Origin of the sequence: Chitinophaga agrisoli (assembly GCF_008386695.1) — a bacterium.
GTDB lineage: Bacteria > Bacteroidota > Bacteroidia > Chitinophagales > Chitinophagaceae > Chitinophaga > Chitinophaga agrisoli.
The window spans coordinates 825,852-883,522 of sequence record NZ_VUOC01000002.1; the positions used below are offsets into that span (position 1 = coordinate 825,852).

Genomic DNA, 57,671 nt, shown 5'->3' on the forward strand with positions numbered 1-57,671 from the left:
TGCTGGCAGGTATACCTTTCCTGCTGTTCTATGTATTCTTCCCGGCAAAGTTCTTCCGGCAGAAGATACAGCAACGGCTGGCCTCCCGTAAAGACTTCCTGCGCGAAGTATGGTATTCCATGCAAAGCACCCTGGTGTTTACGGCCATTGCAGCGGCCCTGCTGTTTACGCCCCTGCGGCAGTATACCCGCATCTACGATCACCTGCAGGATCATCCCGGCTGGTACCTGTGGACCAGCGTGGCCATTGCGCTGGTGATCCATGATACTTATTTTTACTGGATGCACCGGCTGCTGCATCATAAAAACCTGTTTAAGCTGGCCCATGTGGTACATCATAAAAGCACCAACCCCTCTCCCTGGAGCTCCTACTCCTTTCACCTGCTGGAGGCGGCGCCAGAAGGCCTGGTGCTGGTGGTCATTACCATGATATTGCCCATACACCAGCTGGGCATCTTCCTGTTCACTATTGCTGCTTTTATCATTAATGTATACGGCCACCTCGGTTATGAGATCATGCCGCGCTGGGTACGGCGCACCTGGTTGTTTGAGGTGATCAATTCCTCTGTACATCATAACCTGCACCATAGCAAGTTTAAAGGTAATTATGGTTTGTATTTCCGCTTCTGGGACCGCGTTATGGGCACTGAGCATCCGGATTATGTAAAGGAATATGACCGGGTACAGGCGCAACGCCTGCAGCGGGCCGCTAAAACAGCGGCGCAGCCGCCGGTAGCCGCTTCTTTATAAAGATCAAAACATACATAAAAAAACTGCCGGGGAATCTCACCCCGGCAGCCCCGTTTTTAACACAGGATATGTATGGTTTCCGTAACTATTTCACTGCTGCCGCCAGGGCCACATGTTTCAGTTCAGCGCTATCCCTTATCTCCTCAGTAGCTGTTTTCACGATTACGTCATTCAGGGCCAGGTCGCCAAAGATCTCTGCCTTATCATCCACTTTACGGCCCACCTTCACCGGTACCCATACAGCGTGATTGTTCACGACTTTAATTACATAAATACCTTGCGTAGAATTTAAGACTGCTTTTGCGGGTACTACAAAACCTTTGTCGCTACCCCCTGTGAGGGCAATAGATACGCTGGCGATCATACCCGGTAACAGCCTTTTATCGTCATTGGTCACATCCATTTCTATATTCTGGGCACGCAGCCTTTCATCCAGGGCGCCGGCCAGGCGGGTCACCTTTGCTTTAAAGGTCTGGTCAGGGATGGCGTTCACGGTAAAATCCACTTCGCTGTTATCCTGCAGGTAACCGGTATAAGCTTCCGGTACCGCCACTATCAGGCGCAGTTTCTTCTGTTCCTGCAGGGTAAAGATGGGCAGGTCAGAGCCTTTACCAGCCGGGCCTACATATGCGCCGGCACTTACATTCCTGCGGCTGATCACGCCATTAAAAGGCGCGCGGATCTCCAGGTAATTGCGGTTATCGCCTATCTCGCGGTAGCCGGCTTTGGCGGCATCCAGCTGGGCCAGGTCTGATTTCTGTTTGGCAAACGCTATATCCAGATCGTTCTGGGATACGGTACCGGGCGTTTTACTGGTCTCCAGCAGGCGGTCGTAGGTAGCCTTGCTGGACAGGTAGATGGCTTCCTGAGATTTGAGGCGGGATTCTGCGCCGGACAACTGCGAGTTCAACTCAGGCGCTTCCATGGTAACCAGCAGCTGGCCTGTTTTTACTTCGCTACCCACATCCACATATAATTTCTTTACAAAGCTGCTTACTTTGGCATACAGATCCACCCGCTGAAAGGCAACCAGTTCGCCCGGGATGTCTATGGTAGAAGAGAGCTGCCCTTTCTGTAAAGAGAAGGCTTCCAGCGCCGGCGCCTCTGCAGGAGCGGCAGCTTCTTTTTTCTCCTCATGTGCAGACGAAGTGCTGCAGCTTTGCATGAATACGGCCAATGCTATCACCGGTAAAAATATGATGGCCTTTGTTGATACTGGTTGCATAAAACGAGATTTATAATTTCCTGTTACTTTGTTCATATGTTGTTTACGCTTTCACGGGTATAAAATGTATGCTCTCTTCATCTTCAGGATCCAGCGATACGCTCTGCGTAGTCGTGCGGCCTTGTCCCCATGCAAACGCCAGGGGCAGGATGAACAGTGCGGCAAAAGTAGAGGCCAGCAGGCCGCCTATTACGGCGCGCCCCAGGGGGGATGACTGATCCCCGGCTTCGCCCAGGCCGCTTGCCATGGGTATCATACCTACCACCATCGCCATCGCCGTCATCATGATGGGGCGCAAACGCAGGGCGGCAGCTTCCCTGGCAGATAACAACGCATCGCCATTATGTTTGCGGATCTGTTCCGCATTGGTGATCAGCAGTACCGCGTTGGAAATGGATACGCCCACGGACATGATCATACCCATGTAAGACTGCAGGTTCAGGGTAGAACCGCAGATAACCAGCAATAACAGTGATCCCAGCAATACGGCCGGCACAGTGGCCAACACGATAGCAGATACTTTAAAGGACTGGAAGTTAGCAGCCAGCATGAGAAAGATCACCACTATCGCTACCAGCAAACCGCTCTGCAGGCTATCCAGCGTATCTGTAAGGGTGCTGCTCAAACCGATGGGCTCTACGGTTAAACCACGGGGCAGATCGCCCAGGGAGGCAATGGCCTTTTGCACATCGACTGTCGCAGCGCCCAGGTCCGTATTATTCAGGTTGGCGGTTACGGTCAGGATGGGTAAAGCGCCCAGGTCATCCGCCTCACCGTAGGTAAGGCCTGGCGTAATGGTGGCCACATCACCCAATATGGGACGGGTATTATTCCGCAGCAGCGGGATCTGGGTAATATCATTCTGACTGGTGATCTGGTTTTCCGGTATCTCTACCTGTACGTTATAACTCAGGCCAAGGCGTTCATCCACCCAGATGTTCTTTTCGGTTAAACGGGAAGAAGAGGTGCTTGCTGTGAGGGAGCGGGAGATATCCGATACATCCACGCCCAACTGTGCGGCCCTTACACGGTCTATATTGATGTTGAGCGCAGGATATTTGATGGACTGGCCAATCTGCACATCCCGCAGGTATGGGATCTGTTTCAGCTTCTCCACCATCTTTGCTGCATACTGCTCGTTGATCTTTTTATTACGGCCGGCAAACCGTACTTCTATCGGTGTAGGCGAACCCTGGCTCAGGATCTTATCAGTGAGCTCAATAGGCTCAAAGGAAAGCGACATATTCGTGTCGATCTGTTTGGCGCGGGCCCTGATCTTATCCTTCAGCTCATCCAGGTCTACTTTATAACCTTCTTTCAGAGCTACCTGCAGTACCGCTTCGTGCGGTCCTGCCATCCACAGGAAGATAGGCGCGGTAGAATATGTTTGCGGGTGCGTGCCCACAAACGCCGAGGTTATGGATACATGCTCTTTACCCACGATATCATTTACGGCGTTGATAAGCGATATTGTCTTTTTCTCTGTTTCTTCGATACGGGTACCATCCGGCTCCCGCATACGTACCTGGAACTGCCCACCATTCACCTTAGGCAATACATCGCGCCCAATATGGGTAATGAGCAGCACCACCGCACCGGAGACCAATACCAGGTAAGCTATTACGATGGGCTTACGGTAAGGCATCATTCTTTCTATAAAGCGCAGGTAGCGTGCCCGCAGTTTTTCAAAGCGGCTCACTTTTCCATTCCGGTCGCTATCCGCTCTTTCCAGCAGATGTTTTTTCTGTTCCCAGGTATTATGCTCTCCGGCAGGTAGACCTGCGGCGGCGTATTCTTCACTTTCTGTCAGCTCCCTGCCATCTTTGCCTTTATGATGTTTTACTTTCATGATCCAGTTGGCCATCACCGGTACAAAGGTCTGTGCCAGGAAATAGGATACGATCATGCTAAAACCAATGGCCAATGCCAGCGGCAGGAACAGTGATCCTGGTATACCGCCCATGGTAAAGGCCGGCGCAAATACCGCCAGGATACAAAAGAGTATGAGCAGTTTGGGAAAGGCTATTTCCTTACACGCATCCCAGATGGCCAGGGCTTTTGGTTTGCCCAGGTCAAAGTGCTGGTGTATGTTCTCTATCGTTACCGTACTTTCATCCACCAGGATCCCAATAGCCAGGGCCAGACCGCTCAACGTCATGATATTGATGGTTTGCCCGAATAAGCTCAGGAACAGTACGCCCGATATAATGGAGGTAGGAATGGTGAGGATCACGATCAATGCGCCACGGGCATCCCCCAGGAACAACAGTACCATCAACCCTGTTAGCACGGCGCCAATAGCGCCCTCGCTCAACAAACTTTTTACGGAATTGATCACGTAGGTGGACTGGTCAAACTCATAACTCAGTTTCACATCTTCCGGCAGCTGTGCCTGTATTTTAGACAGTGATTTTTTCAGGTTCTGCACCACTTCCCAGGTGGAAGCGTCCGCAGCTTTTGCGATATCGATATATACGGAACGGCGGCCGTTGATCAACGCATAACTGGTGCTCACGTCCGCGCCGTCTTCTACCGTTGCCACATCGCGCAGGTACAGGTTCTGTACCCCGCTTTTGAACAAGGGCATATCTTCAAAATCCTTTGCCGTTTTAATGGTGGTATTGGCGGGCGTAATATAGTTCTTGTCGCCAATGCGCACGTTACCGGAAGGGGCTGTCTGGTTATTTACACGCAGTGCTTCTACCAGCTGGTCAGGCGTAAGGTTATGGGCGCGCAGCAGTTCAGGATTGGCTTTGATCACCACTGTACGCTGGTTACCGCCAAAAGGTGTGGAAGCTACCAGACCGGGGATAGAGGTAAACGAAGCGCGCACATATACGTTTGCCAGGTCCAGCAGCTCGTTATTGTTACGTTTATCGCTGCTCAATACCAGCTGTCCTACAGGCAGGGTACTTGCGTCAAAGCGTATAATAAACGGCGGGTTGGAGCCTGGTGGAAAGATGGCCTGTATACGGTTGGAGAAGGCGCTCACCTCCGCCGCCGCCTGCGCCATGTTGGTGCCAGGGTAAAAGTTGATCTTGATCAGCGTAAGGCCCTGTATGTTCTTTGTCTCTACACTCTTTACCCCGTTCACAAACAGCAGGATATTGATATATTGCTTACCAAAGAAGGATTCCATCTGCGTGGAGTTATACCCGCCAAAAGGGTGCGAGAGGTATATCACCGGCAGTTCCAGCTTGGGGAAGATGTCGATCTTAATAGTAGTCACCGCCTTTATACCAAAGAAGAACAGGCCGGCAACAAGCACCAATATGGTAATAGGCTTCCGAAGCGCAAAACGTATTAGATTCATAATAACTTATATAACAATTGTCAAAACCAGTTTATCTATCTATTTCCCAGCTTACAGTTCTTTTGCAAACAAATTAAAGTCGCCGCTGGCGGAAGCTTTCAGCAACAGCGCCTGCCATACATTGCTGTAGGCGATATCACGGTCTGTTTCCGCTCTTACCAATACATACAAGGCCTGCGTTACATCCACCAGGTTGGTGAGGCCGTTGCGGTACAACACTGTTTTCTGCAGGAATGCGTCAGAAGCCGCTTTTACCTGTACCGGCACTTCGTTATAATTATCCAGCGCGTTCTGGATGCGTGTTTCTGACAAGGCCAGTTGCGCATGCAGCTGCTGGTCTGCCAGATCGTATTCCGCCTGCAGCCCCTTGCTGATCTGCTTCTGGGATTTTACCTGCTGGCTGATGCGCAGCGTTTGGGTAAAGTTCCAGCTAATGCCCAGGCCAATAAGGTAGTTGGTTCGGGTAGGTTTGATACCATCCCAATAGGCTTGCGAATAAGCGTCCAGGTGTTGTGCGCTGTAGGTGGCATCAAAACCGGAGCCCCTTGTCTGCAGCACACCCACCAGTGAGAATACCGGGAAGTTGAATGTTTTAAAGTATTTCGCCTGCTCATCGCTTAGCAGCACGCGGCTTTTATACCATTGTAGTATGGGGTGGTTGCTCAAGGCTGCTGTATCATTCATAATAGCAGGCACCCTGGCAACAAAGAACGTATCCAGTGCAAACGACTGTGCCGGTACGCCCATGAGTACGGCCAGCTGGTTGGCCTGTGTCTGTTCAAAATCAACGGCACGGGTCAATTGGATCTTTGCGCTGGACACTTCTGCATTGGCTTGTGAAGAATCTACGCCGGGCGCCAATCCGTTCTTAACGCGGGTTACCACCACATGGCGGAACGTATCCGCACGGTTCAGGTTCTTCTGGTAAGATAATGTGAGCTTCTGCGCGGCGAGCAGATTAAGATAAGCGGCTGCTACCTTTACTTCCTGTTGAAAAATTTCCTGCTGCCAGTCATTGTTATCCCGGGTAGCAACCGCTTGTGCCGTTCTGATCTTCTCTTTTGCCCGTCCAAATGCGAAAAAATCCCAGTTTATATTCGTAAGATATAATGCGCCAAATGCTGCATTCCAATTCTGATCCGGTAAAGGTTGTCCGGAAGAGGAGGCGGCTAAGCCGCCAAAGCCGTACAGGGGGCCGTTCTGTCCGTTAATGGTTCCATAGTCCTGCTGTGCGCTCAGGTTCAGGTTAGGCAGGTAATCCCGTTTAGCCTGTGTTACGCTTGTTTTTGAAGCGTCTGCATAGCTGGCTTTTGCTTTGATGGTACCGTAATTATTAACGGCAGTCTGTATCGCGTCTTTTAACGTAAGTGTTTGCTGTGCGCTTAAAAGATGTATATTAATGAAGATGAAAAGAAGAATAAAACCCCAATATTTTTTCCCAAACATGTAACTACGATTTTTGCAGAATGGTTCCTAAACTTGTAATTCCAACTGCAAAGTGAGCCCATAATTTTGAAGTAATCTTGAAGTATTGATACTATCTAAAAAAATATTGGAGAATTTTATCCGGCTGTAACGCAGTGTGGTGGGGTATTTACGCAAGGCTAACGCAAACTGTCAAACAAATATGACAATCAGGATCTGAATAGAAGCGGTGGAATTTATACGATGGCCGGTTGTGCGGCAGCTGCTAAATTATCAAGCGGCACTGGCGTTACAACGGCTTTAGGCGCAGGCTGAAAATCTACCTGCAAAGTATGTATACGGTTCTTATAGCTATAGGAAACACAGAATCCGCTTACGTCGCAGATCTGTTTTACGATCGATAATCCCAGCCCTACACTGTCACTGCATTGATTGCTTTTCTTAAAGCGCTGGAATAATTCATCTGTAGGCATTTCCGGCGGCAGCCCGGTATTGCTTACGATAAGCCGCTGTGCTGTCAACCGGATATCGATATTACCGTTATCCACATTGTGGCGCACCGCATTGCCCAGCAGGTTATTCATCAGCATATCCGCCAGCATGGGATGGATCTTCAGTTGTACATTGCTGCCAAAATCCGTATGCACAGAAAGATGTTTCATCTCTATCCGGTCTTCATAAGCCGCCAGCACATCTTTGGCTATGCGGCAGAACTTAATGCTCTCAGACACGGCATATTCATTATTCTCCAGCTTGGCGATGAGCGTAAGGGAGCGGTGGATCTTTGATAACCGCTCAATAGCGTTCTGCATATCGCCCAGCAGGGTGGCCTGGTCTTCTTCAATATTGGTCTCGCTCAGCAGCTCCAGTTTATTGCGCAGGATGGCCAGCGGCGTTTGCAGCTCATGGGAGGCGTTTTCGCTGAACTCTTTGATGGCTACATATTCATCTACCGCCTTATCCGTGGTACGCTGCAGGAACTCGTTCAGCTCCCGGAACTCATGCGTGCGGGTAACGGGGAACTGCACTTTCTTTTTCACATTAAACCGCTGGATCTGTTTTATCGTCAGCTTTAAAGACTGCAGGATACGCGCAGATACCAGCCTGGCCGTGATGCTTACACAAACAATGATGATAAGCAGCTTCCAGATAATGGTATCCATAATGGCGTTCATGATCTGTTTTGAGCCGGGTATATAGTTATTGGAAGAGATGCGGTAAGGCTGGCCCTTGATGGTATAGTAGGAATTTACCGTTAACAGGCTGATAAACCCTTTATCATCGCTGTTTGTTTTCTCTATCTGTACACGGTCTTCCGGAAGGGCGGTTTGCAATGGCGTAACGGAGAGGGAGGATCCCTTAGGCGCTTCGCCAATGGGCAGGCCTTTTTCCATGCGGCTGGCGGTGGTCTCATTCAGGGCGCTTAGCTGGGAGATCTCCGTTTTATCTATATTCTTTACCAGGTTATGGTAGCAGATATAGGCGGTTACCGGTGTTGTTAACACGATGATACCGATGAACCATAAGGTGAATTTATCTACTAGCTTCATTCGTTCACTATTGATTTGTTACTTCACTGCTGCCGAAGCATTGAATTTATATCCCAATCCATAAACCGTAGCTATATAATCTGCTCCGTTGGCAGCGCTGATCTTCTTGCGAAGGTTCTTAATATGCTGATAAACAAAATCAAAGTTAGCCAAATTATCTGTATAATCGCCCCAGAGGTGGGTGGCTATGGACTGCCGGGACAGCACCCTGTTCTTGTTTACGATCAGGTACAGCAGCAGTTCAAACTCCTTACGGGTGATCTCCAGCAGCGTATCATTCACGGTGGCCTCCAGGGTATCTGTATTCAGGCTGATCTCATTAAAGCTGATCATACTACTGCCGGATAGTTGTTTACGGCGGTAAATGGCCCTTAAACGGGCATGCAGCTCCGGCAGGTGGAAGGGTTTGGTGATATAATCGTCCGCGCCTATTTCCAGGCCGGTCACTTTATCATCCAACGCGTCTTTGGCGGAGATGATAAGCACCCCGCTCTGTATATTCTCTGCCCGGATAAACTTTAACAGTTCCAGCCCATTACCATCGGGCAACATTATATCGAGCAGGATACAATCGTATGTAAAAAGTGATAACTTTGTTCTGGCCTCGTCAAACGTCTCTGCCAGCTCGCAGATGTACCCTTCCCGGGCCAAAAAATCATGCAGGCTGCTGGCTATTTCCTTACTATCTTCTATTACTAACACTTTCATAGAATTGCTAAGGTAGCGTTGAATTTTGAAACAAATTTGAAGTTGGGGGAGTCTTTTGCCCAGGGAGCAAGGGAAAAGGCAACACCAAATATACTCAAAAACGGGTTTGACAACTGGTACTATTTTACCCAAAATGGCCGAGCGAACCTTAATCGAACCTTAAGCGAACCTCAAGCGAAGGAGAACCTTTAGCAAAATCTGTTAAAATACTACCAGTCCACCTCATTAAGACGTGGTTTTCCCATCAACACGCTATTGATTATGCCCTGGCAGTCCTGCCTGACCCGCTTCTTCAAGCCGGACCTCCCTGCCATCCCCTCTTCATGAAAACCTAACTTTCCGTTTCCGGAATTTCCGTTAATTTGCGCCCAATTGAACATATTACACTTATTGAACATGAAGAACTCATTAATGATCACGGCAGCATGCCTGTCCTTTGTTACCATTTTTGCCTGTAATAATGGCCAGCAGGAAGCTGCCGCCACTACAGACAGCACTGTAGCCCAAGCCACTACCGCGGATACTGCCCAGGCAGCGCCCGCAGCAGACACCACCGCCCAGCAGGAAGCTAATCCGCTGGACAGCGCCGCTGTACTGGAAACCACCATGTCCGTAAAAAGCCCCATTAAAGGCGACGGCCCCATTATGCTGAAATTCTCTGTGGCTAACCCTACGGATAACCCGGTACGTTTCTGCAAATGGCATACACCGTTCGAAAACTTTATGGCCTCCTACCTGGATATTACGGACAGCAAAGGCGAAGCGGTACAATACCGTGGCGCTATGGCCAAAAGGATCATGCCCCCGCCGGCAGACGCCTATATCGTAGTATCTCCTAAAGGGAGCGTTGAACATGAGATAGACCTGCGTAAGGGATATGGTATCACCGCCCCCGGCAAGTACAAAGTGGTGTACCAGGCCAGCGGTATGAGCGGACTGACAAAAGTGAACGAACTCACCTTTGAGGTAACGAAATAAACGGCTTAGCCAAAATAAAGAGCCCTGCAGAGATGTTCTGCAGGGCTTTATTGTTTAATGAGGGAGATCATTATGCTTCCTGGAGCACCCGTTTCAACACCCGCAGGTTATCAATATACTGGTCTCCATGTTCCCAGCCTTCGTGCAGGCCGCTCCAGAGGATCTGGCGGTCCAGGGCCACTTTTATGACCGGTTTGCTGCTGGCGTCCATCTTACCTTCATCTACCAGCTGGGCAAAACCCGTGGCGATCACGGACACATCCAGGGTAAAGATGTATTGCTGATCGTCAAAGTTTTCGTCCTCAATCTGTTGTTTTACTTTTTCTGCGGATACCAGGCTTTCATTATAATCCGCAAAATCTATCTCGCCTACGCTTTCAATGGTCCATTTTAAGCAATCGACCACCGGGGAATCCGGGTGCAGCTTACGCCAGTCGCGGAACTCTGCCAGGGCTATATCGCCTTCGTCAGAGCCAAAGGGCGAGAGCTCATCTGCGCAGTTCCAGAAAAACTCTTCAGGCACCAGATCTATTGCCCTTTTGTGGGCATGATCGATATCTATGCCATAAAGATCATCATGCTCGTCCATATCCATGTCTTCCATAAAGGTATAGTTTAAAATTATGCCCGTTAAAATAAAGCGCGGGCCGCAAATATTTCAATAAATGTGATCAAAGTTTTCAAGTATTCCGGCCTTCATGGAAACTTAACGCATGGACAGCATTCCCATAGGCTGCAGAACGGTTTTATCGATGCGGTATATAGCTGCTCCGCTCGCTGGCACGGTAACATTCAGGTTACCGGTAACGGAGGTAAGTGCGCCGGTAAACAGTTCCTTTACCACTCCATAAGTGGTGGAGGGATTGAGGCCTATACGCGCCATACTCACTGTATAGTTTTTGGCGGCGGCGCCATAGTTCACGATGGCCAGGTATTGATAGTTGCCAATGGCGGCGGTAAACAGCTCATTGGGCTGGTCGCCGGTGTTACCCTCTACCGGGCGGAAGGCTTTGCCGTTTCCGTTACGGGCAATATCCAGCAGGTCCTGGTTTTGCAGGATGGATTGTGCGGTAGCGGTCCAGGCGCCGGTAGTGGAAAAATCGTCACCGGTAAGCACGGTGCCTGTTACCAGGCCGGAGGTGAACCTGGCGCGGTTCTCTGCCAGCGGTTCTGTGCCAAATACCAGGTGGTCCCCGTCTATGTACTGGTACAGGTTCTTTTGCCACCAGCCATAAGTAGTGCTGTTGAGGGTATAATTGGTTTCGCTGATATCTTTATAGGCGTCGCAGGCTACGCGGCGCATGTGTATATAACGGGCAGAGGCCAGGTTAGGGCTAATAGCGGCATAGGTAAGCATAGTCCCGGCCAGTTGGTCTACTACGTATTCCATGCCTTTTTTAAACGCCTCCATGCCGGTGTGAATGCTGTTATCGTAATAGCTGTCTGCTTCCAGGGCGGCATGTCCTAAAAAGTCGAGTTTTATCATTTCAAAACCGCAGGTCTTGAACTTGCCAATTACATAGGCAATACGGCCTTTTGTACCCGGGTGCGTGGGGTCCAGGGCGCGGGCGCCGTCCAGGTCCACTACGCTGCCGTTTATTTTTGTCCAGCAGTCCTGGTAGTGGTAGGAAGTACCATCCACCGTGGCGCTGCCATTCTTACCCCAGTCTACAAAAGGCGCCCAGTAAATACCGGGTTTCAGCCCTTTGCTTTTACAGTAGTTGGCAAACTCTGTCAACTGGGCAAAGCTGCCACTCAGGCCGCCGGATGAGAGGTTATCCCAGTAAGAGTCCAGGTCTATATAAAGCGTATTATCACTGTTACGGAAATTGACGCAGTTATTGGCAAAAAAGTCTACCACGGCTTTAGCCTTTGCGAGGGTCAGGCTGGACTGGATAGCGCCCCAGCTGTTCCAGCCAAAGGGCGTACCGCCGGTGTAGCTGGCTATATAACGCGGCTCTGCGGTGGCGTTGGCGCTACCATAGGTCTCAAATGCAGTGCGCCAGTCCGCATCATAGTTCACCATGATCTTTGGCGATTTACAGCTATTGCCGCCTACGCTTACCCAGCCGTGGCCGCGCAGATCGCGGGTAACGCCATTGCTGGTAAAACCGCCATAGGCTTCCAGGTGGGTGAGGGTACCGCTCCCGCCGCCGGTAACGGAAACGCCTGTTTTCCAAACGGTATGTTCAACGGAGCCTATTACCAGGCCGTTACGGTTACTGTTATCATAGAGGCCTGTTACCTCTGCGGAGGTAAAGTTGGCGGAGCCCATGGATTGCGCATTATAGCGGATCCAGGCATCGTTATCGAAAGGCACGTTCAAGGCGCGCATATCCCCGCCGCCGGGTATGGCCACACCGTCAGCCACCAGGGGCGCCATACGGTAACAGTTGGAGCCTGCGCCAGTGAGCAATACTTCTGTAAAGAAATAGTTCTTGCCGCTATAGGTATAAAACACCTGCTGCATGGTTATAAGGCCGCTGCCTGTTAAGGTGATGGTATGTTTGGTACCGCTGCCAAAAGCGTCTGTAACAGGCGTAGCGGCATAGGTACGGCTGGTATAACCTGTATGGCTGTAAAAGATGTTGTTGGAGTTGGCGGATGCATAGGCATCTGTGATCACCGGGTTGTTGTTAAAGTACACATTGTACTTACCGGTGCCCAGGTTGTAGTAGATGCTGTTGCCGCTGCCAAAGCTGATGGTCAGGGTTGGCTGCAGGGTGATCCTGTCAATATTAGGCCCCCATCCGCCGGCGCCGTTATCCAGGCGTATGGTGTTGTTACCGGCATTGAGCGTTACGTTCATGCTGGTATTGCCTACGGTGCTCCATCCGCCGGAAGGCGCGCAGTTAATACCCGTGTAATTACCATTGTTGGGCGTTACATAGATCACCCGCGGATCTGCTGTGCAGTAGTAGATGGTAAGGGTATATGTGCCTGCGGTGCTTACATTCACCGGCACTACTACGGTGCCGTTGGAAGGGCCGCCCAGGTTGCCTACCATATTGGCGCCGGAACAGCCGGTGCAGCCTTGCAGGTTGGCGCCGTTACTGAGCGTGCCGGATTCCGCTTCAAATGATTGGGCAAAGACGGTGCTCAGTTGCAGGAGAAAAATAACAATAAAGACAGGATAGATGATCGTGGATCTGTACAAGTTGGTCATGTAGTGCATGCTTTTTAATGGACGCCTTAGGTTAATTCATAGCATGCTGAAAATAATAAAAAAACCGGATTATTTAGCGGCTGCGGTGATAAGCTGGTAAAAAGCCTTTTTATAGGTATCTGATATAGGTATGATGGCGCGCCCTATCTGGATGTTATCCTTTTCTACAGCATCTATCTTATCAATGGCCACCATAAATGATTTGTGTACCCGGCAGATAATGGAGGCCGGTATTTCCTGCTCAAATTCCCGGAAGGTCTGCAGGGTCATGATCCATTTATGTGTAGTATGGATCCTGCGGTAATCCCGCATACCTTCTATATACAGCACATCCTGCAGGAGCAGCTTTTCCAGGCGGTAGGCGGTCTTTATAAAGATGAATGATTTCTGGGGCGCGGCGGCGGGGCGGCCCAGGTGATCCCTGACCTTGTCTACCGCCTGTATAAAACGCTCAAACGTAAAGGGTTTCAGGAGATAGTCCCTTACATTCAGGTCAAAGCCTTTTAGGGCGTATCCATCATAGGCGGTGGTGATGATCACCTCTACCGGGCGGTGGGCGGTTTCCAGCAGCTGTATGCCGCTGAACTCCCCGATGTTGATATCCAGGAACACCAGGTCTACCGGCTGGGTGCGGAGAAAGACCAGCGCATCCACCCCGTTATCAAAACTGGCCAGCAGGTGCAGGAAAGGCAGCTTGCTGATGTAGCCTTTGATACGCTCCTGCGCCAGCGGCTCGTCCTCTACAATAATGCAGTTAATGTTCATGGGTTTGCAGCATTAGGTTCACTTTATACACGCCATTGTCATGGGTGATGTGCAGGCTATGTTTGCCGGGATACAAGAGCTGCAGGCGCTTTTGCAGCAGCTCATTACCCAGGCCGTTATAACCGTTATTTCCACTTTGTGGCGGCAGCTCCCGTTTATACATATTCTCACAGTTGAAGTGTATGATATCCTTTTCTATTTTCAGCTGTATGTTGATGGCATTTTCTGATTTCCGGTGCTCCGCATACTTGAAAGCGTTTTCAATGTAAGGAATAAAAAGCATGGGCGCAATCATGTTGTTGGCCGCATCCCCTTCCACCTGGTAGCGTACATAGTTAGCGTTGGCGCTGCGGATCTGTTGTAAGGCGATGTACTTGTTGATATAATCCAGCTCTTTGGATAACGGCATCTGCTCTGCTTTTGTTTCATAGAGCATAAAGCGCATGATGTCTGATAGTTTGTTCAGGTACAGCGAGGCCCGGGCGGCATCTTTTTCTATCAGCACATCAATATTGTTGATGGTATTGAACAGGAAATGCGGGTGGATCTGTGATTTTACCAGGGCCAGTTCTGTTTCGAAGTTCTTGCGGCTCAGGTTTTCTTTCAGGCGGATATCGCCATACCAGCTAATAAAACCTTTCATTACCAGTGCAATAATGCTGTGCAGATAAGCCAGCAGGGAAAGGAAGATGACTATCTGGATCCGCTCTTGCGGCCCGTTAAGCGCGGCTATATTACGGGATAGCTCCAGGTAGCTGTATGTGATCACCCCGGCAGCAAGCGCAAACAGCAGGCTAAGGCCGAGGAGCGGCAGGAACTGCTTACGCTGCAATAAGCGGAATAACACAAGATAAGCGCTGTAAAATCCCAGCAAGGCTGGCGGAAAGCTTACCACCATAACCGGGGAATGGATTGCCAGGAAGCGCACGTTATTGAAGGTCATATGGGCCGTTTTGATAAGCACCCACACAAAGGTAAATACCAGCAATGCGTACAGCAACCAATACCCGGTATGTAATAACACAACAAAAAGCCTTTTCATGTGGCTATCCTTTATCTTTTTTGCGGATAAATAAAACAAAGCTCACCGCGACCAATAATACAAAATGCCCCAGCGCCAGCAACTGTATATTCATCGGGTAGTTATGCTTCAGTCCCTGTTCCAGGAAACTAAGCGATCCATAAATGTACGGAAGAATATAGCCGTATTCCCATCTTAATGCCAGCATGGAAGTTATGTGCAGAGCTATGCCAATGCCTATGGGCAATAATACATTCCTGCATTGCAGGCTTAAGAGGTATTGCAGCGCCACGATGGGCAAACAGGCGATAAAGAATTTGCCGTTCCCCATCAGCATACGCAGGAAAGGCAATGGCTCTGCGGGGTATGGCACACCTTTTACCAGCAGCGCGGGCATTACGCCCGTTATATAAAAGCCAATATTGAAGATCACAAAACATTGCAGCACCATCACCAGTATGACGGCCATTTTGGCGAAGAATATGGTGGTAAGTCCCTGCGGGGTGGTATATAATTGCTTCCAGGTATTGTTGCGGAACTCCAGCTGGGTAACCAGGCTGGTGACCACTATTACGCCCAGGGGCATGAGCATGGCGCCCATTATCTGCCAGGTCTGGTTGTATAACTGTTCCCAGAAACGGGGCGCGGTATGTATGGCGGGCAGGTCTGCCGCGTGGTATAATCTCACCCCTAAAAAAAGTACGGGTATCAGCAGGCTGCCGCCGGCTATGATCCAGCTGGCGGCGCTGTGGCGTTGTTTCAGCCACTCGCTTTGAAAACTTAACAGAAAAGGTACAGGCATAATTAGTCGTTGATGAGGTGCATGAATATATTCTCCAGGTTATTGGGCTGACGGCAGATCTCGTATACGGTGATGCCGCGTTGCAGCAGTTGCCGGTTAAGGGCGCCCATCTGCCCTTTGGTGATACCGGACAGGTACACCTTTCCATTTTCCGTATGTGCGGGCAGGTCCTGGTCCTTTAGCAGCTCCAGTGTGCGCAGGGTATCATTGGTATCTATCATCACGGCGGCGCCGTTATGGCGTTGTTGCAGCAGCGTATCCAGCGTACCCTGGAACAGCAGGCGGCCTTTGTGGATGATACCGGTGTGGGTGGCCAGTTTTTCCACTTCTGCCAGCAGGTGACTGGAGATAATAACAGTAAGGCCCTGCTCGCGGTTGAGGTTACGCACCAGCTCGCGCATTTCGATAATGCCGTTGGGGTCCAGGCCGTTGGTAGGCTCGTCCAGTATTAGCAGTGAGGGGTTGTTGAGTAAGGCAATGGCAATGCCCAGGCGTTGTTTCATTCCCAGTGAGAAACGGCCGGCCTTCTTGTGCGTGGCGGCGGTAAGGCCTACCAGCTCCAGTACTTCCGGCAGCCGTTTGGCGGGACATTGATACAGTTTTTGCAGCACCTGCAGGTTTTCCATAGCAGAAAGATGGCTGTATACGGATGGCGACTCTATCAGGGAGCCTACCTGTCTTAACAGCGCTACGCGATGCGCGGTAAAGGATTGTCCCAGGATAGAGATGCTGCCCTGCTGTTTTCTCAGCAGGCCCAGTACCAGCCGTAACGTGGTGGTCTTGCCGGCCCCGTTAGGCCCCAGGAAGCCGTAGATAGCGCCTTGCGGCACCTGCAGGCTGATGTTATCGAGTACTGTTTCCTGTGCAGAAAAACGATGTGTTAATTGATGTGTTTCCAGGCTGTATAGCATAGCAGATCAGGCTTTGTATACATCAAATGTAGCACGCTAAGGGTAGTCATGGCGGCGTGTTTTGTGAGCTGTGGGGCTTTCTCTGCAAAAGGGATGTTTTGTTCTGCAAAATGCTTTTCAAATTATCCTGAAGGATATGTCGTAACCTCCCCTTCAGATTGTCGTATTTATACCTCCCTAAATAACACGGAGGTATGTATATTTGTATTCACAAAACAATGAACTCATCGTGTACCGCATCAAATGCCAATTGATCAAACCATGTGCTAAGTAACATTCACTTGCTGTAAAGCGCAATACAAACCGGTAAATACCCAAAAGGATGTACATCATGCCTGTGTACATCTGATGACCGTCTTTTCTCTCAACCGTTTCATTCATCTATTTCTAAACGCTGTAACTTATGCCGCAACAGTCCATGACGACGAACAGAGTAGCTTATATCTTCTCATTTATTAAACAAGCCATCAAGGGGGAAGAGATGGATTATACCACGGGCAGCCTGCGCAAAGCGGTGCTTACGCTGGCCATTCCCATGATCCTGGAGATGTGTATGGAATCTGTGTTTGCCCTGGTAGACCTGTATTTTGTAGGCCATTTACCGGATAGCAGCCATGCCATTCAAACAGTAGGTTTAACAGAATCTGTAATCACTATTGTATACTCCCTGGCCATTGGTATCAGTATGGCCGCTACGGCCCTGGTAGCCCGCCGTATAGGGGAAAAGAACCCGGACGCCGCTGCCCATGCGGGTATGCAGGCCATCTGGCTATCATTTTTTGTGACCGCTATCATCAGCATCGTAGGCGTTATCTATTCCGGTGATATCCTGCGGGTGATGGGTGCATCAGCAACAACCGTGGGCAAAGGCGTTTCTTATACCCGGCTCATGTTTGGCAGCAGCCTGGTGATCATGTTGCTGTTCCTGATCAATGGTGTTTTCCGCGGGGCGGGCAACCCGGCTATGGCCATGAAAAGCCTGTGGCTGGCCAATATCTGCAATATCATCCTTTGTCCGCTGTTTATTAAAGTATTGGGATTTGGCCTTACCGGCGCCGCGATGGCCACCATGTGCGGCCGCGGTATTGGCGTAATATACCAGCTGTTCCATTTATTTGGCGGGAAAAGCCAGCTGAAGATCAAACGCCGGCACATGTACCTGGACTGGCCGCTGATCAAGTCTGTTGTTAAGATCGCCTCGCCGGGTACTTTCCAGTTCCTGATAGGCTCCTGCAGCTGGATCTTCCTGACCCGGCTGGTAGCGGAAACCGGCGGCGATCATGGCTCTGCCGGATACCAGACGGCGATACGCCTGCTGATATTCTTTATACTACCGGCCTGGGGCCTTAGTAACGCAGCGGCTACGCTGGTAGGACAGAACCTGGGCGCCCAACAGCCGGAAAGGGCGGAAGCGTCTGTGCTGAAGACCGCCAAGTATAATTTCTTATTCATGGCCTGTGTGACCATCCTGTTCTTTACCTGTGCGGAGTTCTTTATCTCGTTCTTTACCAGCGATCCGCAGATAAGGGCTATTGCCGCCAGGGCACTGCGTATTATGAGCGCCGGGTATGTGTTTTATGGTATAGGTATGGTGATGATCAATGCGTTTAACGGCTCCGGTGATACGTGGACGCCCACCTGGATCAATTTTGTGGGCTTCTGGCTGTTCCAGATACCGCTGGCTTACCTGCTGGCCAAGTATATGCAGCTGGGGCCACTGGGCGTGTTTATTGCCATACCGGTAGCAGAAACAGCCATGTCCATCGCCGCTTTTGTATTGTTTAAAAGAGGACGCTGGAAAAAGGTGGTCATCTAACCGGCCGAAGGCCTTATCTTAAATGAATTTTTAACGGAAACCCATTATCAGATGCAATACTCAACACTAGGAAATACAGGCCTTATTGTATCCCGCTTCTCGTTTGGCGCTATGACCTTTACCGCCGGTAATAAAGGCATACCCTCCGTTTACAAAACAGAGGCCGCAGATGCAGACGCCGTGGTTGGCCGTGCGCTGGATGCCGGCATCAACTTTTTTGATACGGCGGATGCTTACGCCGGTTCAATGAATTTGTTAATGACCAGGCAGTCATAAAGGCGCTGGGACATTCCTGATCCTGGATAGATGGAAAATAAAATGCCCCCGGCCAGGTTGTCCGGGGGCATTTTATTTTTTGCTGATAACTACCGGCTAAGGTTTTAGCGACAGGGATATAAGCCAGGTAGCAGCTAAGTACGGGCCGGAATAACCCGCAACCAAAGCATGGTTTGTTTGCTGGCGTTCATCAGGCGGTGGCTATTGCCGGGCCTTTGGCCTTCCGCCTCAGGATCAGCGCGCTGATGATGGTCACCACCAGGCCTACCGGTATAATTTCTACGTAAGTGAACAGTATCACGAAAATGGGGTTCTTATACATTTCCTTGTAGCTGGCCATTTCTGCTGTTTTTTGGGCGAGCTCCTGCCGGGTGGCGCCATCCTGTGTGGCCTCTTTGAGCACATGCGCCGCGTATTTATCCATGAAGTCCGGGATAAAGAGGTAATAGTCTACCAACCATGCCAGTACGTAAATGGTGCTGGCGATCAAAGTGATGAACAGCCCTATCGTAAAGGCCCGGCCAAAGGTGATAACACCCCCGTTATATTTATCCCGGAACATTTTAATACCTACAAAGATGGCGGAAAAGGAGAGGATCATGGAGGCATACCCCAGCACCATGTTACTCTGGAAATTGGGGTTATTATAACAGGCGGCGATGGTAATGACCATCAGGCTGCTGACAATGAGCCCGGCAATAAGGCCGCATACAAGTACGATCTTTTTCATGTATCAGGTTTTAAGTTGATGCCTGTAATTTGAACATTCGGGGCAAAATAAGGTTCATACTTTAGGGTGATTTTGGCGCTTTTGTACAGATTCCCGCCAAAGTGTGACTGTGTTCGTAATTGATAATCAAGGAATAATGCTCAGCCGCTTTGCCTTGTCCACCGCCTGGGTCCTGCGCTTTACATCCAGCTTCTCAAATACCCGGGAGGAATGTGTTTTTATGGTATTGAGGGAAACAAATAAACGGGCGGCTATCTCCTGGTTGCTGAGGCCCTCCGCCATAAGTTGCAGCACCTCCAGCTCCCGGTTGCTGAGCCCCAGCCGGGATACCTCTGCGGCATTTTGGGTAAACTCCCGGCCGTTCCCCTCCGGCAGGTATACTTCCTTCTCCACTACAACTGTCTTTACTTTGGGCTGCGTAAGCTTTAGCGCCAGCCAGATGCCCAGGGCGGTAAACAGGATGGCTATTGCGCCGATATACACCTCCATATGGTGGTGAACGATCACCAGCCGCAGCTCCAGCCATTTAAGCAGGAACAGGAGCACGGCCAGGCAAACGCCATAGAGGATGGTATGCTTATGTTTTGAGAAGAAGGAAGGCGTCATACCTCAAAAATAAGATAATGCCGGTTAACACAAATTGCGGACCCTGTTCCCTGTTTTTGCTATTTTAACCGCCAAACATAACAGCATGCGGGCAAGGTTTTGGTTATTATTGATCGTATTATTTTCATGGGCTTCGCTTACGAATGCCCAGTCACCCGCCCAACACCGGATCCGGGTGCTTATTATAGACGGCTTTAGTAACCACGACTGGAAACAGACCACGCGGCTCATTAAAGGCATACTGGAAGAGAGCCGGCGGTTCAGCGTAGCCGTTACGACCGCTCCTCCCACCCCGCATGATACCGGCTGGGACAACTGGCGGCCTACGTTCACCGGCTATGATGTCATTATCCAGAACACCAACAATATTAACGATACCAGCTGGCGCTGGCCCCGGCGGGTAGAGCGGCAGCTGGAGGAGTATGTGCGCGCCGGCGGCGGCCTGTATATCCTGCACTCCGCCAACAATGCTTTTGCTCATTGGCAGGAATATAACCGGATGATAGGCCTGGGCTGGCGTAACCGGCAAACCGGCGTAGCGCTGGAGCTGGACAGTAACGGCCATATTATCCGCACACCGCCCGGCCAGGGCGAGCAGACCAATCATGGCGACCGTTTTGACGCGGTGATCCATATCCTGCAGCGCCATCCCATCAACCAGGGTTACCCGGAGCACTGGAAAACGGCTTCTATGGAATTATACCGTTATCCCCGCGGCCCGGCGGAGCATCTGACGGTGTTATCCGCCGCATATGACAGCATCAGCAAAAAGACCTGGCCGGTGGAATGGGTGGTGAAATATGGCAAGGGGCGGGTGTATAACTCCAGCATGGGGCATCTGTGGAAAGGGGATGTGTACCCTATCAGCTATCGCTGCATAGGTTTTGAGACAACGGTGATCCGCGTAACGGAATGGCTGGCTACCGGTAAGGTCACTTATCCCGTACCGGCTAATTTCCCAACGGCAACGGAGGTTAGTTTGCGGGCAGTGACGGATGAGCCTAAAGGCGCATCAAAATAAGCCGCGGTTAAATGATCTTTCTATAAATGCATTAAAAAAGGGCGGCTTTGCAGCACGCCCTCCGGTATCTTATCAGCATATCAGCTGCGTTTCTTAAGCTTTAGCTCCATGTTGCAGATACTTTGCATCTGATACTGTATTCCTGACTTTTCCATGGTATAAGTCGTATCGGCAGTGGCGCGCATGATCAGCGTGTCCCCAGCCCATGTTATCTTACCACCCATCGCTACCGGCATCAAAGGATCGCCCGCGATGCCAACAATTCCTTTGTCAAAGAATACGGAATCCGTACCAACAAGCTTATAAGTGATCGTACTGTTGCCGGCCCGGACATCCTTCGAAATTGGCTCCTCACTAACGTCGGTCAGTACTCCCTTTGTGTAAGTTTTATTGTACATGAGCGTATCAATATGATAGGTCCAATCCTTTGCGGCGATCTTATTTACGTCAATAGTAGCAGTTCCCCCTGACAGATGCATGGCATAATTATACCTGTTTATGGTTACAATCTGTTCAACAGGTCGTGTCCACGTTACACCGCCGCCGGCTCTTAATCCTACAAGATCATAATTGCCGCTGATCGCGTTGGTCTCAGGTTGAGTTTCAGGTGGGGTATCATTTTTTGAACAGGAAACGATAAAAGACGCGAATGCGGCTAACAAAAGTAAAGTTCGCTTCATAATAAAAAGGATTGTTTTTTGGGTATAGGAATAAATCAGGCTGCAAGATACCGGCGGTAAATCACAAATGGCTAACACCTACGTACCATATTGATATATGTATTATTGATATATAGTACTGAGCAACAAGCTTTTTTACAGACTACTTCTTATACGGCGGAAGGAAAGGCCGTTGCGTATTTCATCAAAGGATTTTTTAACATACGATTTTGCCTGCGCTGATTATCTTTGCCGCAATTCCTACTATCCATGAAACAGACCCTTACCTGTTTAACCCTCCTGCTACTGGCAGTGAGTTGTGTGAATACCAGCAGTCAAACGCCCACGGCTACTGACAGCGCCAAGACCATCACGGAAGATATCAGTTTTACCGATACGATCATGGACGATCCCGAAGATGCAAAAGAAGAACGGACTGCATCCGGCAATTCCATAGAACTGGACAGCACTACTATAGAAAGAATGGATTGGGCCACGGGCCTGGTGGCTAACTATATTGACCATACGGACAATGAAGGCATCCGCACCATCGTGAATGACAGCACCGCCAGTATGAAATGGATGTGGGACCAGCTGGAAAAACGGGACTCCTCCACTTATATACTGGTACATCTGGGCCATGACCAGGAAGATGAGGATGGCGCCCGGTTTGCGACGGATGGCTGGCTGTATATAGATACCCTTACCCGGCGGCTATACGAATATGACCTGCCAAATGACAGCCTGGTGGGCTGGCCACGCTAAGGCGTTTCCTCCGGCGTAACATCCAGTATATCGCCGGGTTTGCATTTCAGCTCCCGGCATAAAGCCTCCAGTGTATCAAAGCGGATACCTTTTACCTTGCCTGTTTTCAGGAGGGATAAATTAGTCATGGAAATGCCTACCTTCTGCGCCAGCTCCGTTAGCGAGATCTTATTCTTCGCCATCTGGACGTCCAGGTTTATGATGATCGCCATTATACAAAAGATTCATTATCTGCCTTTAATTGTGCCCCTTTCCGGAATATTTCCGATAACAGTAGTATCACCAGCCCCACGATAATGGCATTCATGCCAAACACTACTTTTACCTGATACATGTTTTCCATTTCACGTATATGTTTATTGAACAAAAATATGTTCAACAGGCTATTACAGCATTCCAGCAGCGCGTTGCCCAATACGCACAGGCCTATGATCCGCAACCGTCTCACATTTGCCAGATCAAAAGGCGCATCTGCCTGCAGGGAGGCTATGATCTCGCGCGCGTTCCGCAAGATACCTACCAATAGCGATACACCCAGGCAGAAGAACAGAACAGCGTCTGCGGTCAGGAAGGGTGTGAGCTTCACATCCAGTTTTAATACGCCTTCTGTCTTAACGATCTTGGTAGCATGGAAATCAGCCGCGTCTATTGTTTCTACCGGCAAATGATCTGTTTTAAGCACTACGGGCACGTCCCATTCCAACCGGCCGGCCGTGGCCACCTGGATACCAATAACAATAGCTACTATCAGCATAAGCGGTAATATCAAATACCAGCCGGTGTCTACGATCACTTTCAGCGTGAGCAGGATATATCTGTTCATACGAGGAAATTTTTTATGCGATACAAATCTACGTAAAACATTCAATATTTTACGTAAAACATAAAATAATTTATCCTTTGGGTAAATAGCGGAGCCCGTCGTTACTTTATACATTTTTATTATCCGTTGCAATTTTTTAATTTTCGGCCACCTATGAAATATATCCTGTTTATCCTGCTGACCGCCCTTGCGGCCTGTCAGCCGTCAATTGCCACCAACACAACCGATGCGCCGCCACCCACCGCCATGGCAATGACGGATAGTTATGAGCCCACGATACCTGATACAGCCTGGCTTCATGGCGATTTTAATGGCGATTCCATTCCGGATACTGCTTACAGCATATTACTCAAAGCCCGGGTAGATGCGGAGACACAAGATGAGTACACCATCCGTTTCACCACACAGGACATTCCAGACCTGTATGCCGGCGAGGGGGATCTCAGACTGATCAATGAAGGAGACCTGAATAATGATGGCAGGGATGATATCTCTATTTTCAGGAAGCCGGGGAATGGCTGTACGTATGATATGCAGCCCTGGTCCTTTACGAATGGTAAATGGAAAGCTATATCAGATATGATACTGGTGCCTACTTTTTGTGATTACATGAGTGATTCCGCTGTACAGGCAAGGATCGTGAATGTAGACAGTACGTTGTTCTTCTATGAACCGGATTATAATATTGATATTACAAAGCTGGTGAGGAAGCGGCTGCCGCTGCTGTAATGCCCGCGCACAGGGCAGCGCTTCCTGATGTGCGGATGTGCAGATGATGGCCCACGCATAAGGGCCGGGCTTCATTGCGAAGGCATTAGAACATTAGAATATTTGCACATTCGCACATCCGCACATTAAGCCTGCATTGCCTTGATAATACCCAACAGCTCCTCTACCAATTTTTGTTTGGCCTGCAGTTCGTCCTGGAGGAGTAAAATAGCGTCTTTTAGTTCCGGGCTGGCTGCAGGGCCCGGCGTGTTGGGGTAATTGAACAGTGCGGTTAAACTGGTATCCAGTACGGCGGCGATCTTCTGCAGCCTGTCTATGGTTAACTGCACCTGTCCGTTTTCTATTTTGCAGTAGGCGTTTTGTGAAATACCTAGTTCCAGGGCAACATACTCCTGGGTTAAACTTCGCTCCAGCCGGAGCTTTCTGATAGTTTCAGCAATCATGGGGTGTAATCAGTTTTGAGGTCAACAATGAAACAAACAAATCAAAATAATAACCAGATCAAGTCAAATATACAAGTCACAACAAACAAATCAATATGATATAAAATTAGGAATAAATTAAACAACCACGCTATTGACAGGATTAAATTTAATTTTCAACTTTACATCAGATCTACAGCAGATCATGCTGTCCTGTTCTTCTTGTTACACCCCAAAATAGAATACACTTACAACGAGGATCAGTTCACACAGCAATAGCACCTTTCCAGATAAGGCATGTTCACCCAATCTGCTTATCTGCACGTTTGTATCAGCAAATCTTTTCTATAACCTCAAAAACAAATGTCATGAAGCGCATTTTCAATGCAAAAACAGCTATTGCAGCCTGCCTGGTGGTAACCATCGTCACCCTGTCAAGCTTTACCCGAAACGGGAACCCTGCATTATTAGGCAGCAGCCAGAGCGCCAGCTTACAGCTGGCAGATGGCCCGCAGTCAGCCGCTGCCGGTTTGCCCACCACTTACATTGTGCCTACGGTGTATGTTGTACCTTATACCCGTCTCATCACGGTTACCAGGTACATTACCCAAACAGACCTGGAGGTAGCTACTTCCACTATCATTCCCATTCAGCCAGGGCAAGGCGTTTTAAGCCCTGCACAGAAGCTGCAGCGCAAAATGAGCAGCCTGGATTAATTCTTTTCATCACACACCGGGATGTTTGAAACAGGTGCAGGCAACAGGAAGTCACAGCCTTCCTGTTCCTGCCCTTTCATGTATGTTGCGAATAGCTGGTGTGTGATTGTTTGTGACCGCATTCATTCATCCTTCAAGCACCCCAAAAAAATGAAACTCCTTCGCCCCATTATCTACCTCAGCTTCCTGGGTTATTGGGTGATCACCTTCCTGTTCACCATGCCGGATAATTATATCAGCCTGCAGTACTATAAACAGAACCAGTGGTTCCAGGCCCTCCTGTTCCAGCGCTGGGGCTTTTTTGCGCCGCCGCCTAATTATGACGAACGCCTGTATTACGAATTCCGCGACAAACAAACCCGTCAGACGCAGACCTTTGAAGTACTGGCGCCCATCTGCGACATGAAACAACAGAAAGCCCCTTTTAACTGGCACGAGGATATTGTAGATTACCTGCTCTCCGGCAGCATGACCGGTATATCTGATGATCTGAACGAGATGCGGCAGGACCTGCAATTTAAACACCGGCAACAGGCCAGGCAGGCAGCGGATACCACCGGCGATCATTCGCTGCGGGAAGGCATCCAGGCAGGCGTTAACTTCCGCACGCTGCAGAATTATGCCGGCATAGTGGCGCAAAAGAACCGTATTGATCCTGCCCGTCACGAGGTACGCCTTATCCTCTCCCACCTGCTGCTGTCCAAATTTGCAGACAGGTTCAGTACGGCGCCCCGCCGTGAAGAGGCTTTTTTTGTCAGTGATTATGTAACGCTTAACCGGTAAAACTATTCAGCCATGGCAATTTTCACCTATCTCAAAAACATGGAGGACAAGAACCGATACAGTTTTTACCTGGCGGTTTTCCGCGTGTTTATCTGTCTGCACCTGATCAAGACCCTGCTGTTCCAATGGTCTTATTTTGATATCCTGTATGGGCCTAATTCCTTTGTGGCGCCCGTGCCCACTTTTCTTACGGAGTTGCTGGGTATTAACAGCCAGCTGCTGCGGGAGCATTACCATATTTTTATTACGGTATACCTGCTGGTGATCGTTCTGCATTTGTTTGGTATTGGGAAACATTTCACCGCGCTGCTGCTCTTCCTCTGTTACGAGACACTGCAACGCCTTTGCAACCTGGTACTGAATGGCGGCGATAACCTGCTGAAATTTATTATGCTATACATGATCTTTGCGGACAGCTATCAATATTTCAGCATAAAGGCCACCCAGTGGACAAATGATACCCTGCGCCGCCTGTCGAACCTGGGTAGTAATCTTTGCGTACGGGCGGTCACCATTCATTTTTGTCTTATTTATTTCTGGTCTGCATGGCATAAGATCCATGCGGATGTTTGGTTCAATGGTGTGGCCACGTACTATACCTTCAGCATTGCGCGGTTTAAGGGCACGCCCTGGAATGACTGGCTGGCGCGTAACGGTTTCTTTGTCACTGTGTCCACTTATTTTACCCTGCTGGTGGAATGTTATTTTCCGGTGCTGGTATGGTTTAAAAAAACGCGTTTACCGGTGATGATCTGTGGTATAGCGTTGCACATTGGGATCTATGTGTTTATGATGATCTATGGGTTTGAGATCATTTTTATCATGACGTATGGATTTTTCTTTAACGATGAAGAATGGCAAGCTTTTCGCGATAAGGTAGGTAGCTGGATCAAACGAAAAACCCGCTGGCAGATCACGATAGGTCATAACCAGCAGCCAGTCAGGAGTTAACTTATGATAATCAACAAAAATGTAAAATAAGGGGACAAACCGTCGTGATGCTTTTGACAGTGCCAACTGCGGAGTATCCGCTACACCTAAACACAACTATTATGCGGAACAACATAATCCTCTACGATGGTAGTTGCGCCTTTTGCAATGCCTTTATCCGCCGGATCATCCATTTAGATTTGGTGCATTTTCAGCTCTGCGATCAGCAAAGCAGGCAATTCCGCCCGCTGGCCATGGCCTATTCCCTGCCCCAGGCGGGTGGCCCCGGCCCAGGTACCATTTACCTGCTGCAGGATGGAAAAGTGTATACTAAGACAGCGGCCATAGGCCGTATACTGGAGGGCTGCCGTCAGCCATACAGTTTCCTGGGCTGGTTGTTGACGATTATCCCCAGCGCTATCAGTAACCCGGTATATGACTGGATAGCCCGCCGCCGGCATAAGCTAATGACTACCCACGCCTGTCCGGTGCCTACGGCGGCGATGAAGGAAAGGGTGATCTAGGGGGTATAGATGCCTGATGAGCAAAAGAATGACACAGGAATTCGATGCCCGATGCAAGAAACGGTGATCCAGGGGAACAGATACCGCTGATCTCCCGATTATAGGGCGCCTACTGTAGCGCACCGGCTGGGGGCAAAAGCTGTCTGAAACCTACATCTTTGGACAAGAAAACTGCATTGCAGATCAGGATAAGCCACTGTACCCACAAGCCAGGGTTTTATAACACCTGGTCAAAGCTTCCTTACGCAATTGGCTCCGCTAATTGAGCTTCAAGCCAAGTTTCCCGGCGTCTGCCCCTCTTCGCCGTAGCCGCCTCATTTAGTACCGAGCGCGACCCAAGGCCCCCTAATTCCCAGCCTGTTTGTACCCAATCTGTTAACCGGAAGGGCTAATCCCCCCTATTCCTCCCTTTCCGCTTTTTAGCACATCAGTTTTTATATTACTTTTGCCCCGTACTTTTTTAACGATAAGCAATTACTTAGAGACCGGTTTTATTTGTAAAGCATGCACATATTACTTAAAAACGTAAAGGTTGTAGCGCCATCCGCCCCCTTCCATGGGCAGCAGCAAGACATTCTTATTGAAAACGGCATCATCCGCCAGATAGCCCCGGCTATCACTGCCGGCAGCGATGCGCAGGTGATCACCGGCGATAACCTGCATGTATCCCTTGGCTGGATGGATGTTTTTGCCCATTTCTGCGATCCCGGGCAGGAGCATAAGGAAGACCTGCAGACCGGCGCGGCCGCAGCGGCCAAAGGCGGCTTTACCACAGTAATGATCGTGCCCAATACCCAGCCGGCCATCCATACCAAACCCCAGGTAGCCTATGTGCTAAGCCAAACCCGCCAGCACGCGGTACAGGTGCTGCCCATTGGCGCGGTGACCAAAAACCTGGAAGGCGCTTCCCTGGCAGAGATGTATGAAATGAACGAAGCCGGCGCCGTTGCCTTCTCTGACGGTATTAAACCCTTACAATCCCCCGGATTACTGCTCAAGGCCTTACAATATGTAAAAGCATTTGACGGCACCATTATACAATTGCCTGACGATCAGAGCATTTCTGCGCATGGCCTGATGCATGAAGGCATTTTTTCCACCCAGCTGGGTATGCCCGGCAAACCTGCCCTGGCAGAGGAGCTGATCATACAGCGGGATATAGAGCTGGCGCAGTATACAGACTCCCGTATCCACTTTACCGGCGTAAGCACGGCCAAAGCCATTGGCCTGATCGCCAAAGCTAAAGCCAGCGGCCTTAAAGTGACCTGCTCTGTTACGCCCTACCATCTCTCCTTTACAGACGGGGACCTGGTACAATACAATACTGATCTGAAAGTGAACCCGCCCCTCCGTACCACGGAAGATGTAGCAGCGCTGAAAGAAGCTGTGTTAAACGGTACGGTGGACTGTTTTGCCACCCATCACCTGCCCCAGGACTGGGACGCCAAAGTGCTGGAATTTGAATACGCCAAAAATGGGATGATAGGGCTGGAAAGCTGTTTTGGGGCGCTCCGTAGACATATTCCCCAATTGCCGCTTGAGCAGCTGATCAACATGCTCAGCGTACAACCCCGTACGATCTTTAACCTGCCGGCCCAGGAAATAAAAGAAGGCGCTGTAGCCAATCTCACCGTGTTTGACCCAGATGCCAACTGGCAGTTTACGACCGCAGATATTGCATCCCGGTCTAAAAATTCAGCGTATATTGGCACAACGTTGACAGGTAAAGTGAAAGCGGTCATCAACAATAACCAGGTACTGTTTTCTTCATCCTTATAAATCCTTGCTACCATGAGTAACAAAAGCCATATTCAATATGGGCTGATAATCAGCGCAATTTTGATACTGTTATCGGTTGTTTTCTATGTACTTAATATGAACCAGGAAAAATGGACACAGTGGATAGGCGTGGTGATCATGTTCATTGGGGTGGTGGTTTCCTGTATAGTATATGCCAAAGCGAACAACGGGAATGTTACATTTGGCAATGTTTTTGCGACCGGGTTCAAAACAACGGCCATTGTGGCGCTGGTGACGGCCTTGTTCGCAGTGATCTTTATTATGATCTTCCCCGACATTAAGGAAAAAGCCCTGGAACAGGCCCGCCTGGATATGGAGAAGCAGGGACAGTCGGATGCCGCTATTGAACAGGCAATCGATATCACCAAAAGGATGTTCCTGGTGTTCGTGTTAGGGTTCTCAATTTTCTTTAACCTGTTCTTTGGCGCAATAGCTTCCGTAATAGGAGCCGCCGCCGCCAGGAGGAACCCGCACTACCAGGCGCCTCAAAAATAAAATTGGACAATGAGTATAGACATATCCGTTATCGTTCCCTTAAAAAACGAAGAAGAATCGCTGCCTGAGCTCATGACCTGGATAGACCGGGTGATGCAGGAAAACCAGTTCAGTTACGAAGTATGGATGGTTGACGATGGCAGTACTGATGATTCATGGGAAGTGATCCAAAGACTGGCAACCGCCTATAAACAGGTGAAGGGAATCCGGTTCCGGCGTAACTATGGCAAATCTGCCGCCCTTAACGAGGGTTTCCGCGCCGCCCAGGGGAATGTGGTCATTACCATGGATGCGGACCTGCAGGATAGCCCGGACGAGGTGCCGGAGCTTTACCGCATGATCGTGGAAGATGGTTTTGACCTGGTAAGCGGCTGGAAAAAGAAACGCTACGATAACGCGATCACCAAAAACCTACCCAGTAAGCTCTACAACTGGACCACTACCCGTATGAGCGGGGTACACCTGCATGATATGAACTGCGGGCTGAAATCATACCGCAAAAAAGTAGTGAAATCCATTGAAGTATATGGCGAAATGCACCGTTATATACCCGTGATCGCCAAATGGGCGGGCTTCCGTAAAATTGGCGAGAAACCGGTGGAGCACCGCGCCCGTAAATACGGCGTTACCAAATTTGGCCTGGAAAGGTTTATTAACGGGTTCCTGGACCTTGCCTCCATTATGTTCATTGGCAAGTTTGGGAAAAGGCCTATGCACCTTTTTGGCGCGCTGGGCACCCTGTTCTTTGGTCTTGGTTTTATCATTGCCTTTTACCTGGCCTACGCCAAGATCGTTTTTGATAAATACAATATGACGGACCGGCCTATATTTTACCTGGCCCTGCTGTTCATGGTAATAGGTTCGCAGCTTTTCCTTACCGGTTTTATTGGCGAGCTGGTAGCCCGCAATGCGCCGGAACGGAATACCTACCTTATAGAGGAAAAGATTGACGGACAACAGTTATATGCAAAATCAGTAAGCGGAAATCAGTCAGCAACTTGAGCAAAAAGAAGATATTAATACTAGGTACGGCCTACCCTTTCCGTGGAGGCCTGGCAGCTTATAATGAAAGGCTGGCCGAAGAGATGCAGCAAACGGATGACGTGGAGATCTGGACGTTCACGGTGCAGTATCCCAACATTGTGTTTCCCGGCAAAAGCCAGTATTCTACTGATCCGGCGCCGGCCAACCTGCGCATCCGCCGCCTTATCAATTCCGTAAACCCGCTGAACTGGTGGAAAGTAGGCCGCCAGATCCGCCGCTGGGCGCCAGATCTCATTATCGTAAAATACTGGCTGCCGTTTATGGGGCCCTGTCTGGGTACCCTGTTACGCCTGGGCAAAAAACGCGGGCATACCAAAGTGGTATCTGTGCTGGATAATGTGGTACCGCATGAGAAGAGGCCCGGCGATGTGCCTTTTACCCGTTATTTCCTGAAACCGGTAGATGCTTTTATTGCCATGAGCCAGTCTGTGTTGAATGATCTCCGGCAATTTGAGCCTGCTAAACCAGCTTCGCTCATCCCCCACCCTATCTATGATAATTATGGGGCGATCGTATCTAAAGCAGCCGCCAGGGCACATTTACAACTGGACAATAATAAACGCTATATCCTGTTCTTTGGCTTTATACGCCAGTATAAAGGCCTGGACCTGCTGTTACAGGCCATGGCAGAGGAGCCCATGCGCAAACTGGATATCCATTTAATAGTAGCCGGCGAGTTCTATGAAGACGCCGCCCCCTACCAGCAGTTGTTACAACAGCTACAGCTGGGCGATAGGGTGCTGATGCATACAGACTTTATTCCCAATGAGGCGGTGAAGTATTATTTCTGCGCGGCAGACCTGGTAGTACAGCCTTATAAAAGCGCCACCCAGAGCGGCATTTCACAGATCGCCTACCATTTTGAGAAACCCATGGTGGTGACCAATGTAGGCGGGCTGGTAGAGATGGTGCCGGATGGCAAGGTAGGTTTCCAGTGCGAGCCGGAGCCGCCCGCTATTGCGGCAGCCGTGGAAAAGTATTATGTGCAGGATCGTGAGGCAGATATGACCGCCGCACTGCGCGAGGAGAAGAAACAATATTCGTGGGAAAGGATGGCGGCTGAGATATACGCGTTGAGTAAAAAGTAAAAAAGAAGATGATTTACAGAAGTAAAGCACCATTACGTATAGGCCTGGCCGGTGGCGGCACAGATGTGAGCCCGTATTCCGATCTGTATGGCGGGGCCATCCTCAATGCCACCATTTCACTGTATGCCAGGGCGGCCATAGAGCCATTGGCAACGCCCCAGGCCATCTTTGAATCCGCAGACAGGAAAGAGAGCGCCATTTGCGACGCGGTATACCCGTTGCCCCTGGATGGCAACCTGGACCTGTTAAAAGGTATTGTGAACAGGATCGTGCAGGATTATGGCCCGCTGCCCTCCGGCTTTAAGCTTACCACACATGTGGACGCGCCTGCCGGCTCCGGTTTGGGCACTTCCTCTACGCTGGTGGTGGCGGCGCTGGGCGCTTTTGCGGAATGGCTGAAGCTACCCCTGGGCGAGTATGATATGGCCCATCTGGCCTATTGTATAGAACGCGAGGACCTGCAACAGGCAGGCGGCAAACAGGATCAGTATGCAGCCACTTTTGGCGGCGTAAACTTTATGGAGTTCTATGGCGATAAGGTGATCGTGAATCCCCTGCGTATCAAAGAAACTTACCTGCATGAGCTGGAGAATAACCTGGTGCTATTTTATACTGCCACCAGCCGGCTCTCATCTTCGATTATATCTGAGCAGCAAAAGAATGTGACCGAGAAAAAAGAGACCTCTATAGAAGCCATGCACCAGCTGAAGGAGCAGGCCGTGATGATGAAGGAGGCGCTGCTGCGTGGTAACATTAACCAGATAGGTGAGATACTGGATTATGGCTTTACGTATAAGAAACAGATGGCGCATAATATCACCAATCCCCTGCTGGATGAGATCTATACCGCGGCAAAAGCGGCAGGCGCCAGCGGCGGCAAGATCTCCGGTGCAGGCGGCGGCGGTTTTATGACATTCTATTGTCCGCAGAATAGCCGTTTTGCGGTGGTAGAAGCGCTGAAAGCCTTTGGAGGCGATGTGAAGCGGTATAGTTTTATACAGCAGGGTATACAGACCTGGTGTATGTAGCCAATGTGCTGATGTGCTAATGATGGAAGAATGCGCGCTATTAAATGATTAAAATTATTGGCATGAGCCTGATAGAAAAGATATCGAATACCATACAGGAAAGTATTAAAGTAAAGCAGGCTATTATTGGCGATGCGGCGCTGCTTGGTACTATACAACAGGTGGCGGAAGCTATTACCAAAAGCCTGCAGGATAATAAGAAGATCCTGTTCTGTGGTAACGGCGGCAGCGCGGCAGATGCGCAACACCTGGCTGCGGAGTTCTCCGGCAGGTTCTATAAAGACCGTACGCCGCTATATGCGGAGGCGCTGCATTGCAATACCTCCTATATGACTGCCGTGGGTAATGACTATGGGTATGAGCAGGTATATGCCCGTATTTTGCGCGGTATTGGTCAGCCGGGGGATGTGCTGGTAGGCATCTCTACTTCCGGCAATTCGCAGAATATATTGGAGGCTTATAAAGTAGCGAAGGACAAAGGCATGATCATCATCAGCATGACCGGCCAGACGGGCGGTAAAATGAAGGACGACAGCAACTATCTGATTAATATACCTTCCACGGACACGCCCCGTATCCAGGAATCACATATCACCGTGGGCCATATCATTTGCGAGATCGTAGAAAACAACCTGTTCCCATGATCCGTGAATGTATTGTACTGGCCGGCGGGCTGGGCACGCGCCTGCGCAGCGTGGTAGCGGATAAGCCCAAGTGTATGGCGCCTATTGGCGATAAACCTTTCCTGTATTATCTATTGCAATACCTGCACCGGCAGGGCATTACACATGCCGTATTATCGCTGGGGTACAGATCTGAGCAGGTGATAGACTGGTGCCAAAGCACGGAGCTGCCCTTAGCGGTATCTTTTGCTGTGGAGCCGGAACCGCTGGGCACCGGCGGGGCTATTATGCATGCGTTGCCGCAACTGAAGGACAACGGCTTTTTTATCACCAATGGCGATACCTTCTTTGAAGTTCCTTTACAGGAGCAATATCTTTTCCATCAGCAACGGCAAAGCCAGCTTACCCTCGCCCTGAAGCCCATGCGGCAGTTTGAGCGGTATGGCACCATACAAACGGCTACTGATGGATCAGTGACGGCTTTTAATGAAAAGCAGTATTGTGAGGAAGGATTGATCAACGGGGGCATTTATTTGACCACGGCTGCTTTTTTAAATAGCCTGCAATTACCGGCGCAATTCTCCTTTGAGAAGGAGGTGCTGGAAAAACAGGTACAGCATGGTAGTTTATACGGCTTTATAAGCGATACCTATTTTATTGATATTGGCATACCGGAGGACTATGAACGGGCGCAATATGATCTCACCGAAGGGACGGCGCGACCTTAAGCCAAAGGCAATAGCTGCTGTCAAGGCCTGTTAGCTGACAAACGGCGCAGCCATCATCAGACAATCACCACATGTATAAAAACTGGACCTTATTCCTGGACAGGGATGGCGTAATAAACGACGAGATACCGGACTCTTATGTACTTAGCTGGGATATGTTCCGCTTCTCAAACGGCGTACTGGAAGCCCTGCCTTTGCTGGCACAGCATTTTGGCCGTATTGTGATGGTCACCAACCAGCGTTGTATTGGCAGGGGCCTGTTGACAGTAAACGAACTGGAAACCATCCACCAAAAGATGCTGGACCAGGTAGCGCAACATGGCGGGCGCATCGATAAGATCTATTTTTGTCCGGATGTAGATAATAGCAGTCCCTGCCGTAAGCCGCAATCCGGTATGGCCATGGCTGCCAAACACGATTTCCCGGATATTGATTTTACCCGGTCTGTAATGGTAGGTAACACCCTAAGCGACATGGAGTTTGGCAAACAGCTGGGTATGACCACCGTGTTCATCCCATCCACCAAACCGCAGCTAGCTTTCCCACATCCCTTAATGGACGCGCGTTTTAATGATTTATGGCTATTTTCACAGGCGATACAATAAATACATTAAAAAAACCGTAATAAGTAGGCCATGAAAAAACTACTTTACCTGCTGTTATGGATACTGGCCGGCGCCGTGAGCGCGCAGGCGCAACGCTTAAACAGCGCGGACAGCGCCCTGCTCATTAAACAGCAGGATAGCCTTAAACAACTGGCAGACAAGATATTAAACGGCAAAACAGAGGATGTGCGTCAGCAGGCCAGCGATCAGCTGATCCCGCAGCTGGTACGCGCGCTTAAAGCGCCTTATTCTTTCCGTTTCCGGTTTGATTCCCTGAAAAGCATCAGCATACAATATCCACAGGATAGCAGTTTCCGCATATTTACCTGGGCGGTGGAGAATGAGACCACTTTTTACCGGCATTACGGCGCTATACAGATGAATACCAAAAGCGGCCAGCTTAAGCTGTTCCCCCTGTTCGATAATTCTGATTACACCGCTAATCCGGACACAGTAGTGGATAATAAGGGCTGGTATGGCTGTTTATACTATAAGATCGTACAGCAGCACTTTTTTAACACGGAATACTATACGTTATTTGGCTATGACGCCAATAATGTGCGCAGCACCAAAAAGCTGCTGGATGTGCTCACATTCAAAGCCGGTAAACCTACGTTTGGCGGCTCCTACTTCAGCTTTGCGGAGGACACCGTACCAAAGCCTACACGAAAAAGATTTATCCTCGAATATAAAAAAGAAGCCACTATCAGCCTCAGTTACAACCCCGAAATGGATATGATCGTATATGATCACCTGATATCGGCAACCAATGAGCCGGGAAAACCGTATACATATGTACCCGACCTTGATTACGAAGGTTTTAAATGGAAAGGAGGAAAATGGGTACATATAGAAAAAGTGTTTCACGACGCCCTCAAGCTGGGCAAATTCCCGCTGGAGCAGCCACAGGATCAAAGCAAGAAGAACCTGATGCGGCCGCAAACGCAGGAAGAAATGGACGCAGAAAAAGCGGCGAAGAAACGCAAAAACAAGTAGTACAGGTTTTTTGTTATATTAGATTGTCAGTCGTACAATCGCTCAATACGTACAAAACAATGAAAAGATCAATTGTCACACTGGCCGGCTTACTGCTGGCCCTAAGCAGTTTACACCCTGCTATCAGCAGCCCGGGACATCCTCTACTCAACGAAGGCGGCGCCTCTACTACAGGTACAGCAGGCAATATAGTTATTGCTGGTACTGGAAATGGCGCAGGTAGCAGCAATACAACAGGTACTTCAAATACCACTACTGTGGCTAAACCGCTGCCCGGGGCCGCCACCACCTGGAAAATAGCAGAAGGTTATTCCATTAAATTCGATGGCAAGGGCGCTTCCGGTACCTTAAGCGGTTTAAAAGGAGCGATTGTATTTGATGAAAAGGATCCTGGCGGCTCCCATTTTAACGTTACCGTAAGTACGGCTACTATCAATACCGGCAATAACCTTAAGAATAAACATGTAAAAAGCGAGAAGTACCTGGACGTTGAGAAATTCCCGCTTATTAAATTCAGCTCCAGCTCCATTAAGGCCAGCGGTAATGGCTATACGGCCAATGGCACGCTGGAGATACATGGGGTAAAGAAACAGATCAGCATGCCTTTCCAATTTAAAAGCAATGGTAATGGCGGCACTTTTACCGCCAATATTGAAATAAGCCGGAAAGATTATAAAATAGGCAGCTCCAGCTGGTTACTGGGTGATGATTTTAAAGTGGAGATATCCGTACCCGTAACCAAATAAACTGCCTGTATGCTACAACCCTCTACAATACAGCTGTTACGTTTTCCTTTCTCCTACTTCCTGATGCCGGTGTACTGGTTTGCGCTCAGCTTTGTACAGGATATTAACTGGCCACGGGCTATCCTCATCTTTGTGCTGCTGCATGTGCTGCTGTACCCTTCCAGTAATGGTTATAACAGCTATATGGACCGGGATGAAGGCAGTATTGGCGGTGTTGCCAATCCCATGCAGCCTACGCGCCAGCTGTTCTATGTAACGGTGTGGATGGATGTAGCGGCTTTTCTACTATCATTCCTCATAACACCATCGTTTGCCGCAGCCATGCTGTGTTATATTATCTGCTCCCGCGCTTACAGCAACCGTTATATCCGTTTAAAACGCTTTCCGGTGATCGGTTACCTGACGGTGATCGTTAACCAGGGCGCGCTGGTGTTCTGTATGGTCTATTATGGGGCCGCCGTTAACAGCGCCGCCCAACCCATACCCTGGCTACCGGCCATTGCAGCTGCTTTCCTGATAGGCGGCTTCTACCCTATTACGCAGGTATATCAGCATGAGGCGGACGCTAAGGATAAGGTAACTACTATTAGTATGCTGCTGGGCAAACGGGGCACCTTTTTATTCTGCGCAGCGATGTATGCGGTAGCCTTTGGCCTGCTGTTTGTTTATTTTCAACAGCAGCGGCAGGTAAGCCGTTTCATGATACTGCAGCTTTTTTTCATTCCCGTGATCATCTTTTTCCTGCGATGGCTTATCCAGGTATGGAAAGATGCTTCCAGGGCAGATTTTAAACGTACTATGCAAATGAATGTCATTGCCGGCACCTGCACTAATCTGGCCTTCATTGTATTATTAATACTCGATCAAGTTGGCTGATATTATTTCCATAGCAACCGCAGTGCCTGCTTACCGTCACAAGCAGCAGGATATCCTCCATTTTATGCAGGAGGCTCATCACCTGGATGAGACCGATAAGCGTAAACTGGCTTTTCTTTACCGGCAGAGTGGCATTGATGTACGCTACTCTGTACTGCCGGATTTTAGCCTGCCGCCGGAACAATCCACCTTTGCGGCGCCTGCCGCGAATGGAGACGGCAATATGTTATCCATCGACGCCCGTTTGGCTATCTATAAACAGGAGGCTTTGCCCCTATCCCTGCAGGCCATTGAAAAATGCCTGGCCGGCGTGTTAGCGGCCAAGGATGTTACCCATCTTATTACCGTTAGCTGCACCGGTATGAGCGCCCCCGGTCTTGACCTGGAGATCATTGAGGCGCTGGAGCTCTCGCCGGGTATTTTCCGTACCTCCGTTAATTTTATGGGCTGTTATGCCGCAGTACATGCGCTTAAGCTGGGCAAAATGATCTGCGATACAGACGCTAAGGCAAAAGTGCTGATCGTATCTACGGAACTGTGTACGCTACATTTCCAGGAGCATTATACCATGGATAATGCCGCTGCCGCCCTGCTGTTTGCAGATGGCTGCGCGGCGGTTTTACTGGGCAATGAGCATGATACGGATAAGGTGGCGCTTAGCCTGGAAAGCTTCTGTTCTTCCATCACTTTCCGGGGTAAACAGGAAATGGCCTGGGGTATTAGCAGCAAAGGTTTTTTAATGACGCTGAGCGGGTATGTGCCCCAGCTGATACAGGAAGACATTAGCGGGCTGGTACAGGAGGCACTGCAGCAATGTAATATCCGCCAGGAAGATATTGGTTACTGGTGTATACACCCCGGCGGCCGTAAGATCCTGGATACCATCCAGCAAAAACTGCAACTGGAGCCGGATGCGCTGTGTTTTGCGCGTACGGTGTTACAGCAATATGGCAATATGTCGTCCCCCACTATATTATTTGTCCTAAAGGAGATCATGGAGCATCTCCAGCGGGGCGCTTCGCTGCCAGCACGTATCTTTGGAGTGGCATTTGGTCCCGGGTTGACCATGGAAACATTTATCGCTTCCACAAAATGATATACAGATGAACCTGATACAGCGTTCGTACCAGGCCGAGCTGCTGGATGCAGACGATATCCCCTTTCCGGATATCCGGCGTAATATGCATGAGCTGGACGTGATCAACCGCTGGCTGGGCGGTCACCGCATTACGATTAAAGGGCTGCAGCAGCTGCTGAACGGCCGCCGGCAGGTACATATCTGTGAAATAGGCTGCGGTGGCGGCGATAACCTGCAGGCCCTGCTGCAATGGTGCCGCCGTAAACATATAGCCGTTACATTTACCGGCATTGATATTAAGGATAGCTGTATAGACTATGCTACCCAACGCAGCGTCTTAACCGGCCATACGCGCTGGATCGTGAGCGATTACCGCGACGTGCGCTTCACGGAAAAACCAGACATCCTTTTCTCCAGCCTGTTCTGTCATCATTTTACCAATGAGACGCTGGTAGACCAGCTGCAATGGATGCAGCAGCACTGCAGCATGGGTTTCTTCATCAATGATCTACACCGGCATTGGCTGGCGTATCATTCGATCCGGATCCTTACGCAATTGTTCTCCCGCTCTTACCTGGTAAAAAACGACGCGCCCCTGAGTGTGGCCCGTGGCTTTACGCGGCAGGAATGGCAATCCTTACTCCAACAGGCAGGTCTCCGTAAGGCGCAGGTAAAATGGCAATGGGCATTCCGTCACCTTGTTACCTGGCAACAGCATGTTTGAGGGCCGTTATGATATGGCCATTGTTGGCGGCGGACTGGCCGGTCTTAGCCTGGCTATCCAGTGCGCAGACGCGGGTTACAGCACCGTGCTGTTTGAACGGGAGCAATACCCTTTTCATAAAGTATGCGGGGAATATATCAGCCTGGAGAGCCGGGGTTTCCTGGAGCGCCTGGGCCTGCCCCTCCAAAGCTGGCAGCTGCCGGCCATTAAAGCGCTGTTCCTTTCTGATGCCCGCGGACAGGCCTATACCACTACCCTGCCGCTGGGCGGTTTTGGCGTAAGCCGTTACCGGATAGATAATGCCCTGTATGAAATAGCCCTGCAGAAAGGCGTTCATGTGTTTACCCAAACCAAGGTACAGGATGTACAGTTCCAGCAGAACCGTTTTATCATCAGCGCGGGCGGTAAACGTATTGCCGCCTTTGTAGCCGCAGGCGCGTTTGGTAAACGCAGCAACCTGGATGTGAAATGGAAACGCCCGTTTGTACAGCAAGCGCCTAATAAGCTGAATAATTATATCGGCATCAAATATCATATCCGCTACGATCACCCGGAAGCGCTGATCGCCCTGCATAATTTTGAAGATGGTTACTGCGGGATCTCCCGTATTGAGGACGATAAATGCTGTCTTTGTTATCTTACTACCGCGGCTAACCTGCAACGGCATAACAACAGCATACCGGCTATGGAACGCGCGGTGCTGCAGCGTAACCCGCATTTGAAAAAGATCTTTAGCCAGGCGGAGTTTATTTATGAGCAGCCGCTGGCTATTTCGCAGATCAGCTTTGCGCGCAAGGCCACCGTAGAGGATCATATGCTGATGGTAGGCGACGCAGCCGGTATGATCACGCCGCTTTGCGGTAATGGCATGAGTATGGCGCTGCATGGGGCTAAACTGGCTTTTGAGCAGATTGACGGTTTGTTACAGCAGCATATTACCCGGCAGGATATGGAACTGAATTACCAGCGTAACTGGCGGCGGCATTTTACGAACCGGTTGTTTATGGGAAGGATGCTGCAAAGTTTCCTGGGGAAAGAAAGCAGGGCGAATATATTAGTGGGACTGATGCGGTATATGCCGGCGGTGGCCAGGCAGATCATCAGGTCTACGCATGGGGAGGCGTTTTGATGTGCTAATGTGCAAATGTGCTGATATGCTAATGAATAAATGGCAAGCAGGCCAGTTGGCTAGTTAGGCGGAACAGGTCTTACAGGTCCCATAAATAACAGTATTTAATCCGGCGATCTTAAATCCTCTAGGCAGTTTAAAGGAGAGCTGGCTGTCCGTATCCAGGCAAAACATTTTATGACAGCGCTGGCAGTTAAAGTGCGCGTGGTGATCGTGATGGTGGCCGTGGAGGCATCCATCTTTACAAAGGGCAAAATGGGCTACGCCCCCGGGGTCTATTACTTTATGCACCAGCCCGGCTTCTTCAAAATCGTTGAGCACACGGTACAGGGTGATCCTGTCCATCTTCTTTCGTTTGAATTTCTGTTCCAGGTCAGCATGAGAGAAGGCTAACGCCTCTCCATGTAACGCTTCATATACCTGCAGCCTGCTGCTGGTTACGCTAAGTCCCCGCTCTTTCAGTACGTTAGTTGCATCCATCACCTGTAATTTAACCGGTACAAAGATACAACATTGTTGCGTTTAACAAAAGGGGTGCGGATTTAAACAGCCCGGCCTGCAGCCTGCCGTACCGCCCCTACCGGCGGTGAGCCAACTGCAGATCCAGGCTGTTCTATATGTACAGGACAATCACCCTATTTTCCAAATTCATACACCAGGCCCAGGTTGGTCTGTACCCCGCTGATGGCTGTATGATAGCCGTCTATTTTGCGGCCGGCATTTACCGGGCGGTTTTCGTTATCGATGGAAAAATTTGGTTTTGAATAGAAATAATCCACGCCGGCAAAGACGCCGATATGCGGCACGATGGTATAACGGATCGCGGCGCCGCCCTGCCATCCAAAGGCGGATGCGGTGGATTTATCCTGTTTGAGGCGGTTATCGAGGCCGTCTTCCAGGTATACCTCGTTGCCGGGGAGGGTGGCATTCACCAGCCCGCCCAGGAGGCGGAAGTCCAGGGACAGCTTACCCAGCGGCACCGTATAATAAGGGCCTACCAATATATTAATGGTTTGGTTGTTGCCTTTGATATACACGGTGGAGCTGTCTACATCAAAAGCCTCTTTGTAACCGTCTGCCAGGCCCTGGGCGTTTTTAAAACCGTAATGGGTATAGGACAGTATGCCGCCTATTCCAAAATGGCTGTGTTTAAAATAATATGCGCCGGTAACACCAATATTAAAGCCTGTTTTGGCAAAACCGGATTGGTCGTTGTTATAATCTCCTTTGCTGTAATCTCCGCCGGGTAATGATAAGCCACCGGTAATGCCGATAAAGCTCCTGGCATCCTTTTTATTCTGTGCTTGTACACTTAGTACACTGGTCAGTAATACAGCCGCTAGCAGGCTGGTAATAACTATTTTCATCTGGTATGATTTATATGGGTGGGTGCTTTCTATTTAATATTCACGGTAAAATCCACATCTGCGTCTGTAGAACCCGGCTCGCAGGAGCCGTTCTTCAGGTTGGGCTGGTGACGTAGTTGCAGGTTGAGCGTACCAGTACTGGCGGGGCCGGTGGTGAACTGGTCTTCCAGGCCTACTTCCAGCGCGGGGGTGTTGGTGTCCTTGTCTGTGCGTTGCACGGTCAGGTTCAGGCCTGCGGAGTTACTGAAGCAGATCAGGTGGTAGTTCTGTCTTTCTTTGATCTCTTCGGTCACATCGCCGGCGGGCGACTGGGTTTCATCCAGGAACAGTACTTCTACTTTGTAAGTGCTGTTAGGCTTCAGGTTCAGCACCGCTTTGCTGATATCTACGCCATCCGGATCGTCTGGCGTAAGGTCTTTCCAGGAGGCGGTCTGTACGTCTGCCGGGTTAGCGGCATTGGTTACCTTCAGTTGTACGGTGGTCAGGAACTCATTGCCCGGAACGGGTGGCGCCACGGCTTTTTCATCTTTGGAGCAAGCATGCAGCATCACGATCAGCACGGCCAAAAGCGTTGCAAAACTGGCTATCTTCTTCATGTTTTACGTGTTTATTGGTTTGATTAATGAATATGTTTAAAAGCTCATTTTGGTACGGAGGATAAAATTTCTGCCCAGGTCGTCCGCGTAATAGCGGAACCGGTTCAGGTAATCGCGGTAGGCTTTGTTGGCCAGGTTGTCTATGGAAAAGTTTAGATCCAGTAAGCGTTTGCCCAGCGGCAGCGCGCAGCCAATGCCGGTATTAAACAGGTGATAGCCCGGCGGCGGCGGTACGTAGTCGCTGTTAGGCGGCACCCGGTTTTGACGGGCTACGAGGAGGTATTGCAGGCTTATGTAAGCATTCTTTAGCCTGGGCTGCGTATACTTGAGGGTATTGTCATACCGGTCTGCGGGCATAAATACCAGGTAATCATGGATGGTTTTGTTGAATGCCCGTACCAGGGAGGCTTTGCCTGTCCAGGTGAGGTGGGCGGGCAGCGCGTAGCTGATCTCTGCATCCAGGCCGCGTATGCGTACGTTCTCCTGGGTGTAGATGAACAGCGGAAAGGTACCCTGGACCAATTGTATGGTACGCAGGGCGGGTTTGGCGTAAATGAAGCCGTTGATCTCGTTGTCGTAGAGATCTAACTGGGCGTGTAATTTTTGCGTGTGATATTGCAGGCTGAGTGTGCTGTTCACGGAGCGCTCTGAGTGAAAAGAGGAATCGCCTAATTCATAAGAGGCTGCGCTCAGGTGGATACCTTTTATATATAGCTCATTCACACTGGGGGCCCGCCAGGCAGTGCCTATATTGGCATTGAGGGACAGCGCTTCGCTGATCTGCCAGCTGGCGCCGGCGGTACCGGTGATGTTATTGTAGGTGTGCGTATTGTCGTATACCTGCAGGCTGATATCATCCCGGCGGTATACCCGTAACCAGCGGTAATCATAGCGCAGGCCGGCCTCTAAGGTTAACTTATTCAGATGGTATTTTTCTATAGCGAACAGGCCGCCGCTGTAATTGCGGAAGTTGGGCACCAGGTAGCGGATACCGCGGAATACATTGCCCTGTGTGCTGCCGCTGAAGCCTATCATGCCGTCGATTTTTTTGTTGCCGGGTTGATGGTAGATCAGGTCTGCGGTGTGCGTTTTTATCTGGAAACTAAGCTGCGGTAACTGTGCCAGCGCTGGATCCGGGTTATAGGGCAGGTCTACATCGTATTCCTTGCGCAGGTCTTTCTGCCGGCCGAATATGAACTCCAGGCTGCTTGTATTTTTAAAACGGTACCAGGCGCTTAACTTCAGCAGATCATGGTATACCTGCTGGTAACTTCTGTTGATACCGTAGCTGAAAACATCCGGTGTAATAGGCTTAGCCCTGGCAAAGGCCGTGTAAAGGTCCGTTTCATTGCCGACGTGTGAGCCGGAGAAGATGCCTAACTTATTATTAAATTGACTGTAGTATACGGTTATGCCATAACGTTTGCGTTCGTAGGCAGCCGTGCCGGAAAAATCACCTTCGAATAACGCGGTGTTATCCAGGTAGTAGTTGGCGGTCTTGAAATTACCGGCCCGTTTTAAGGTGCCCTGGGCGCGCCATTTAAGGCCTTCGAGCGCGCCGCCCGGCGCGCCTTCCAGCATGCCGGAGGTAGCGCCCATACGGCCGTTGCTGGCGGCTACCAGGTTTAGTTCTCCACCTAATGGCTTATCAGTTGGTAAGGCTGGCGGTTCCAGTAATACTACGCCAGCCAATGCGTCTGCGCCGTAGCGGATGGAGGCTGCGCCTTTTATAATGGTGATCTGTTGTGCGGTGAATGGGTCTATTTCCGGGGCGTGCTCGCTGCCCCATTGCTGGCCCTCCTGGCGAACGCCGTTGTTCAGGATGAGTACGCGGTTGCTGTGGAGGCCGTGGATGACGGGTTTGGAAATGGAAGGGCCAGTTTGTATGCTATTAAGACCGGGGATACTTTTGAGGGTTTCGCCGAGGGTGGCGCCGCGGGTTTGCAACAATGTTGCACCGGAGAGCGTGTTCGTGGTGGCGGTGGTCAGTGCGGAGGATTGGCGGTGGCCTTTTACGACTATTTCGTGTAGCGCGGTGGTGTCCCTCGGCTTGTCGTTTGTTGTATCACGACGGTTCTGTGCGCGAAGGTTTTGTGTAAATATCAGTGGGAAGAGGGCAATAAAAGCCCTTCCCGCAAGAGAGATCGAATTCACTTTGCAGGTGTTATATGATAGTGTAAAAGGCCTTTACAGGCATGGCATTTCCGGACCGGCGAATAGGCCGGTTGTTGTTATGTGCAGGACATTGTTGTGAATGATTATGTTATTTGTACGGGGTCAAATGTAGATATAAAATTGAAATTATGTTGCATTTTTTGAACAAAGGGGAAGAATATTAGTTTAAACGGTCTATCTAACTGTTAGGGGTTGATCTATGGTCTTGTATTTAAAGTATGCAACTCAGTATAAAAAAATCCAGGGCAAACAATCCATCCTATTTAGTATGATTTCCATTTCATGATCTCCAAAACAAAAACAGCCGGTAGTAACCACTTACTACCGGCTGTTTATCATTTATTATACACTAAAACAACTCTCCCTGTATGTTCCCCTCCTCTTCCGGATCCGGGTCCTCATCTTCCGACAACAGTTCCACGCTCACAAAATCATCTCCTGCCAACCTGGTACCTACTGTCCTCCAGCCTGTCACTTCCACAAATTCGCTCAGGTTCACTTCCTCTTCTTCCGGGCTGCGTTTTTTGCCGGTTTTCAGTAGTACAACCGGGTCTGAGTGGGTGGTGGCGAGCTCCAGGTAGTTGCCGGCGCCTTCCTTAATGAAGGTGAACTTATTGTTCAGCGTCTGCGTCTCGATCTTAAAGCGTTTTACGTTCACCTGCTTTTTGTCTGCGTCAAAATAGATGGCGGTTACGATCTTCTCCGGGTTAAATTTCTCTATGTATACTACATCATCCGGTTCGTAGCGGTTGGTGAGCTCAAAGTTGGTGAGCACATAGCTGCCGTTCTTGTACACTACAAAGATTTTGTCCTCTCCTTCAAAGCTGCCTATGTATACGCCACGCTCTTCTGTGTTCAGGCGGCCTATCTTATCATCGTACCAGATCTTCTGGCCGGAGAGGGTGGATACGCCTTTCTCTTTGAATTTTACGCTGCGGATGGGATACTTAGTTACCTGGTTGCCCATGGAGCTACGGCCCTTGATGGCGATGGTCTCGAAGAACAGGTCGAAGTCTTTGTTGCGGGCGGAGCTGTTGGGGCTCAGTTTTATGCTGACTACCTCTGCTTCGCCATTAGGGTTGGCGGAGAAGTAGTGTACTTTGGAGTTCTTCTCGCCTTTGGTGGTGAGATCGTATTCCTTATCGCGGGTAATGCCGGTTACGTTAAAGCGTTTGGCATAGCTGATACCGCTCTTACCGTCTACATAGATCATGTTGTAGGTGGTGCGCTCATCGTTTTTGCGGAACACGTCTACGTGGATGATGTCTTTGCCTACGAAGGTCTTGTCGGAGACTTTTGTTACCAGCATTTTGCCGTCGCGGCGGAAGACGATGATGTTATCCAGGTCAGAGCAGTCTGCTATGAACTCATCCTTTTTGAGGGAGGTGCCTATAAAACCGTCTGCGCGGTTTACGTAGATCTTGGTATTGGCCATGGCCACCTGCTGTACCTGAATGGTGTCAAAGGTCTTGAGCTCAGTGAGCCTTTCGCGGCCTTTGCCGTATTTCTTGAGCAGGTTTTCGTAATAGGTAACGGTAAAGTCTACCAGGTGGTCCAGGTCGAATTTTACCTGTTTGATATCGCCTTCAATGCCTTTGATCTGTTCGTTCAGCTCGTTGATATCGAGACGGTAGATACGGCGTACGGGTTTCTCCGTGAGCTTTACAATATCTTCGCGGGTAATGGCCCTTCTGAGGTTTTTCTTGTAGGGGGTAAAGCCCTTATCAATGGCCTGCAGTACGGTTTCCCAGTCTTTGTGTTTTTGTTCCAGCTCCTTGTAGATCTGTTTTTCAAAGAAGATCTTTTCCAGGGAGGTGTAGTGCCATTTTTCTTCCAGTTCCGCCAGGCGCAGTTGCAGTTCGCGTTTCAGGAGCTCGCGGGTAAAGTCTGCGGAGTACTTCAGCAGGTCGGAAACGGTGAGGAAGTGCGGCTTGTCTTCTACGATCACGCAGGCATTGGGCGAAATGGAGATCTCGCAGTCTGTGAAGGCGTAAAGGGCGTCGATGGTGATGTCCGGGGAAATGCCGGGCGCCAGTTGTACCTCTATCTCTACATCTTTGGCGGTGTTGTCCACCACTTTTTTGATCTTGATCTTGCCACTGTCGTTTGCCTTTACGATGGATTCCATCAACTGGGTGGTGGTTACGCCATAAGGCACATCCTTTACCAGCAGGGTCTTTTTATCCTTCTCTTCTATATGTGCGCGTACCCTTACTTTGCCGCCGCGTTTACCATCGTTATAACCGGCAATATCTATCATGCCGCCGGTCATGAAGTCCGGGAACAGCTCAAACTTTTTGCCGCGCAGGTATTTAATGGAGGCTTCTATGAGCTCGCAGAAATTATGCGGTAATATTTTGGTAGAGAGGCCCACGGCAATGCCCTCGGCGCCCTGTGCAAGCAGCAGGGGGAACTTCATGGGCAGCGTGAGCGGCTCGTTCTTACGGCCGTCGTAGCTTAGTTGCCAGGTGGTGGTCTTAGGGTTGAACGCGATATCGAGCGCAAATTTGGAGAGGCGCGCCTCAATGTACCTGGCGGCGGCAGCATCGTCGCCGGTTCGTACATCGCCCCAGTTACCCTGGGTCTCAATGAGCAGTTCTTTCTGTCCCAGGTTTACGATGGCATCGCTGATGGAGGCGTCGCCATGCGGGTGGTACTGCATGGTTTGGCCAATCACGTTGGCTACCTTATTAAAGCGGCCATCGTCCATTTCCTTCATGGCGTGCAGGATGCGCCGTTGTACCGGTTTTAACCCGTCTTCCACGCTGGGCACCGCACGCTCCAGGATCACATAGGAAGCATAGTCCAGGAACCAGCTTTCATACATACCACCCACGTGGATGATATTGTGTAATGATTCGTCGTTTGGCAGATTATCTTGAATGTCACTCATAAGCTAAAATTTTTTTCAAAGTCTTCCCTCCAAATCCGCACGGAATCGCGCTGCACGTCTTCCAGGGAGTTCAACTCTATAAAGGTACAATCGGTTACGGCTATCAGCTGGTGCCAGATATTGATGGCTACTTCTACCCTGGCAGGCGCTTCGATCGTTATTACGCGGATCTCTTTTTCATCCAAAGGGCACCAGTGCAGTGCTGCTTTGCCGCTTAATACAAAGAGTATTTCCGGGTTCTTGTAATCGCTTTTGCCTTCGTGGTAATGCTGTCCACTGCTGCTGCCGGCTTTCCGGAAACACATAATGAAACGGCCGGTGCGCTGGCTTTCCCATATGTAGTTGGCCCCGCGTTCGTCCTGGCCTATTAATTCCAAAGGTGTTACCGATACCATTGTTATTTTTTTACTATGATCCCAGTATTTCACCGGGTATGTCGGGCTGCGCTTCTCCGCCGCCCGGCAGTTTCACTTCAAATTCCTTTGCTGTTTTCAGCTCTCCCCTGCTTTCCAGCTGTTCTGTGCGGATCAGCTCCTTCACGCGCCAGGCGAGATACTGGTCCATTACCGGGTACTTGAGCTTGCCGGTTACCTGGCTTACGACTTTAGAGGCTTTCTGGAACTCTTTTGTACACTGTGCCAGCAAGTCCTTGTCGTAATGCGCCACCGGTTCTCCTTTTATCTTTTTGCCGCCTTCCAGCAAACGTACGCCGGCGTTCTCGTTCATTAGACGGTGCCATTCCTCGCCATCCAGCTCAAACTCCGGTACGGATACCGGGCGGGCCAGTTTCTTAGCCTTCAGGAATTCCCTGGGCATGATCTGGTGCAGGTGGGTAGGATAAAATACGGCGTTCTTTTCGTTGAGGAAAGGCAGGTTGTTGAGGTAAATGATATGTATACGGCCGGAAAAGTCGTAGAGTTGACTGACCAGCCAGTAATATCCGCATACGTCGCGGGCGTTCTGTCCGGCCCAGATCCAGACTTCCTGTTCCGGCTCTGTTTTTAGCAGGGCTTTTAACTGTTTGACCAGCTCAGGATCGCCGGCCACTTCTTCTTCAGCGGGAGGGGTGGCGGCGGTCGTGTTTTCCGTTGCAGCTTGTTCCGTTGCAGCTTGCTCCGTTGCAGCTTGCTCCGCTACCGGCTGCGGCTGTATGCCGGCCAGCTGCTGCCACCACTGGCGGCGGTTAGCCTGGCCATCTTTGGTGTCCAGTATAAACAGCGGGCCAATGGAAAGATCATCTTCAAAACAGAGGATGTCCCCTTTTATTTTCTCGTCCAGTTCAAATGCTGCAGCCAGCACCGGTTTGGAGGACTGTCCGAATACGATATGTAGTACGCTCATTAACTAGTATTGATTGTTATTCGGCCACCAGGTCTTTTTCGTACCGCAGGTTGCTGATAATAAACTCCTGACGGGTTTGCGTATTCTTACCCATATAATATTCCAGCAGTTTCTGGATATGGATGTCTTTGGAGAGGATGATGGGATCCACTTTCATGTTTTCGCCAATGAAACGGCCAAACTCCTCCGGCGAGATCTCGCCCAGGCCTTTAAAGCGGGTGATCTCCGGTTTGTTGCCCAGTTTTTTCACCGCTGCCTGTTTCTCCTCTTCATTATAGCAGTAGATGGTTTCCTGTTTATTGCGCACGCGGAACAGCGGCGTTTCGAGGATATATACGTGCCCGTTCTTCACCAGGTCCGGGAAGAACTGCAGGAAGAAGGTGAGCAGCAGCAGGCGGATGTGCATACCATCCACGTCTGCATCGGTTGCTACCACTATCTTATTATAACGCAGCCCTTCCAGGCCCTCTTCTATATTCAGCGCGTGTTGCAGCAGGTTAAACTCCTCGTTCTCGTATACGATCTTTTTGGTAAGGCCAAAGCTGTTGAGCGGTTTACCACGCAAACTGAATACCGCCTGTGTTTCCACATTGCGGGATTTAGTGATGGAGCCGCTTGCGGAATCGCCCTCCGTGATAAAGATGATCGTATCCAGGCGGCGGGCTTCCATTTCCAATTTGTCCTTGCCGGTAAGCTCATCGTTGAAGTGCAGGCGGCAGTCGCGCAGTTTACGGTTGTGCAGGTTGGCCTTTTTGGCGCGCTCGTTAGCCAGTTTTTTGATACCGGCCAGCTCCTTGCGTTCGCGTTCGCTCTGCTCGATCCTTTTCTTCATGGATTCTGCCACGGAAGGGTTCCTGTGCAGGAAATCATCCAGGTGTTTGCCCAGGAAGTCCAATACAAAGGCTTTCATAGAGGCGCCGCCTTCAGATACCGTCAGGGAGCCCAGTTTGGTCTTGGTCTGCGACTCAAATACCGGCTCCTGTACCCTTACAGAGATAGCGGCACAGATAGAAGCGCGGATATCCGTAGCATCGTAGTCTTTTTTGTAGAAGTCACGTACGGTCTTTACAAAGGCCTCGCGGAAAGCCGCCAGGTGTGTACCGCCCTGGGTGGTATGCTGACCGTTCACAAAGGAGTAATATTCCTCCCCGTACTGGTTCTCATGGGTAATGGCCACTTCTATATCCTCTCCTTTGAGGTGGATGATAGGATAGCGCAGGTCCTCCGCATTGGTTTTCCGCTGCAGCAGGTCCAGCAGGCCGTTCTTTGAAACGTATTTCTGCCCGTTGAAGTTGATGGTGAGACCAGCATTCAGGAAGCAGTAGTTCCAAATCTGGTTCTCCAGGAATTCCGGGATGTATTTGTAGTTCTTAAAAACGGTATCGTCCGGGGTAAAGGTTACCAGGGTGCCGTTCGTTTCGCTGGTAGCGGTCTCTTTATGCTCTTTGGTGAGCACACCGCGCTCGAATTCCGCTGTTTTCAGGCGGCCGTCGCGTATGGACTGTACTTTAAAGTACTGGGAGAGGGCGTTTACCGCTTTGGTACCCACCCCGTTCAAACCTACGGATTTCTGGAAGGCCTTGCTATCGTATTTGGCGCCGGTATTGATCTTGCTCACCACGTCCACCACCTTGCCCAGGGGGATACCGCGGCCATAGTCGCGCACGGTCACGCTGTGCTCAGATACCTTGATATCGACCTGGCGGCCAAAGCCCATGGTATGTTCATCAATACAGTTATCCACCACTTCCTTGATGAGGATATAAATACCATCGTCCATGCTGGTACCATCTCCCAACTTGCCAATGTACATACCCGGCCGCAGGCGTATATGTTCCCGCCAATCGAGCGAACGGATCGAGTCTTCCGTATAGGCTGCGAAGAGGTCCTTTTTGTCCTTTTCCGTTTTGTCTGTAATTGCCATATATATATTAAGATAACTATTTACAAGCTTCAGGGCCGGGCTTACTAAATCTTTTAGCAAAATCCGGGTACTGGCAAAAATAAAGGATTCGGGCAATCATCCCAAGTATAAATTATGCACCCCGTCCCAAATTCTTGTGTTTAAATAAATTTTTATGCAAACTATATTTTATATGATAGATTTATCTATATTTACAGTCCTGGTTATACACAAGTACAAAAACTGTCCTAATTCTATGAAAACACTATGCCTGATGATGCTAATGGTAGTGCTTTCTGTTGCACTGCTGATCACTTTCCTTACAGACAGGGGCCGTCGTCCCTTCCGTGAAATCTTCAGTAAATGGATGAAGCGGTTTAACGAGTGGCAAATGATGAACTGATAACAAACAATCTACCTTATATAGTTTTTACCGTTAGGCTACAATTACTGTCAAGAGCTAAGCGCTAACGACTAAAAGCTAAGAACTAACTATAATACCCTATACCTATGAGAACCGGTCTACTATTCAAATTGGCTTGCCTGCTCATTGCCTCTATGGTATTATTTGCGCATCTGTTGCGCAAAAACCTGGCAAAAGTACGTGTGAACAGAAAAGCAGATTAAAGCAGGTTTGCTAATCCACTACAATGTAGTCAAACAGGGAGCCGGGAGCGGCAATACAATACTATGCAATCTGTTTGCACAGACCGTGGTATGCCTCCTGACTTCCTGTTTTTATTGAAAAAAAACCAAGGTAAAGTTAGCGGTTGTAGTACTTGTTCACCGCATCGGTACGGCTTCTAACATGCAGTTTCTCATAGATATTATGCACGTGCCTTCTTACCGTTTCAATACTGATATAAAGATTGCTGGCGATCTCCTTGTACAGGAAACCTTTGGAAAGTTGGTCCAGGATCTCTTTTTCACGGGAGGTAAGCGCTTCCAGCGCCGGGTTGGGCTTAGCCTGCTTCTGGAAGTAGGCTACTACACGCCGGGCTATCTGAGAGCTCATGGGAGAGCCGCCTTCGTGCAGGTCCCGGATGGCTTCCAGCAGCTCGCCGGGAGATGTTTTTTTGAGGATATATCCGCTGGCGCCTGCTTCCAGGGCCTGAAAGATCTTATCATCATCTTCATACACGGTCAGCATCATAAATTGCATGTCGGGGAACTCTGCCTTTAAACGGGCAATACATTCAATGCCATTCATGCCTCCGGGAAGATTAAAATCCATCAGTGCTACGTTGGGTAACAAATGGGGTATCTGTTCCAGGGCGGTTTCTGCATTGTTGAAGGTACCAATACAAGCATAGCCTTCCGAACCGTTGATCAATAATTCCATAGCCGTACGGATATCATGATTGTCCTCAACAATGGCCACTGAAATAACATCCATACTATCCTGGGACTTCTTTTTGGAATACACAGTCATTATTGTAGTCTTAGCGGTTACTTACTTAACACGAAAATGTGATTATTCGAACAAAAATAGATCAATTTAATGGGATATCTAGAAAAACTATCGTCCCGTTGCGGGAGGTGATGTCTGCATGCCCGCCTACGGCCTGCATCCTTTTTTGTATGTTTTTCAATCCGTTTCCAAACAGCCGCACTTTATCCTGATCAAATCCTTTGCCATTATCCCTTATCTGTATGGTCATGTGCTGCTCCATTTTTACCTGGATCTCTACCTCTACTTCCGTAGCCTGGGCATGTTTCATTACGTTATGCAGCGACTCCTTGACTGCCAGGTAGATATTACGGCGTGTACCGCCGCTGAGCTTTATGTTGGGAATGTTTTCCGGTATGAAGAACTGGTGCGTGATATGGGCATGTTCCAAAAAGTCGGCGGCAAAACTACGCATGTAAGCGATCAGGTTTTCCAGTGAGTCGTTGGAGGAATTCATTGCCCATATAATCTCGCTCATCTTATCGACCAATTCGCCGGCTGCCTCGGAAATGCGTTCTAATTCACGGGTTTGGGACGGGTCCTGGATCTTACGTTTCGCGATCTCGCTTAAAAGACGGATAGTAGATAATCCGGAGCCCAGATCATCATGCATATCGCTCGAAATACGCGCCCGCTCCTGATCCACCGCCTGTTCTTTCTCCAGCTTCAGCTTCTCATGGCGTATTTTATAATCAAGATACAAAGTAGAAAAATAATAAGCAATGCCTAACAGCAATAACAGTAATAAAAACCTGAACCACAATGATTGCCAGAAAGGAATACGGATAACGATCTCTAGCGTAGTGGGAATCGTATTCCAGATATCATCGTTATTGGAGGCGCGTACATTAAAGGTATAAGTGCCGGGCCGCAGGTTGGTATACCGCGCCATGCGGAAGGTGCCGGCCTGCACCCAATCTTCATCCGCGCCTTCCAGTTTGTACTGCACCTTGTTTTTCAAGGGATTAGTGTATTCCAATGGTACAAACTCAATGGCGATGGTATTCTGGTTATAGGGTAATTCTATATGATGCAGCAGGGAAATGGCGGTGTCCGATTCATAAGGCCGGTCCAGCACTTCCATCCGTTTTATGACAACCTTGGGCACAAAGGGGTTATTGCGGAAATTGCGCGGGTAAAAACCGTTTACGCCGCGGATGCCGCCAAAGAACAGCTCCCCATCCACCGATTTGAAATAAGCGCCGGTATTGAATTCGTTGGACTGCAGACCATCCTCGTGATTAAAAGTGGTGATCTCGTTGGTGACCGGGTTTATCTGGGACAGGCCTTTGTTATGGCTTACCCATATGCGGTCCTTATCATCGAGCAGTACGCCGTAAAAGAAATCGTTCACCAACGCGGGAAAATCGTAGCTGTTATAATGCTGCGTTACATGGTAGGCGGTGTCCATAATGAACAGGCCCCGGCTGGTGGCTACGAGCAGGTGTTTCTGCGCGTTCTTGTTGATACTTTTTACAATGGTGCCGGCCGGCAGGGTAACGGTGCGCCAGCGCACGTTGCCTACGTCCTTTACGTACAGGTTGGCCTGGGTGCCAATGTACTGGTTACCCATATAATCTTCGTAGTAACAGTTCAGGATCTCTCCGGGAAAATGATGCACCAGCGCGGCGGTGTACTTATTATTCCCTTTTTCATCCACGCTGATGGACAGCAGGTATTCCCCATAATTAAAATATACCTCGCCGTTTACCCGCCGGAACAGGAAGGGCGCATAATTATCCAGCTGCAGTGGCAGGCCCAGGGTATCCACCACTGGCGTAAGGTTCAGGAATTTTTTGGTCTGTACGTTAAACAGGCCAAGGGAGCGGCCCTCGAAATGGATCCAGAGGTATTTATAGTTCTCCCGGCAAATGGCGTTGATGGTGTTGGCAGGGAAGGCCATATGCCCTTCGCTGTTAGAGATCCGTTCCAGGAAACGGCCGCCTTCCTCATAAATATCCAGCCCGTCGCGCAGCAGGCCTACGTAGAGCTTGCCATCGTCATGCTTGTAAATAGAGCGCACCATGTTGTGCGAGATGAAGGGGGACCGGTACAGGTTAAATACTTTTTTGTGGGGGGAATATTTTTTGATACCGTCGCCGCTGGTGCCTACCCACATATTGTCCGCCGCATCGCGGTACAAATAGCGCACGTTGTTGAGGGAGCGGGTCTCGAATGTGTTAAAGGTGGTGATATGCTGGATGATCTCGTTGCGGCGTATGCTGTAGATAAGCACCCCATCGCTACCGCCTATCCATACATTGCGGTTATGGTCCAGCTCCATCACAGCCGGCTCAAAGGCCTCGCCTTTATCGTCATACTCTGTATAGGTGAGATCCGTGAATTTATGTTCTTTTTTATTGAACATGAGAATATGCCCGCTGCAGGCAATGATCATGGAGTCTGCATTGAGGTTGCGCATCACCGGGGCATCGTCTATGCCCGGCAGGCAGTAGGTGGAGAGACGCAGGGTTTGGGTATTCATGGCCAGCAGCTCCCCCGGCTCAAAGTTCATCCAGATCTGGTTCCCGTCCTTGAGGATATCCCGTGGCACCAGGCCGCGGGCGGTAAACTGCGGCGGGTACAGGATCACGCGTTTAATGGCGTAGCTATGGTTATCAAGTACATAGAGCCCTTTAAGGGGGCGCCAGATCCATAGCTGGTGGGCGGCGGTATCCTCGCCCAGGATCTTATATTTAATACTACGGTCCCGTTCGCGCTCATTGAGGTTGGAAGTGTCTTCCAGCACTACCCTGAACGTGTTACGATAGGGATCGTAGAGGCTGATACCATTATTGTGTGAGAGCAGGAGCTGTCCGCGGCTATTTTTGTAAAAAGCGTAGCCTTTATATCCTTTCAGGTCAAAGCGGTTAATAACGGCCCGGGCGCCGCTGGAGCTGTTGGCTACCAGGTTGCCTTTGCCTACGCCGGCCCTGTTCTGCTCGCTGGTCTTATAGCGGTATTCGTTGAATACGTAGCCGTCAAAGCGGTTCACGCCATCGCGGTTAGCGATCCACATAAACCCCTGGTCATCCTGGATGATGTCGTTGACTACGCTTTGGGAAAGGCCTTCGTTTACGCTGTAGGAATCAAAAATATACCGTCCCTCTTGTGCAAACAGGGTGTTCATTGCGAAAATCAATAGTCCAAGCAGCTGCAGTTTTTTTATCTGGGATGGTAAATGACGCACTTATGCCGGTTAGTTGTTTGCAAATATATAAATCTGCATCACACTTTTGAATGATTTTGTATTTTTCTTGCTCACTAACATCCTGTAAATAAATGTTCAAGATTACCTGTTGCTATCTTATATTATGCTGTTGCGCCGCCCTGGGTGTATATGGCCAGTCCTCCCCCACCCTGGAGCTGCTGGTCCGGGGGCCTATAAAAAGTATCCGGGGCATGAGCGTGGTGAGCGACCAGGTGATCTGGGTATCCGGCACGGACGGTATGGTGGGCAAAAGCACGGATGGTGGCCGGCAGTGGCAATGGTTACGGGTAAAGGGGTGTGATAGCTGCGACTGGCGCAGCCTGGCCGCTTTTAATGAGCGGGAGGCCGTGGTGATCAATGCCGGGGCGCCGGCGTACGTGTTCCATACCGCTAACGGCGGCCAAACCTGGGAAAAGGTATATTATAATAATACAAAGGGGATCTTTTTTGATGGGGTGCTTTTCCGGCGCGCTAAGGAAGGGTCTGCTATTCCCCCAAAAGAGGGATTGGCCATTGGCGACCCGCTGAACGGCCGCTTTACCATGCTGGTCACTCATAACGGCGGGCTTAAATGGGATACCCTCCCTCCTGCCCGGCGGCCCAAAGCCCTTACCGGCGAGGCTATTTTTGCCGCCAGCGGCACCAGTTTGCAACCCCTGGGCCAGCAGGCCTGTTTTGTGACAGGGGGCGATACCGCCCGTTTTTTCCACCTTACGGACAAAGGCTGGCAGGCGTTTGCGCTGCCCATTCTGCAGGGTAAGGCCAGCACCGGCGCTTTTTCTGTGGCCTTTAAAAATGGCGGCGTGCATGGCGTGGTAGTAGGCGGCGATTACAGTAATGATACCCTACGGCAACAGCACTGCCTGTTTACGCTGGACAGCGGCCGCACCTGGCATGCGCCTATCCAGCCTCCGGGCGGCTACCGCTCCTGCGTAGCCTGGGTAGGCCAACGCACCCTGGTGGCCACCGGCCCTTCCGGCACCGATATATCTACGGATGATGGCCAACACTGGACGCCGCTGAGCAAGGAAGGGTTTCATGTGGTACAGGTATCGCCCAATGGCAAAGGGATATTCCTGGCCGGGAGTAACGGCCGTATAACACGTTTAAATATTAGTCAGTAGCAGAAACTACTTTAATTAGTAATGGCAACCTATCCCTGAAAGCAGTACAAAACCGGAATAACCACACAATGGCATAAAACGTGCAGTTCAGGCAACAGCAGCTACCCCGCATTTCGTGGTAGGGTGTAACGTTTACATGCAGTTGCAGTAACGTTTATATGCAGTAACGAAGCAATAACACCCAAGTTGGATAACAATTTGAAAAAAGCGATGCAATTTCACGGCATAAAAAAAGCGCGCCTGTAAAAAAGCGCGCCGTAGGACAAATAGGTTAAAGCAAAAAAGTACGTTTATAATAAAGTTACCGGTTATTTAATATTTTTCGCGGCCGATTTAGCCAATACATCGATTTAACAGGTGAACGACGGGTTAATCATGTCAAACGCAGAAAACAAGGTCTTCACATGATTTTTTTTTAATTTAGATGAGTGGTCGGGCTAATGATAGCGGATTGGATTTTTTAAAAGCAAACTATGCAAGTAACAAGTTCGTCGGGTAAGTATTCTGTAAAACACTATCCTGACAGCGTCAGGAAATGGCAAAAAGAAGGCAATTTCTTTTATTTCTATACAACGGAAACCATACTGGAGATAAGGATCATTTCTGATAAGATTGTGCGGTTCCGCTATGCGGCCGATGGTAAGTTCCAACGCGATTTTTCCTATGCTACCAGCGACCGGCTGGAAGAGTCCCCCATCAATTTTGGCATACGGGAGTTTGAAGAGGTATTTGAGATCTACACGGACGCTATCCGTATATGGGTAGCCCGCGATAACCTGCGCCTGACCATTACGGATATAGAGGGGCGTATCATTAACCAGGATGAGCTGGGCTTTCACTGGCAGCATTACCTGCTCAAGGGCGGTAAGATCGTTTACTGCAGCAAAACCATCCAGGAAGGCGAGTGCTTTTATGGCCTGGGCGATAAACCCACGGACCTGAACCTGCGCGGCAAACGCCTGGAGAACTATGGTACGGACGCTTATGGTTTCCAGAAAGATACCGATCCCCTGTACCGCAATATTCCTTTTTACTACGGGCTGCACCATGGCATAGGCTATGGCATCTTCTTCGATAATACGTTCCGTACCCTGTTTGATTTTGGGCATGAGCGGGAGGAAGTATCCAGTTTTTGGGCCAGGGGCGGCGAAATGAACTATTATTTTATCTATGGTCCGCAGCTGATGCAGGTAGCGGAGGCCTACACCAAAATAACCGGTACGGCAGAACTGCCGCCG

Annotated in this window: 55 protein-coding genes (2 of these 55 cut by a window edge); 28 read left to right on the forward strand and 27 right to left on the reverse strand. The window is 49.8% G+C overall.

Going from position 1 to position 57,671, the window contains the following annotated elements:
• Positions 1-749, forward strand: partial view of a sterol desaturase family protein gene (locus tag F0L74_RS10710; RefSeq protein WP_149837860.1) — the 3' portion only. 61 nt of this gene lie to the left of the window's left edge; only the last 749 of its 810 coding nucleotides appear in the window; its start codon lies beyond the left edge, outside the window; it ends in the stop codon at positions 747-749.
• An 85-nt stretch (positions 750-834) separates the two neighbouring features.
• On the opposite strand, the gene F0L74_RS10715 is transcribed toward F0L74_RS10710, so the two are convergent.
• From F0L74_RS10715 to F0L74_RS10735, 5 genes are all read right to left on the reverse strand, one after another.
• A complete protein-coding gene (locus F0L74_RS10715) occupies positions 835-1,974 on the reverse strand; it encodes an efflux RND transporter periplasmic adaptor subunit (protein WP_149837861.1) in 1,140 nt (379 codons plus the stop codon).
• A 43-nt stretch (positions 1,975-2,017) separates the two neighbouring features.
• Positions 2,018-5,287, reverse strand: a complete 3,270-nt coding sequence (locus F0L74_RS10720; RefSeq protein ID WP_149837862.1) for an efflux RND transporter permease subunit — start codon at positions 5,285-5,287, stop codon at positions 2,018-2,020.
• A 51-nt stretch (positions 5,288-5,338) separates the two neighbouring features.
• Positions 5,339-6,733, reverse strand: coding sequence for a TolC family protein (locus F0L74_RS10725; RefSeq protein WP_149837863.1), 1,395 nt, complete (start codon positions 6,731-6,733; stop codon positions 5,339-5,341).
• Positions 6,734-6,948: 215 nt separating this feature from the next.
• The gene (locus tag F0L74_RS10730; RefSeq protein ID WP_149837864.1) at positions 6,949-8,262 is read right to left on the reverse strand and encodes a sensor histidine kinase; all 1,314 of its coding nucleotides are present in this window, start codon (positions 8,260-8,262) and stop codon (positions 6,949-6,951) included.
• Between the two features lie 18 nt (positions 8,263-8,280).
• Positions 8,281-8,970 carry a response regulator transcription factor gene (locus tag F0L74_RS10735; protein WP_149837865.1) on the reverse strand — a complete coding sequence of 230 codons (690 nt, stop codon included), beginning with the start codon at positions 8,968-8,970 and terminating at the stop codon, positions 8,281-8,283.
• Between the two features lie 396 nt (positions 8,971-9,366).
• On the opposite strand from F0L74_RS10735, the gene F0L74_RS10740 reads away from it, so the two are divergent.
• Complete coding sequence (locus F0L74_RS10740; protein WP_149837866.1) at positions 9,367-9,948, forward strand: protease; 582 nt, start codon at positions 9,367-9,369, stop codon at positions 9,946-9,948.
• Between the two features lie 70 nt (positions 9,949-10,018).
• Here F0L74_RS10740 and F0L74_RS10745 read toward each other — a convergent pair whose 3' ends face one another.
• The 6 genes from F0L74_RS10745 to F0L74_RS10770 form a co-directional block, all read right to left on the reverse strand.
• Positions 10,019-10,552 (reverse strand): hypothetical protein, encoded by a 534-nt coding sequence (locus F0L74_RS10745; protein ID WP_246197675.1) that lies wholly within the window; start codon positions 10,550-10,552, stop codon positions 10,019-10,021.
• A 102-nt stretch (positions 10,553-10,654) separates the two neighbouring features.
• On the reverse strand, positions 10,655-13,114 hold the full coding sequence (locus F0L74_RS10750; RefSeq protein ID WP_149837867.1) for a CBM35 domain-containing protein: 2,460 nt from the start codon (positions 13,112-13,114) through the stop codon (positions 10,655-10,657).
• A 69-nt stretch (positions 13,115-13,183) separates the two neighbouring features.
• Positions 13,184-13,879 (reverse strand): LytR/AlgR family response regulator transcription factor, encoded by a 696-nt coding sequence (locus F0L74_RS10755; protein ID WP_149837868.1) that lies wholly within the window; start codon positions 13,877-13,879, stop codon positions 13,184-13,186.
• Positions 13,869-14,921, reverse strand: a complete 1,053-nt coding sequence (locus F0L74_RS10760) for a sensor histidine kinase (protein ID WP_149837869.1) — start codon at positions 14,919-14,921, stop codon at positions 13,869-13,871. Before F0L74_RS10760 ends, F0L74_RS10755 begins: the two co-directional genes overlap by 11 nt.
• A 4-nt stretch (positions 14,922-14,925) precedes the next feature.
• Complete coding sequence (locus F0L74_RS10765) at positions 14,926-15,702, reverse strand: ABC transporter permease (protein ID WP_149837870.1); 777 nt, start codon at positions 15,700-15,702, stop codon at positions 14,926-14,928.
• A 2-nt stretch (positions 15,703-15,704) separates the two neighbouring features.
• A complete protein-coding gene (locus tag F0L74_RS10770) occupies positions 15,705-16,613 on the reverse strand; it encodes an ABC transporter ATP-binding protein (protein ID WP_149837871.1) in 909 nt (302 codons plus the stop codon).
• Between the two features lie 403 nt (positions 16,614-17,016).
• Here F0L74_RS10770 and F0L74_RS10775 point away from each other — a divergent pair, with 403 nt between their 5' ends.
• Positions 17,017-18,429, forward strand: a complete 1,413-nt coding sequence (locus F0L74_RS10775) for an MATE family efflux transporter (protein ID WP_149837872.1) — start codon at positions 17,017-17,019, stop codon at positions 18,427-18,429.
• Between the two features lie 51 nt (positions 18,430-18,480).
• Positions 18,481-18,705 (forward strand): aldo/keto reductase, encoded by a 225-nt coding sequence (locus tag F0L74_RS10780; RefSeq protein ID WP_149837873.1) that lies wholly within the window; start codon positions 18,481-18,483, stop codon positions 18,703-18,705.
• A gap of 190 nt (positions 18,706-18,895) precedes the next feature.
• Here F0L74_RS10780 and F0L74_RS10785 read toward each other — a convergent pair whose 3' ends face one another.
• Both F0L74_RS10785 and F0L74_RS10790 read right to left on the reverse strand, forming a co-directional pair.
• Positions 18,896-19,435 carry a DUF4199 domain-containing protein gene (locus F0L74_RS10785; protein WP_149837874.1) on the reverse strand — a complete coding sequence of 180 codons (540 nt, stop codon included), beginning with the start codon at positions 19,433-19,435 and terminating at the stop codon, positions 18,896-18,898.
• A gap of 126 nt (positions 19,436-19,561) precedes the next feature.
• Positions 19,562-20,041 carry a response regulator transcription factor gene (locus tag F0L74_RS10790; RefSeq protein ID WP_149837875.1) on the reverse strand — a complete coding sequence of 160 codons (480 nt, stop codon included), beginning with the start codon at positions 20,039-20,041 and terminating at the stop codon, positions 19,562-19,564.
• 85 nt (positions 20,042-20,126) lie between these two features.
• Between F0L74_RS10790 and F0L74_RS10795 the strand changes: the two genes are divergently transcribed.
• Positions 20,127-21,062, forward strand: a complete 936-nt coding sequence (locus tag F0L74_RS10795; RefSeq protein WP_149837876.1) for a ThuA domain-containing protein — start codon at positions 20,127-20,129, stop codon at positions 21,060-21,062.
• An 80-nt stretch (positions 21,063-21,142) separates the two neighbouring features.
• On the opposite strand, the gene F0L74_RS10800 is transcribed toward F0L74_RS10795, so the two are convergent.
• Positions 21,143-21,742 carry a hypothetical protein gene (locus F0L74_RS10800; protein WP_149837877.1) on the reverse strand — a complete coding sequence of 200 codons (600 nt, stop codon included), beginning with the start codon at positions 21,740-21,742 and terminating at the stop codon, positions 21,143-21,145.
• 249 nt (positions 21,743-21,991) lie between these two features.
• Between F0L74_RS10800 and F0L74_RS10805 the strand changes: the two genes are divergently transcribed.
• Complete coding sequence (locus tag F0L74_RS10805; protein WP_149837878.1) at positions 21,992-22,486, forward strand: hypothetical protein; 495 nt, start codon at positions 21,992-21,994, stop codon at positions 22,484-22,486.
• Here the strand turns inward: F0L74_RS10805 and F0L74_RS10810 are convergent.
• Positions 22,483-22,698, reverse strand: coding sequence for a helix-turn-helix domain-containing protein (locus F0L74_RS10810; protein WP_149837879.1), 216 nt, complete (start codon positions 22,696-22,698; stop codon positions 22,483-22,485). The two genes, F0L74_RS10805 and F0L74_RS10810, sit on opposite strands and share 4 nt — an antisense overlap.
• Positions 22,698-23,309, reverse strand: coding sequence for a DUF2975 domain-containing protein (locus tag F0L74_RS10815; RefSeq protein ID WP_188315953.1), 612 nt, complete (start codon positions 23,307-23,309; stop codon positions 22,698-22,700). The genes F0L74_RS10810 and F0L74_RS10815 overlap by 1 nt, the downstream gene beginning before the upstream one ends.
• Before the next feature lie 153 nt (positions 23,310-23,462).
• On the opposite strand from F0L74_RS10815, the gene F0L74_RS10820 reads away from it, so the two are divergent.
• Entirely contained in the window at positions 23,463-24,038 is a 576-nt protein-coding gene (locus F0L74_RS10820) for a hypothetical protein (RefSeq protein WP_149837881.1), read from the forward strand.
• Between the two features lie 125 nt (positions 24,039-24,163).
• On the opposite strand, the gene F0L74_RS10825 is transcribed toward F0L74_RS10820, so the two are convergent.
• Positions 24,164-24,481: a helix-turn-helix domain-containing protein gene (locus tag F0L74_RS10825; protein WP_149837882.1), complete on the reverse strand. Its 318-nt coding sequence runs from the start codon at positions 24,479-24,481 to the stop codon at positions 24,164-24,166.
• A gap of 347 nt (positions 24,482-24,828) precedes the next feature.
• Between F0L74_RS10825 and F0L74_RS10830 the strand changes: the two genes are divergently transcribed.
• From F0L74_RS10830 to F0L74_RS10910, 18 genes are all read left to right on the forward strand, one after another.
• Positions 24,829-25,176 (forward strand): hypothetical protein, encoded by a 348-nt coding sequence (locus F0L74_RS10830; protein ID WP_149837883.1) that lies wholly within the window; start codon positions 24,829-24,831, stop codon positions 25,174-25,176.
• Positions 25,177-25,326: 150 nt separating this feature from the next.
• Positions 25,327-25,959: a hypothetical protein gene (locus tag F0L74_RS10835; RefSeq protein WP_149837884.1), complete on the forward strand. Its 633-nt coding sequence runs from the start codon at positions 25,327-25,329 to the stop codon at positions 25,957-25,959.
• Positions 25,960-25,971: 12 nt separating this feature from the next.
• Positions 25,972-26,910, forward strand: coding sequence for an HTTM domain-containing protein (locus tag F0L74_RS10840; RefSeq protein ID WP_149837885.1), 939 nt, complete (start codon positions 25,972-25,974; stop codon positions 26,908-26,910).
• A gap of 101 nt (positions 26,911-27,011) precedes the next feature.
• A complete protein-coding gene (locus tag F0L74_RS10845; protein WP_188315954.1) occupies positions 27,012-27,413 on the forward strand; it encodes a thiol-disulfide oxidoreductase DCC family protein in 402 nt (133 codons plus the stop codon).
• Positions 27,414-27,917: 504 nt separating this feature from the next.
• Positions 27,918-29,192, forward strand: coding sequence for a dihydroorotase (locus tag F0L74_RS10850; protein ID WP_149837887.1), 1,275 nt, complete (start codon positions 27,918-27,920; stop codon positions 29,190-29,192).
• Positions 29,193-29,204: 12 nt separating this feature from the next.
• A complete protein-coding gene (locus F0L74_RS10855) occupies positions 29,205-29,708 on the forward strand; it encodes a DUF4199 domain-containing protein (protein WP_149837888.1) in 504 nt (167 codons plus the stop codon).
• A 9-nt stretch (positions 29,709-29,717) separates the two neighbouring features.
• Positions 29,718-30,710 carry a glycosyltransferase family 2 protein gene (locus F0L74_RS10860; RefSeq protein WP_246197676.1) on the forward strand — a complete coding sequence of 331 codons (993 nt, stop codon included), beginning with the start codon at positions 29,718-29,720 and terminating at the stop codon, positions 30,708-30,710.
• On the forward strand, positions 30,707-31,840 hold the full coding sequence (locus tag F0L74_RS10865) for a glycosyltransferase (protein ID WP_149837889.1): 1,134 nt from the start codon (positions 30,707-30,709) through the stop codon (positions 31,838-31,840). The genes F0L74_RS10860 and F0L74_RS10865 overlap by 4 nt, the downstream gene beginning before the upstream one ends.
• A gap of 8 nt (positions 31,841-31,848) precedes the next feature.
• On the forward strand, positions 31,849-32,868 hold the full coding sequence (locus F0L74_RS10870) for a GHMP family kinase ATP-binding protein (RefSeq protein ID WP_149837890.1): 1,020 nt from the start codon (positions 31,849-31,851) through the stop codon (positions 32,866-32,868).
• 62 nt (positions 32,869-32,930) lie between these two features.
• Positions 32,931-33,512, forward strand: a complete 582-nt coding sequence (locus tag F0L74_RS10875; RefSeq protein WP_149837891.1) for a D-sedoheptulose-7-phosphate isomerase — start codon at positions 32,931-32,933, stop codon at positions 33,510-33,512.
• Complete coding sequence (locus tag F0L74_RS10880) at positions 33,509-34,219, forward strand: nucleotidyltransferase family protein (RefSeq protein WP_149837892.1); 711 nt, start codon at positions 33,509-33,511, stop codon at positions 34,217-34,219. Before F0L74_RS10875 ends, F0L74_RS10880 begins: the two co-directional genes overlap by 4 nt.
• A 71-nt stretch (positions 34,220-34,290) precedes the next feature.
• The gene (locus tag F0L74_RS10885) at positions 34,291-34,824 is read left to right on the forward strand and encodes a D-glycero-alpha-D-manno-heptose-1,7-bisphosphate 7-phosphatase (RefSeq protein ID WP_149837893.1); all 534 of its coding nucleotides are present in this window, start codon (positions 34,291-34,293) and stop codon (positions 34,822-34,824) included.
• A 30-nt stretch (positions 34,825-34,854) separates the two neighbouring features.
• Positions 34,855-35,820, forward strand: a complete 966-nt coding sequence (locus tag F0L74_RS33245; protein ID WP_188315956.1) for a hypothetical protein — start codon at positions 34,855-34,857, stop codon at positions 35,818-35,820.
• A 59-nt stretch (positions 35,821-35,879) separates the two neighbouring features.
• Complete coding sequence (locus tag F0L74_RS10890; protein WP_188315957.1) at positions 35,880-36,566, forward strand: YceI family protein; 687 nt, start codon at positions 35,880-35,882, stop codon at positions 36,564-36,566.
• Between the two features lie 9 nt (positions 36,567-36,575).
• Positions 36,576-37,442: a UbiA family prenyltransferase gene (locus tag F0L74_RS10895; RefSeq protein WP_246197677.1), complete on the forward strand. Its 867-nt coding sequence runs from the start codon at positions 36,576-36,578 to the stop codon at positions 37,440-37,442.
• A complete protein-coding gene (locus F0L74_RS10900) occupies positions 37,435-38,538 on the forward strand; it encodes a type III polyketide synthase (RefSeq protein ID WP_149837895.1) in 1,104 nt (367 codons plus the stop codon). The genes F0L74_RS10895 and F0L74_RS10900 overlap by 8 nt, the downstream gene beginning before the upstream one ends.
• 7 nt (positions 38,539-38,545) lie before the next feature.
• Positions 38,546-39,244 carry a methyltransferase domain-containing protein gene (locus F0L74_RS10905; RefSeq protein ID WP_149837896.1) on the forward strand — a complete coding sequence of 233 codons (699 nt, stop codon included), beginning with the start codon at positions 38,546-38,548 and terminating at the stop codon, positions 39,242-39,244.
• A complete protein-coding gene (locus tag F0L74_RS10910; protein WP_149837897.1) occupies positions 39,237-40,373 on the forward strand; it encodes an NAD(P)/FAD-dependent oxidoreductase in 1,137 nt (378 codons plus the stop codon). Before F0L74_RS10905 ends, F0L74_RS10910 begins: the two co-directional genes overlap by 8 nt.
• Before the next feature lie 63 nt (positions 40,374-40,436).
• On the opposite strand, the gene F0L74_RS10915 is transcribed toward F0L74_RS10910, so the two are convergent.
• The 8 genes from F0L74_RS10915 to F0L74_RS10950 all read right to left on the reverse strand — a co-directional run bounded on the left by F0L74_RS10915 (position 40,437) and on the right by F0L74_RS10950 (position 50,669).
• Complete coding sequence (locus F0L74_RS10915; protein ID WP_149837898.1) at positions 40,437-40,853, reverse strand: Fur family transcriptional regulator; 417 nt, start codon at positions 40,851-40,853, stop codon at positions 40,437-40,439.
• 155 nt (positions 40,854-41,008) lie between these two features.
• On the reverse strand, positions 41,009-41,740 hold the full coding sequence (locus F0L74_RS10920) for a putative outer membrane beta-barrel protein (RefSeq protein WP_149837899.1): 732 nt from the start codon (positions 41,738-41,740) through the stop codon (positions 41,009-41,011).
• Positions 41,741-41,769: 29 nt separating this feature from the next.
• Positions 41,770-42,336 (reverse strand): hypothetical protein, encoded by a 567-nt coding sequence (locus F0L74_RS10925; protein WP_149837900.1) that lies wholly within the window; start codon positions 42,334-42,336, stop codon positions 41,770-41,772.
• Positions 42,337-42,372: 36 nt separating this feature from the next.
• On the reverse strand, positions 42,373-44,490 hold the full coding sequence (locus tag F0L74_RS10930; RefSeq protein WP_149837901.1) for a TonB-dependent receptor: 2,118 nt from the start codon (positions 44,488-44,490) through the stop codon (positions 42,373-42,375).
• A gap of 370 nt (positions 44,491-44,860) precedes the next feature.
• Positions 44,861-47,404 carry a DNA gyrase/topoisomerase IV subunit A gene (locus F0L74_RS10935; protein WP_149837902.1) on the reverse strand — a complete coding sequence of 848 codons (2,544 nt, stop codon included), beginning with the start codon at positions 47,402-47,404 and terminating at the stop codon, positions 44,861-44,863.
• On the reverse strand, positions 47,401-47,799 hold the full coding sequence (locus tag F0L74_RS10940; RefSeq protein ID WP_149837903.1) for a cupin domain-containing protein: 399 nt from the start codon (positions 47,797-47,799) through the stop codon (positions 47,401-47,403). The genes F0L74_RS10935 and F0L74_RS10940 overlap by 4 nt, the downstream gene beginning before the upstream one ends.
• A gap of 13 nt (positions 47,800-47,812) precedes the next feature.
• Positions 47,813-48,745, reverse strand: coding sequence for a DUF1835 domain-containing protein (locus F0L74_RS10945; protein WP_149837904.1), 933 nt, complete (start codon positions 48,743-48,745; stop codon positions 47,813-47,815).
• A gap of 16 nt (positions 48,746-48,761) precedes the next feature.
• Positions 48,762-50,669: a DNA topoisomerase IV subunit B gene (locus F0L74_RS10950; RefSeq protein WP_149837905.1), complete on the reverse strand. Its 1,908-nt coding sequence runs from the start codon at positions 50,667-50,669 to the stop codon at positions 48,762-48,764.
• 235 nt (positions 50,670-50,904) lie between these two features.
• Between F0L74_RS10950 and F0L74_RS33250 the strand changes: the two genes are divergently transcribed.
• Complete coding sequence (locus F0L74_RS33250) at positions 50,905-51,051, forward strand: hypothetical protein (RefSeq protein WP_188315958.1); 147 nt, start codon at positions 50,905-50,907, stop codon at positions 51,049-51,051.
• Between the two features lie 360 nt (positions 51,052-51,411).
• Here F0L74_RS33250 and F0L74_RS10955 read toward each other — a convergent pair whose 3' ends face one another.
• Both F0L74_RS10955 and F0L74_RS10960 read right to left on the reverse strand, forming a co-directional pair.
• The gene (locus F0L74_RS10955; protein WP_246197678.1) at positions 51,412-52,044 is read right to left on the reverse strand and encodes a response regulator transcription factor; all 633 of its coding nucleotides are present in this window, start codon (positions 52,042-52,044) and stop codon (positions 51,412-51,414) included.
• A 97-nt stretch (positions 52,045-52,141) separates the two neighbouring features.
• Positions 52,142-55,228 (reverse strand): sensor histidine kinase, encoded by a 3,087-nt coding sequence (locus F0L74_RS10960; RefSeq protein WP_149837907.1) that lies wholly within the window; start codon positions 55,226-55,228, stop codon positions 52,142-52,144.
• A 152-nt stretch (positions 55,229-55,380) separates the two neighbouring features.
• Here F0L74_RS10960 and F0L74_RS10965 point away from each other — a divergent pair, with 152 nt between their 5' ends.
• Entirely contained in the window at positions 55,381-56,433 is a 1,053-nt protein-coding gene (locus F0L74_RS10965; RefSeq protein ID WP_149837908.1) for a YCF48-related protein, read from the forward strand.
• Positions 56,434-56,906: 473 nt separating this feature from the next.
• Positions 56,907-57,671, forward strand: partial view of a glycoside hydrolase family 31 protein gene (locus F0L74_RS10970; RefSeq protein ID WP_149837909.1) — the start only. 1,629 nt of this gene lie beyond the right edge of the window; the window shows 765 of its 2,394 coding nt (coding positions 1-765); the start codon lies at positions 56,907-56,909; the stop codon falls past the right edge of the window.

What these genes read in the sequence shown, in the direction of transcription:
- F0L74_RS10765 (WP_149837870.1), bottom strand. Translation starts at nt 15,702, where the DNA reads ATGCCTGTACCTTTTCTGTTAAGTTTTCAAAGCGAGTGGCTGAAACAA.
- F0L74_RS10775 (WP_149837872.1), top strand. Translation starts at nt 17,017, where the DNA reads ATGCCGCAACAGTCCATGACGACGAACAGAGTAGCTTATATCTTCTCA.
- F0L74_RS10935 (WP_149837902.1), bottom strand. Translation starts at nt 47,404, where the DNA reads ATGAGTGACATTCAAGATAATCTGCCAAACGACGAATCATTACACAAT.
- F0L74_RS10740 (WP_149837866.1), top strand. Translation starts at nt 9,367, where the DNA reads ATGAAGAACTCATTAATGATCACGGCAGCATGCCTGTCCTTTGTTACC.
- F0L74_RS10950 (WP_149837905.1), bottom strand. Translation starts at nt 50,669, where the DNA reads ATGGCAATTACAGACAAAACGGAAAAGGACAAAAAGGACCTCTTCGCA.
- F0L74_RS10825 (WP_149837882.1), bottom strand. Translation starts at nt 24,481, where the DNA reads ATGATTGCTGAAACTATCAGAAAGCTCCGGCTGGAGCGAAGTTTAACC.
- F0L74_RS33245 (WP_188315956.1), top strand. Translation starts at nt 34,855, where the DNA reads ATGAAAAAACTACTTTACCTGCTGTTATGGATACTGGCCGGCGCCGTG.
- F0L74_RS10780 (WP_149837873.1), top strand. Translation starts at nt 18,481, where the DNA reads ATGCAATACTCAACACTAGGAAATACAGGCCTTATTGTATCCCGCTTC.
- F0L74_RS10860 (WP_246197676.1), top strand. Translation starts at nt 29,718, where the DNA reads ATGAGTATAGACATATCCGTTATCGTTCCCTTAAAAAACGAAGAAGAA.
- F0L74_RS10750 (WP_149837867.1), bottom strand. Translation starts at nt 13,114, where the DNA reads ATGACCAACTTGTACAGATCCACGATCATCTATCCTGTCTTTATTGTT.
- F0L74_RS10845 (WP_188315954.1), top strand. Translation starts at nt 27,012, where the DNA reads ATGCGGAACAACATAATCCTCTACGATGGTAGTTGCGCCTTTTGCAAT.
- F0L74_RS10810 (WP_149837879.1), bottom strand. Translation starts at nt 22,698, where the DNA reads ATGGCGATCATCATAAACCTGGACGTCCAGATGGCGAAGAATAAGATC.
- F0L74_RS10905 (WP_149837896.1), top strand. Translation starts at nt 38,546, where the DNA reads ATGAACCTGATACAGCGTTCGTACCAGGCCGAGCTGCTGGATGCAGAC.
- F0L74_RS10790 (WP_149837875.1), bottom strand. Translation starts at nt 20,041, where the DNA reads ATGACGCCTTCCTTCTTCTCAAAACATAAGCATACCATCCTCTATGGC.
- F0L74_RS10925 (WP_149837900.1), bottom strand. Translation starts at nt 42,336, where the DNA reads ATGAAGAAGATAGCCAGTTTTGCAACGCTTTTGGCCGTGCTGATCGTG.
- F0L74_RS10915 (WP_149837898.1), bottom strand. Translation starts at nt 40,853, where the DNA reads ATGGATGCAACTAACGTACTGAAAGAGCGGGGACTTAGCGTAACCAGC.
- F0L74_RS10920 (WP_149837899.1), bottom strand. Translation starts at nt 41,740, where the DNA reads ATGAAAATAGTTATTACCAGCCTGCTAGCGGCTGTATTACTGACCAGT.
- F0L74_RS10945 (WP_149837904.1), bottom strand. Translation starts at nt 48,745, where the DNA reads ATGAGCGTACTACATATCGTATTCGGACAGTCCTCCAAACCGGTGCTG.
- F0L74_RS10910 (WP_149837897.1), top strand. Translation starts at nt 39,237, where the DNA reads ATGTTTGAGGGCCGTTATGATATGGCCATTGTTGGCGGCGGACTGGCC.
- F0L74_RS10850 (WP_149837887.1), top strand. Translation starts at nt 27,918, where the DNA reads ATGCACATATTACTTAAAAACGTAAAGGTTGTAGCGCCATCCGCCCCC.
- F0L74_RS10840 (WP_149837885.1), top strand. Translation starts at nt 25,972, where the DNA reads ATGGCAATTTTCACCTATCTCAAAAACATGGAGGACAAGAACCGATAC.
- F0L74_RS10815 (WP_188315953.1), bottom strand. Translation starts at nt 23,309, where the DNA reads ATGAACAGATATATCCTGCTCACGCTGAAAGTGATCGTAGACACCGGC.
- F0L74_RS10725 (WP_149837863.1), bottom strand. Translation starts at nt 6,733, where the DNA reads ATGTTTGGGAAAAAATATTGGGGTTTTATTCTTCTTTTCATCTTCATT.
- F0L74_RS10755 (WP_149837868.1), bottom strand. Translation starts at nt 13,879, where the DNA reads ATGAACATTAACTGCATTATTGTAGAGGACGAGCCGCTGGCGCAGGAG.
- F0L74_RS10800 (WP_149837877.1), bottom strand. Translation starts at nt 21,742, where the DNA reads ATGAAGCGAACTTTACTTTTGTTAGCCGCATTCGCGTCTTTTATCGTT.
- F0L74_RS10870 (WP_149837890.1), top strand. Translation starts at nt 31,849, where the DNA reads ATGATTTACAGAAGTAAAGCACCATTACGTATAGGCCTGGCCGGTGGC.
- F0L74_RS10760 (WP_149837869.1), bottom strand. Translation starts at nt 14,921, where the DNA reads ATGAAAAGGCTTTTTGTTGTGTTATTACATACCGGGTATTGGTTGCTG.
- F0L74_RS10830 (WP_149837883.1), top strand. Translation starts at nt 24,829, where the DNA reads ATGAAGCGCATTTTCAATGCAAAAACAGCTATTGCAGCCTGCCTGGTG.
- F0L74_RS10820 (WP_149837881.1), top strand. Translation starts at nt 23,463, where the DNA reads ATGAAATATATCCTGTTTATCCTGCTGACCGCCCTTGCGGCCTGTCAG.
- F0L74_RS10960 (WP_149837907.1), bottom strand. Translation starts at nt 55,228, where the DNA reads ATGAACACCCTGTTTGCACAAGAGGGACGGTATATTTTTGATTCCTAC.
- F0L74_RS10745 (WP_246197675.1), bottom strand. Translation starts at nt 10,552, where the DNA reads ATGGAAGACATGGATATGGACGAGCATGATGATCTTTATGGCATAGAT.
- F0L74_RS10770 (WP_149837871.1), bottom strand. Translation starts at nt 16,613, where the DNA reads ATGCTATACAGCCTGGAAACACATCAATTAACACATCGTTTTTCTGCA.
- F0L74_RS10735 (WP_149837865.1), bottom strand. Translation starts at nt 8,970, where the DNA reads ATGAAAGTGTTAGTAATAGAAGATAGTAAGGAAATAGCCAGCAGCCTG.
- F0L74_RS10965 (WP_149837908.1), top strand. Translation starts at nt 55,381, where the DNA reads ATGTTCAAGATTACCTGTTGCTATCTTATATTATGCTGTTGCGCCGCC.
- F0L74_RS10880 (WP_149837892.1), top strand. Translation starts at nt 33,509, where the DNA reads ATGATCCGTGAATGTATTGTACTGGCCGGCGGGCTGGGCACGCGCCTG.
- F0L74_RS10785 (WP_149837874.1), bottom strand. Translation starts at nt 19,435, where the DNA reads ATGAAAAAGATCGTACTTGTATGCGGCCTTATTGCCGGGCTCATTGTC.
- F0L74_RS33250 (WP_188315958.1), top strand. Translation starts at nt 50,905, where the DNA reads ATGAAAACACTATGCCTGATGATGCTAATGGTAGTGCTTTCTGTTGCA.
- F0L74_RS10835 (WP_149837884.1), top strand. Translation starts at nt 25,327, where the DNA reads ATGAAACTCCTTCGCCCCATTATCTACCTCAGCTTCCTGGGTTATTGG.
- F0L74_RS10720 (WP_149837862.1), bottom strand. Translation starts at nt 5,287, where the DNA reads ATGAATCTAATACGTTTTGCGCTTCGGAAGCCTATTACCATATTGGTG.
- F0L74_RS10890 (WP_188315957.1), top strand. Translation starts at nt 35,880, where the DNA reads ATGAAAAGATCAATTGTCACACTGGCCGGCTTACTGCTGGCCCTAAGC.
- F0L74_RS10730 (WP_149837864.1), bottom strand. Translation starts at nt 8,262, where the DNA reads ATGAAGCTAGTAGATAAATTCACCTTATGGTTCATCGGTATCATCGTG.
- F0L74_RS10940 (WP_149837903.1), bottom strand. Translation starts at nt 47,799, where the DNA reads ATGGTATCGGTAACACCTTTGGAATTAATAGGCCAGGACGAACGCGGG.
- F0L74_RS10805 (WP_149837878.1), top strand. Translation starts at nt 21,992, where the DNA reads ATGAAACAGACCCTTACCTGTTTAACCCTCCTGCTACTGGCAGTGAGT.
- F0L74_RS10895 (WP_246197677.1), top strand. Translation starts at nt 36,576, where the DNA reads ATGCTACAACCCTCTACAATACAGCTGTTACGTTTTCCTTTCTCCTAC.
- F0L74_RS10795 (WP_149837876.1), top strand. Translation starts at nt 20,127, where the DNA reads ATGCGGGCAAGGTTTTGGTTATTATTGATCGTATTATTTTCATGGGCT.
- F0L74_RS10715 (WP_149837861.1), bottom strand. Translation starts at nt 1,974, where the DNA reads ATGCAACCAGTATCAACAAAGGCCATCATATTTTTACCGGTGATAGCA.
- F0L74_RS10875 (WP_149837891.1), top strand. Translation starts at nt 32,931, where the DNA reads ATGAGCCTGATAGAAAAGATATCGAATACCATACAGGAAAGTATTAAA.
- F0L74_RS10955 (WP_246197678.1), bottom strand. Translation starts at nt 52,044, where the DNA reads ATGGATGTTATTTCAGTGGCCATTGTTGAGGACAATCATGATATCCGT.
- F0L74_RS10885 (WP_149837893.1), top strand. Translation starts at nt 34,291, where the DNA reads ATGTATAAAAACTGGACCTTATTCCTGGACAGGGATGGCGTAATAAAC.
- F0L74_RS10855 (WP_149837888.1), top strand. Translation starts at nt 29,205, where the DNA reads ATGAGTAACAAAAGCCATATTCAATATGGGCTGATAATCAGCGCAATT.